At 49.9% G+C, this 57,161-nt stretch carries 53 protein-coding genes and 1 tRNA gene (1 of these 54 running past the window's edge); 16 read left to right on the top strand and 38 right to left on the bottom strand.

Going from position 1 to position 57,161, the window contains the following annotated elements:
- From HMPREF1492_RS06920 to tilS, 3 genes are all read right to left on the bottom strand, one after another.
- A protein-coding gene (locus HMPREF1492_RS06920; protein ID WP_035437396.1) for a pyridoxal phosphate-dependent aminotransferase crosses the window boundary here: on the bottom strand, positions 1-392 show its beginning. Its footprint begins 793 nt before the window's first position; 392 of the gene's 1,185 nt are visible here — the first part of the coding sequence; the start codon lies at positions 390-392; its stop codon lies beyond the left edge, outside the window.
- Positions 393-623: 231 nt separating this feature from the next.
- Positions 624-1,172, bottom strand: a complete 549-nt coding sequence (gene hpt, locus HMPREF1492_RS06915) for a hypoxanthine phosphoribosyltransferase (RefSeq protein WP_035428577.1) — start codon at positions 1,170-1,172, stop codon at positions 624-626.
- Complete coding sequence (gene tilS / locus HMPREF1492_RS06910) at positions 1,172-2,830, bottom strand: tRNA lysidine(34) synthetase TilS (protein WP_232215633.1); 1,659 nt, start codon at positions 2,828-2,830, stop codon at positions 1,172-1,174. Before tilS ends, hpt begins: the two co-directional genes overlap by 1 nt.
- A 69-nt stretch (positions 2,831-2,899) precedes the next feature.
- Here tilS and HMPREF1492_RS06905 point away from each other — a divergent pair, with 69 nt between their 5' ends.
- The gene (locus tag HMPREF1492_RS06905) at positions 2,900-3,742 is read left to right on the top strand and encodes an MBL fold metallo-hydrolase (protein WP_035437394.1); all 843 of its coding nucleotides are present in this window, start codon (positions 2,900-2,902) and stop codon (positions 3,740-3,742) included.
- Between the two features lie 269 nt (positions 3,743-4,011).
- On the opposite strand, the gene HMPREF1492_RS06900 is transcribed toward HMPREF1492_RS06905, so the two are convergent.
- Positions 4,012-4,446, bottom strand: coding sequence for an Hsp20/alpha crystallin family protein (locus tag HMPREF1492_RS06900; RefSeq protein WP_035437391.1), 435 nt, complete (start codon positions 4,444-4,446; stop codon positions 4,012-4,014).
- 268 nt (positions 4,447-4,714) lie between these two features.
- Between HMPREF1492_RS06900 and HMPREF1492_RS07340 the strand changes: the two genes are divergently transcribed.
- On the top strand, positions 4,715-5,278 hold the full coding sequence (locus HMPREF1492_RS07340) for a hypothetical protein (RefSeq protein WP_051479447.1): 564 nt from the start codon (positions 4,715-4,717) through the stop codon (positions 5,276-5,278).
- A 497-nt stretch (positions 5,279-5,775) separates the two neighbouring features.
- On the opposite strand, the gene HMPREF1492_RS06890 is transcribed toward HMPREF1492_RS07340, so the two are convergent.
- The 20 genes from HMPREF1492_RS06890 to HMPREF1492_RS06800 all read right to left on the bottom strand — a co-directional run bounded on the left by HMPREF1492_RS06890 (position 5,776) and on the right by HMPREF1492_RS06800 (position 28,102).
- Positions 5,776-6,054, bottom strand: coding sequence for a hypothetical protein (locus HMPREF1492_RS06890; protein WP_084055008.1), 279 nt, complete (start codon positions 6,052-6,054; stop codon positions 5,776-5,778).
- Between the two features lie 12 nt (positions 6,055-6,066).
- Positions 6,067-8,649, bottom strand: a complete 2,583-nt coding sequence (clpB, locus tag HMPREF1492_RS06885) for an ATP-dependent chaperone ClpB (protein ID WP_035437386.1) — start codon at positions 8,647-8,649, stop codon at positions 6,067-6,069.
- Positions 8,650-8,817: 168 nt separating this feature from the next.
- Positions 8,818-9,270, bottom strand: coding sequence for a PIN domain-containing protein (locus HMPREF1492_RS06880; protein WP_232215632.1), 453 nt, complete (start codon positions 9,268-9,270; stop codon positions 8,818-8,820).
- Complete coding sequence (locus HMPREF1492_RS06875; protein WP_035437385.1) at positions 9,248-9,589, bottom strand: hypothetical protein; 342 nt, start codon at positions 9,587-9,589, stop codon at positions 9,248-9,250. Before HMPREF1492_RS06875 ends, HMPREF1492_RS06880 begins: the two co-directional genes overlap by 23 nt.
- A gap of 64 nt (positions 9,590-9,653) precedes the next feature.
- On the bottom strand, positions 9,654-11,288 hold the full coding sequence (locus HMPREF1492_RS06870) for an ABC transporter ATP-binding protein (protein WP_035437383.1): 1,635 nt from the start codon (positions 11,286-11,288) through the stop codon (positions 9,654-9,656).
- A gap of 189 nt (positions 11,289-11,477) precedes the next feature.
- Positions 11,478-11,951, bottom strand: a complete 474-nt coding sequence (locus HMPREF1492_RS06865) for a heat shock protein transcriptional repressor HspR (RefSeq protein ID WP_035437380.1) — start codon at positions 11,949-11,951, stop codon at positions 11,478-11,480.
- Positions 11,951-12,883 carry a DnaJ C-terminal domain-containing protein gene (locus HMPREF1492_RS06860; protein ID WP_035437376.1) on the bottom strand — a complete coding sequence of 311 codons (933 nt, stop codon included), beginning with the start codon at positions 12,881-12,883 and terminating at the stop codon, positions 11,951-11,953. Before HMPREF1492_RS06860 ends, HMPREF1492_RS06865 begins: the two co-directional genes overlap by 1 nt.
- Positions 12,884-12,916: 33 nt before the next feature.
- The gene (gene grpE / locus HMPREF1492_RS06855; protein WP_051479446.1) at positions 12,917-13,771 is read right to left on the bottom strand and encodes a nucleotide exchange factor GrpE; all 855 of its coding nucleotides are present in this window, start codon (positions 13,769-13,771) and stop codon (positions 12,917-12,919) included.
- Between the two features lie 117 nt (positions 13,772-13,888).
- Positions 13,889-15,793 (bottom strand): molecular chaperone DnaK, encoded by a 1,905-nt coding sequence (dnaK, locus tag HMPREF1492_RS06850; protein WP_035437373.1) that lies wholly within the window; start codon positions 15,791-15,793, stop codon positions 13,889-13,891.
- An 881-nt stretch (positions 15,794-16,674) separates the two neighbouring features.
- Entirely contained in the window at positions 16,675-17,343 is a 669-nt protein-coding gene (locus HMPREF1492_RS06845) for a transaldolase family protein (RefSeq protein ID WP_035437371.1), read from the bottom strand.
- Between the two features lie 116 nt (positions 17,344-17,459).
- Complete coding sequence (locus HMPREF1492_RS06840; protein WP_035437368.1) at positions 17,460-18,620, bottom strand: sensor histidine kinase; 1,161 nt, start codon at positions 18,618-18,620, stop codon at positions 17,460-17,462.
- Positions 18,613-19,293: a response regulator transcription factor gene (locus HMPREF1492_RS06835; RefSeq protein ID WP_035437366.1), complete on the bottom strand. Its 681-nt coding sequence runs from the start codon at positions 19,291-19,293 to the stop codon at positions 18,613-18,615. Before HMPREF1492_RS06835 ends, HMPREF1492_RS06840 begins: the two co-directional genes overlap by 8 nt.
- Before the next feature lie 178 nt (positions 19,294-19,471).
- A complete protein-coding gene (locus HMPREF1492_RS06830; protein ID WP_035437364.1) occupies positions 19,472-20,110 on the bottom strand; it encodes a TlpA family protein disulfide reductase in 639 nt (212 codons plus the stop codon).
- A 59-nt stretch (positions 20,111-20,169) separates the two neighbouring features.
- The gene (locus HMPREF1492_RS06825; RefSeq protein ID WP_035437360.1) at positions 20,170-21,129 is read right to left on the bottom strand and encodes a 4Fe-4S binding protein; all 960 of its coding nucleotides are present in this window, start codon (positions 21,127-21,129) and stop codon (positions 20,170-20,172) included.
- A gap of 10 nt (positions 21,130-21,139) precedes the next feature.
- Complete coding sequence (locus tag HMPREF1492_RS07720; protein WP_198014354.1) at positions 21,140-21,307, bottom strand: CD1871A family CXXC motif-containing protein; 168 nt, start codon at positions 21,305-21,307, stop codon at positions 21,140-21,142.
- Positions 21,308-22,147: 840 nt separating this feature from the next.
- Entirely contained in the window at positions 22,148-23,026 is an 879-nt protein-coding gene (lsrF, locus tag HMPREF1492_RS06820; protein WP_035428381.1) for a 3-hydroxy-5-phosphonooxypentane-2,4-dione thiolase, read from the bottom strand.
- 231 nt (positions 23,027-23,257) lie between these two features.
- A complete protein-coding gene (locus HMPREF1492_RS06815; RefSeq protein ID WP_035437357.1) occupies positions 23,258-24,382 on the bottom strand; it encodes a substrate-binding domain-containing protein in 1,125 nt (374 codons plus the stop codon).
- Between the two features lie 45 nt (positions 24,383-24,427).
- Positions 24,428-25,462 (bottom strand): ABC transporter permease, encoded by a 1,035-nt coding sequence (locus HMPREF1492_RS06810; RefSeq protein WP_035437355.1) that lies wholly within the window; start codon positions 25,460-25,462, stop codon positions 24,428-24,430.
- Positions 25,462-26,538 (bottom strand): ABC transporter permease, encoded by a 1,077-nt coding sequence (locus HMPREF1492_RS06805; protein WP_035437352.1) that lies wholly within the window; start codon positions 26,536-26,538, stop codon positions 25,462-25,464. The genes HMPREF1492_RS06810 and HMPREF1492_RS06805 overlap by 1 nt, the downstream gene beginning before the upstream one ends.
- A 10-nt stretch (positions 26,539-26,548) precedes the next feature.
- A complete protein-coding gene (locus tag HMPREF1492_RS06800) occupies positions 26,549-28,102 on the bottom strand; it encodes a sugar ABC transporter ATP-binding protein (RefSeq protein ID WP_084055005.1) in 1,554 nt (517 codons plus the stop codon).
- Positions 28,103-28,385: 283 nt separating this feature from the next.
- On the opposite strand from HMPREF1492_RS06800, the gene HMPREF1492_RS06795 reads away from it, so the two are divergent.
- The 3 genes from HMPREF1492_RS06795 (at position 28,386) to HMPREF1492_RS06785 (ending at position 31,344) form a co-directional block, all read left to right on the top strand.
- Positions 28,386-29,300, top strand: a complete 915-nt coding sequence (locus tag HMPREF1492_RS06795) for a sugar-binding transcriptional regulator (protein ID WP_035437349.1) — start codon at positions 28,386-28,388, stop codon at positions 29,298-29,300.
- A gap of 14 nt (positions 29,301-29,314) precedes the next feature.
- A complete protein-coding gene (gene lsrK, locus HMPREF1492_RS06790; protein ID WP_035437344.1) occupies positions 29,315-30,880 on the top strand; it encodes an autoinducer-2 kinase in 1,566 nt (521 codons plus the stop codon).
- A 113-nt stretch (positions 30,881-30,993) separates the two neighbouring features.
- Positions 30,994-31,344, top strand: a complete 351-nt coding sequence (locus tag HMPREF1492_RS06785; protein ID WP_035437342.1) for a cupin domain-containing protein — start codon at positions 30,994-30,996, stop codon at positions 31,342-31,344.
- A gap of 140 nt (positions 31,345-31,484) precedes the next feature.
- Here the strand turns inward: HMPREF1492_RS06785 and HMPREF1492_RS07715 are convergent, their stop codons facing one another.
- Entirely contained in the window at positions 31,485-32,339 is an 855-nt protein-coding gene (locus HMPREF1492_RS07715; protein ID WP_198014353.1) for a hypothetical protein, read from the bottom strand.
- 357 nt (positions 32,340-32,696) lie between these two features.
- Complete coding sequence (locus HMPREF1492_RS06775; protein ID WP_035437340.1) at positions 32,697-33,128, bottom strand: Dps family protein; 432 nt, start codon at positions 33,126-33,128, stop codon at positions 32,697-32,699.
- A gap of 283 nt (positions 33,129-33,411) precedes the next feature.
- Between HMPREF1492_RS06775 and asnA the strand changes: the two genes are divergently transcribed.
- Positions 33,412-34,413 carry an aspartate--ammonia ligase gene (gene asnA / locus HMPREF1492_RS06770; protein ID WP_035437337.1) on the top strand — a complete coding sequence of 334 codons (1,002 nt, stop codon included), beginning with the start codon at positions 33,412-33,414 and terminating at the stop codon, positions 34,411-34,413.
- Between the two features lie 166 nt (positions 34,414-34,579).
- Positions 34,580-36,163, top strand: coding sequence for a zinc ribbon domain-containing protein (locus HMPREF1492_RS06765; protein ID WP_035437335.1), 1,584 nt, complete (start codon positions 34,580-34,582; stop codon positions 36,161-36,163).
- Between the two features lie 123 nt (positions 36,164-36,286).
- On the opposite strand, the gene HMPREF1492_RS06760 is transcribed toward HMPREF1492_RS06765, so the two are convergent.
- The 5 genes from HMPREF1492_RS06760 to HMPREF1492_RS06740 form a co-directional block, all read right to left on the bottom strand.
- Positions 36,287-37,174, bottom strand: a complete 888-nt coding sequence (locus HMPREF1492_RS06760) for an ROK family protein (RefSeq protein WP_035437334.1) — start codon at positions 37,172-37,174, stop codon at positions 36,287-36,289.
- A 14-nt stretch (positions 37,175-37,188) separates the two neighbouring features.
- Positions 37,189-37,524: a PTS sugar transporter subunit IIA gene (locus HMPREF1492_RS06755; protein WP_084055004.1), complete on the bottom strand. Its 336-nt coding sequence runs from the start codon at positions 37,522-37,524 to the stop codon at positions 37,189-37,191.
- Positions 37,525-37,579: 55 nt separating this feature from the next.
- Positions 37,580-37,876: a PTS sugar transporter subunit IIB gene (locus HMPREF1492_RS06750; RefSeq protein WP_035428165.1), complete on the bottom strand. Its 297-nt coding sequence runs from the start codon at positions 37,874-37,876 to the stop codon at positions 37,580-37,582.
- A 76-nt stretch (positions 37,877-37,952) separates the two neighbouring features.
- The gene (locus HMPREF1492_RS06745; RefSeq protein ID WP_035437332.1) at positions 37,953-39,392 is read right to left on the bottom strand and encodes a PTS sugar transporter subunit IIC; all 1,440 of its coding nucleotides are present in this window, start codon (positions 39,390-39,392) and stop codon (positions 37,953-37,955) included.
- 23 nt (positions 39,393-39,415) lie between these two features.
- Positions 39,416-40,813, bottom strand: a complete 1,398-nt coding sequence (locus HMPREF1492_RS06740; protein WP_035437329.1) for a glycoside hydrolase family 1 protein — start codon at positions 40,811-40,813, stop codon at positions 39,416-39,418.
- 133 nt (positions 40,814-40,946) lie between these two features.
- Here HMPREF1492_RS06740 and HMPREF1492_RS06735 point away from each other — a divergent pair, with 133 nt between their 5' ends.
- On the top strand, positions 40,947-41,666 hold the full coding sequence (locus HMPREF1492_RS06735; protein WP_035437326.1) for a GntR family transcriptional regulator: 720 nt from the start codon (positions 40,947-40,949) through the stop codon (positions 41,664-41,666).
- 154 nt (positions 41,667-41,820) lie between these two features.
- On the opposite strand, the gene yfcE is transcribed toward HMPREF1492_RS06735, so the two are convergent.
- Complete coding sequence (yfcE, locus tag HMPREF1492_RS06730; protein WP_035437323.1) at positions 41,821-42,381, bottom strand: phosphodiesterase; 561 nt, start codon at positions 42,379-42,381, stop codon at positions 41,821-41,823.
- 129 nt (positions 42,382-42,510) lie between these two features.
- On the bottom strand, positions 42,511-43,494 hold the full coding sequence (locus tag HMPREF1492_RS06725) for a homoserine O-succinyltransferase (protein ID WP_035437321.1): 984 nt from the start codon (positions 43,492-43,494) through the stop codon (positions 42,511-42,513).
- A 46-nt stretch (positions 43,495-43,540) separates the two neighbouring features.
- Here HMPREF1492_RS06725 and HMPREF1492_RS06720 point away from each other — a divergent pair, with 46 nt between their 5' ends.
- From HMPREF1492_RS06720 to HMPREF1492_RS06705, 4 genes are all read left to right on the top strand, one after another.
- A complete protein-coding gene (locus HMPREF1492_RS06720) occupies positions 43,541-44,893 on the top strand; it encodes a DEAD/DEAH box helicase (protein ID WP_035437319.1) in 1,353 nt (450 codons plus the stop codon).
- A gap of 44 nt (positions 44,894-44,937) precedes the next feature.
- On the top strand, positions 44,938-45,318 hold the full coding sequence (locus tag HMPREF1492_RS06715; protein WP_035437317.1) for a DUF1304 domain-containing protein: 381 nt from the start codon (positions 44,938-44,940) through the stop codon (positions 45,316-45,318).
- Positions 45,319-45,391: 73 nt separating this feature from the next.
- Positions 45,392-46,711 carry a class I SAM-dependent rRNA methyltransferase gene (locus HMPREF1492_RS06710; protein ID WP_035437314.1) on the top strand — a complete coding sequence of 440 codons (1,320 nt, stop codon included), beginning with the start codon at positions 45,392-45,394 and terminating at the stop codon, positions 46,709-46,711.
- A 121-nt stretch (positions 46,712-46,832) separates the two neighbouring features.
- Positions 46,833-47,327 carry a hypothetical protein gene (locus tag HMPREF1492_RS06705; RefSeq protein ID WP_035437311.1) on the top strand — a complete coding sequence of 165 codons (495 nt, stop codon included), beginning with the start codon at positions 46,833-46,835 and terminating at the stop codon, positions 47,325-47,327.
- Between the two features lie 14 nt (positions 47,328-47,341).
- On the opposite strand, the gene tadA is transcribed toward HMPREF1492_RS06705, so the two are convergent.
- Positions 47,342-47,848, bottom strand: a complete 507-nt coding sequence (gene tadA, locus HMPREF1492_RS06700; RefSeq protein WP_051479445.1) for a tRNA adenosine(34) deaminase TadA — start codon at positions 47,846-47,848, stop codon at positions 47,342-47,344.
- A 212-nt stretch (positions 47,849-48,060) separates the two neighbouring features.
- Between tadA and HMPREF1492_RS06695 the strand changes: the two genes are divergently transcribed.
- From HMPREF1492_RS06695 to HMPREF1492_RS06680, 4 genes are all read left to right on the top strand, one after another.
- A tRNA-Ser gene (locus HMPREF1492_RS06695) sits at positions 48,061-48,151 on the top strand.
- A 235-nt stretch (positions 48,152-48,386) separates the two neighbouring features.
- The gene (locus HMPREF1492_RS06690; protein ID WP_035437308.1) at positions 48,387-48,929 is read left to right on the top strand and encodes a LemA family protein; all 543 of its coding nucleotides are present in this window, start codon (positions 48,387-48,389) and stop codon (positions 48,927-48,929) included.
- 440 nt (positions 48,930-49,369) lie between these two features.
- Positions 49,370-51,256: a magnesium transporter gene (locus HMPREF1492_RS06685; RefSeq protein ID WP_035437306.1), complete on the top strand. Its 1,887-nt coding sequence runs from the start codon at positions 49,370-49,372 to the stop codon at positions 51,254-51,256.
- A 186-nt stretch (positions 51,257-51,442) separates the two neighbouring features.
- Positions 51,443-52,639, top strand: a complete 1,197-nt coding sequence (locus HMPREF1492_RS06680) for an Nramp family divalent metal transporter (RefSeq protein WP_051479453.1) — start codon at positions 51,443-51,445, stop codon at positions 52,637-52,639.
- 81 nt (positions 52,640-52,720) lie between these two features.
- Here HMPREF1492_RS06680 and HMPREF1492_RS06675 read toward each other — a convergent pair whose 3' ends face one another.
- From HMPREF1492_RS06675 to HMPREF1492_RS06660, 4 genes are all read right to left on the bottom strand, one after another.
- A complete protein-coding gene (locus HMPREF1492_RS06675; RefSeq protein ID WP_035437304.1) occupies positions 52,721-53,722 on the bottom strand; it encodes a hypothetical protein in 1,002 nt (333 codons plus the stop codon).
- Positions 53,723-53,787: 65 nt separating this feature from the next.
- Positions 53,788-54,249, bottom strand: a complete 462-nt coding sequence (locus HMPREF1492_RS06670; RefSeq protein ID WP_035437301.1) for a YtxH domain-containing protein — start codon at positions 54,247-54,249, stop codon at positions 53,788-53,790.
- Positions 54,250-54,306: 57 nt separating this feature from the next.
- Complete coding sequence (locus HMPREF1492_RS06665; RefSeq protein WP_035437298.1) at positions 54,307-55,194, bottom strand: cyanophycin synthetase family protein; 888 nt, start codon at positions 55,192-55,194, stop codon at positions 54,307-54,309.
- Positions 55,195-55,240: 46 nt separating this feature from the next.
- Positions 55,241-56,584: a hemolysin family protein gene (locus HMPREF1492_RS06660; protein WP_035437296.1), complete on the bottom strand. Its 1,344-nt coding sequence runs from the start codon at positions 56,582-56,584 to the stop codon at positions 55,241-55,243.
- Positions 56,585-57,161 lie beyond the last annotated feature (577 nt).

Genomic DNA, 57,161 nt, shown 5'->3' with positions numbered 1-57,161 from the left:
AAGTATGGTGCAATGACAATAACCTCTTCACCTGGAGAAACAATGGAATTGAGCGCCATAGAAACGGAAGCTGCAGCTCCGCAAGTCAAGATGAGGTCGTCTGCCTGAGCTGCGTGATCTCCAAAGCGACGTCGGAGCGACGCGGCAATTGCCTCTCTGGCCTGGGGAATGCCGATTGCAGGCGTGTAGCTGTGGACCTGCTGAGGAGGTAGTTGCATGGCGGCCTCGATAGAGGTGCGAACAGACTCAGGAGCAGGCACGGAAGGGTTACCAATCGAGAAATCAAACACATTCTGAGCGCCAATCTCAGCACGACGTTGCATCGCATAACCTGCAATCTCGCGGATTGCAGACTTTTCTGATCCGTATGCAAGACTTGTCTGATTGACCATGGTTTCTCAATTCTCTCGAAGCCTACAGTACCTACCTGGTAAAACGTTGGATGGAGGCGGGGATGATGCCGTTGCGCATCTGGCCTCACACAACCTTTGATAGATAGCATATTGGGCGAGAAGATCGATCTTCTCGCCCAACTTTAAAAGTTTTAACAAATTTGTATCTATTGCACGGTCTTGCAGCAAATTCCACAGAGCGTACCGCAGGTGCGGCCGCGTGACTTCAGCCTATTCGTACACGCAAGGCTTCAGAACGCCAACAAATGGCAGGTTGCGGTAGCGCTCTGCATAGTCCAGGCCGTAACCAACAACAAACTTGTCGGGTACGTGAGTGCCTACGTAACGAGGATCAATAGCTGGACGCTTGCCCTCAATGTCCTTGACCAGGAAAGCGGCAATCTCAATGGAAGCGGGGTTACGAGACTGGAGCATGCGGACCAGGTAAGAGAGGGTTAGACCGGAGTCCAGGACGTCCTCAACGATGATGACGTGGCGGCCCTCAATCTTGGTATCAAGATCTTTTACAATGCGCACAACACCAGAGCTTTTAACGCCGTCGCCGTAGCTGGAAACAGCCATAAAATCGATGGAGAGTGGACACTCAATGGCGCGCATGATGTCAGCCATGAATACAACAGCTCCGCGAAGAACAGCAATGACCAGGGGGTTCTTATCCGCGTAGTCACGCGTGATCTCTGCACCCACCTTCTTGACGATGTCCTTGATGTCCTGTTCGTCAAGCAGAATCTCTTCAATATCAGGGTGAAGCTCCGCCATTACTGGCTCCTCTCAAATGGCTTATGACCAGAATAGATGTTCAATTCTAGCAGCTGTTTTGTATCTTGCGTACATTTTACTCGTTCATCGGGACGAATTCCCGCAACCCACACCACATGTCCACGAATATTTGTTCGCACAATAGGCATCATACTCCTGGATTCAACGGGCACGCCCGCCTCGCCCAGCAGGTCAGAGATCTTTTTTGACTGCCCGTGCATGCCCAGAGGCTGCATGGTGTCCCCCGCCTCGGGTCCCGAGACCCACAGGCTACCGCCGTGAACTGGGTCTACCCCACAGGCCTGCGCGTCGAGAAGAACCGACTCGCCCAACCATTCCTGGCTATGCGCGGTTGCATAGGACACGACGTCAAAGCCGTGCTCCACAGGGAGAATGCGCGCCGAAAGCACTCGGCCGTCTGCCAGCTCCAGTGTTCCCGGGACCGCAAGGTGCTCGCCAAACGTTGCTGCAGCAGGCGATGTACCTGCGGTTTCACCGCTGTCCGCGCCCGCAGCCGCAGCACCGACCGCACTTCTCGCGGTGACCGCAGCCGCAGCGCCGACCGCACTTCTCGCAGCGCCCGTGAACGAGAATGCCACGGTGCCCAGACGAACACGCGCCTCAAGGTTTTGCGGCAGGTTAGCCACGCCAACTCCTGCAGCAACCGCTTCAAGCACGGCATCTACGTGCCTGAACTCTAGCCATGCCTCGGGAATCAGCTGTCTAGCCACAATCCTCACCACGCGGCGAGCAATCACTACGTCGGTAGAGCTCAGCTTCAGCGCGTCAAGTACCAGCGAAGATTCGCTCTTACGCAGCGTAATATGCCTCAGCTTGCGAGCAGCCTTCGCCTCAAGATAATCGTCTTCGTCAGTCATCAAATCTGCAATTTTGCACACCGTCTGCACCAGCAACGGGTTTCTCGCCTTCAGCAGAGGGAGCACGTTATGGCGCATATACGCACGTAAATAGTGGGTGTCGGTGTTGGTGGCGTCCTCATGCCAGTCTAAACCGCGAGCCTTCAGCCAGTCTTTGAGCTGGTCATGCGTGCAGTCGAGCAGCGGACGATAAATCAGCCCGCGATGCCTAGGAATCGACGCCAGGCCGCTCATACCAGACCCGCGCATCACGTTCATCATGAACGTCTCCGCGCGGTCGTCCGCCGTATGCGCCGTCAAAATCTTTGCCTTCTGGCGAGAAACCCCCTGTTCAGCGCAAAGTTTTTGAGCGAGTTCTCGCGCAGCGTCATACCGCACCCGACGACCAATTTCTTCCACGTTGCCGTCACGCTCCTGCGCAAGCTTTGCCACGTCCACGCGCAGCACGGTGTAGGGAATATCCAGCGAGTCGCAAGTCTCTTGAACAAAGTGCTGGTCAGCATCCGCGTCCACTCCGCGAAGCAAATGATTTACGTGCAGCACATGCAGGCGCTCTTGTGCAATGCGCACAAGTCCTGCTCCATCTCCGAGGTCAAGTGGCTCCGTTGCCACCATGTGGAGCAGCGCCATTGAGTCGGCTCCGCCCGAGACCATAAGGATTACAGGCGCGGCAGCCTGTCCACGTCGCGAGTTCTCTACCTTGCCCCTTTGCAATCCATCTGCCTGGTCTTTTGCGACGAGAGCGTTCTTTTTATTGAAGTATGCGTGTACGGATGGCACTTAGCACCAATTTCTGTCCGGTGTGTTTGTTACAGTTATACCCGAAAGTTACTCAGTAGAAAGAAATTCATGAATCCCACGTTTCGCCTACATATTCTTGCCAGCGGATCAAAAGGTAATTGCAGTCTGCTAGAAACACCTGATGGTCTCATTATGATTGATTGTGGAATCTCTAGAAAAGAAATTCTGCGTCGGTCTAAAGAGCTGAACGTTGACCTCTCTGAGCTTGTGGCCATCTTTATTACGCACGAGCACACCGATCACGTCGCGGGCCTTTCGGTAGTAAGTAAAACTTTTGATGTTCCTGTGTTTGCTACAACAGGAACTGCCGCCGCGCTCTCAAGAAGAAGCTCCTGTTCAAACGTCACCTTTACCCTCGTTGACCAGGCAGGTTCTGTCCATATTGACGCCGCTCCAGACATTGAGGTAAGCATCTTCCCCACCTCGCACGATGTTTGCGAGCCTATGGGCATGCGCTTTGATTATCTTGCTGGTCCTGATAGGCGCATCGTGGACTCCGTGGGCTACTGCACCGACACGGGTATTCTGACGCCCAAGGCTCTCGAGTGCCTCTCTGACGTGCGCATTCTTGCTATCGAGTCCAATCATGACGAGCACATGCTGCTCACGGGACCCTATCCTTACATGCTCAAGCAGCGCGTCCACGGAGACTCCGGTCACCTATCAAACGAGTACACCGCGCAGGCGTTGCCGCAGCTTGTTGGCCCAAATACACGCTGCGTGGTTGGCATGCATCTTTCTCACGAGAATAACCGTCCAAGCATCGCAGTTAGAACGCTTGCTGAAGCGGTTGGTGCGCAGCCGCTCAACGATGCGTTTACCGAGGCACAGACTCCCAACGGCTCTCTTGCCATCTGCGTGGCAAGCCAAGATTGGCCGATGTCGCTGTAAGCTGCGCGCCTCTCGACGATGTCGCTCTAAGCTGCGCGTGTACGCTGACACACCGCGCGTCCCGGTTTCGAGACAACAAAAAAGCGAGAAAACCTTGGAGTTCCAAGATCTTCTCGCTATGCGAGGTGCCTGTAATCGGGCGTTGAACAGGCACGTCTAGCCGTACGCTCGGCTGCAGCTATACGTGCCTGGCAGGTCAACTACCAGGCACCTTACTGCCTGAGCAGCAGCTTGACTGACCGTCAAAGCCGCCGCTCAGAGCACTAGTGTTAGTCGATTGCAATCTTTGTGACGCTAGCCTGCTGATCCTGCTTTGGAACAGTAATGGTTAGGATGCCACCATCAAGCTTTGCAGTTAGGCCCTCTCGAGCTGCATCCTTCAGATACACACCGCGAGTTGCCTGCCACTCAGAAGACTCTTTGTGCAGGTAGTTCTTGGCCTTCTCCTCCTCAGACTCCTTGCGAGCAGCAGTGATTGAAAGCCTACCTTCGTTGAGCTCGACGTCGATGTTCTCCTTGGAAACGCCGGGAAGCTCGGCCGTTACCACGTAAGACTGGCCTGCATCCTCAACGTTCATAACAAAAGCGTCGGACGAGACGGAAGACAGGGCGGAATAAGGCGCGTCAAAGAAAGAATCAAATGAGCCAAATGGCCACGTGCTCAGGTTCCTTGCAATACGATCATAGGGAACTACATTCTTCATAGTAACCACTCCTTTACTGGTAGATGCCGTTATTGGCACTTCGTTGTTCACTCTCTGTTGTACCCTGCTTGTGCAAATTTATACAACTTTTTATAAAATTTCTAAGTCTGTTTGACTAAGATTACCCTGCGGATATGTACCGCACAAATATGCGTCAGCACTGCTTCACGCACCCACCAAATATCTGAGCAAAACTGTGCAGGAATACACGAGCTGCGGTATCATGTTTTATATCAATGTTTTGCGAGACTACGACAAAAGGATCATCGTGGACACCTCGAACGACCTTGAAAATAACGCTTCACCTGCGGATCAGAACCCTCGCTCTGACACCCAGCAGGACTTTGAATACGCTGAATCTTTTGAGCAGGAAGCTCAACCAGCCGATGGAGCCGAGCTTCACGCAACTGGCGCGCAGCACTTCTCGACATCTGAAGCTTCCGAGTACGAAGGCGAAGGCGTTGCAAAGCAGCCATACGTCCGCCAGCATCGCCATCACAAAACAGTGGAGCCTATCAGCGACTTTACAATGCCAGGCGAGAAGCTCGAACTTCCCGAGAACCAGGCTGCTGGCTTCGAGTCCAGCAAGGGTTCTTATGCGAAGAAAGGTTGGCGCAAGCCAAAGAACGAGATTGCGCACCTTCGCAAGGACGTTCACTACGGCCAGTTCCTGCAGGTACCCAAGGGTCAGCGCGACATCTTTGTCCGAAAAGAGCGCCGCTCAAATGCAGGTTCGCTAATTGCCGCCATCATTGTTTTGGCTATCATCGCCGCGGTGGTCTATTTCCTCTGGACCTGGATGTCCACCAACTGGGGCGTTGCGATTCGCTAAACGCGCTGTTCGCCAACGGTGGCTGCAAAGTCGCGACGTCGCGCGACGCGTCGGCAGCTGAGCCGTCCAGTGCGCGCCTGATTTCTGCAAAGAATCTGTAACTTTTGCCTAAAAATGTAAAAGAATCTGTGGATTTGCCTGATTTCATCAAAGAATCTGTGTCCCAAACACAGATTCTTTGTACTTTTCAGGCGGACTTTGGAGCATGTCCGAGATTGCCCTTCCATGGACGCTCATATGGAGCCTGGTTTTCTCGCCATGTCTGAATGATTTGCCGGAAAAGTGCACCAAGTCTGAGCTATTTGCCGGTTTTTCTCACCATGTCTGAGTAAATTTACTCAGACATGGTGCATTTTTCAGGCTCGCAGTCAGAGGCCAATTGATCCCGCACACAAAAAGCCGCTGATACGTCATGTACCAGCGGCTTTTATTTGTAGCGTTCAGCGTGCGGCGAGAAACCCCGTGCGCTCGCAGCGCCTGGCGAGAAACCCGGTGATCTAGCTCCAGGGATCGCGCTCAAAGAGAGGTTCGCTCACGGGACGACGATCGGAGTACGGATCGTAGCCGTCATCGTCCTCGTTTTCTGCGCGAGCAAACTCCGGGTCAACAACCTGCGCTTTCTTGGAATCTGTGTCCTTGTGCGCGGCGTCCTTGTGCGTCGCGGCTTTCACAGTAGCCGTCGCAGCAGCCGCGACCTGCGGTGTAGCCGTCGCAGCGTCCTCGCGTGCCGCGGCCTGCAGCTCGGGTTTCTCGGCCCTCTTGGACTCGTCACACATGCGCAGCCTCACTTACTTCTTGCGAGCAACCAAGTTGCCATTCTCGTCAGTATCAACCAGAACAGTATCGCCCTCATGCAGCTCACCTGCAATAATCAAGTTTGCTACCTGATCAACAACGCGACGCTGAATGAGTCTCTTCAGAGGACGAGCGCCGTAAACAGGATCCAGGCCGTCAAGAGCCAGCGACTGCTTTGCAGCCTCAGAAAGTTCCAGCGTCATGCGCTCGTTAGCAAGCCTGCTACGAACATCCTTGAGCTGAATGTCCACGATGCGCTCGATGTCCTCAAGACCCAGAGGCTGGAAGATTACCACGTCATCGATACGGTTCAAGAACTCAGGACGGAAGGATCTACGCAGCGCCTCTATGACCTGTTTTCTGGACTCCTCGTTGAAGCCCTCTGCGCCGGCACCAGCAATGAACTGCGAACCAACGTTACTGGTCATGATAATGATGGTGTTCTTGAAGCTCACTACCCTACCTTGACCATCGGTTAGGCGACCGTCGTCCAGAACCTGCAGCAAGATGTTGAAGACGTCAGGATGAGCCTTCTCCATCTCGTCCAGCAAGATGACGGAGTATGGATGCCTACGAACTGCCTCGGTGAGCTGGCCACCCTCGTCATAACCCACGTATCCTGGAGGTGCGCCAATGAGACGCTGGACCGAGAACTTCTCCATGTACTCAGACATATCAATGCGGATCATCGAACGCTCGTCGTCAAATAGCAGCTCTGCCAGCGCCTTTGCTAGCTCGGTCTTACCCACGCCGGTTGGGCCCAGGAAGAGGAAGTTACCCAGAGGCTTGTTTGGATCAGCAAGTCCTGCGCGAGAACGACGAACTGCTGCAGCAACCGCGGAAACAGCGTCGTCCTGTCCAATAACGCGCAGGTGAAGCTGGTCCTCAAGGTTCTTGAGCTTGTCCATCTCGCCCTGCATCATCTTGGACACAGGCACGCCAGTCCACGAAGAAACTACCTCGGCAATCTCATCCGTGGTGACCTCTTCCTTGAGGATTCCGCCGTCTTCCTGCTTGGCGAGAAGCGCTTTTTCTGCCTCATCGTATTTACGCTCAAGCTCTGGAATGGTGCTGTAACGAAGCTCGGATGCCTGCGCCAAATCACCCTCACGGGTCACGCGCTCCATCTGCGTCTTTGCGTCCTCAATCTGGGACTTCAAGTCCTGTACCAGGTCAATTGCGCCACGCTCGTTCTGCCAGTTGGCCTTCATGCCATCAAGCTTTTCCTGCGTCGTTGCAATCTCTGCACGGAGGTTTTCCAGGCGCTCCTTTGAAGCAGCGTCCTCCTCCTTCATCAGAGCCTGCTCCTCAATCTGCATCTGAGTGAGCTGACGATCAACCGCGTCAATCTCTGCTGGCATAGAATCCAGCTCCATACGAAGCCTTGATGCCGCCTCATCTACCAGGTCAATTGCCTTATCTGGCAAGAATCGGTCAGAGATGTAGCGGTTAGAGAGGTCTGCTGCTGCAACCAGGGCGGAGTCCGTAATACGGACTCGATGGTGCTGCTCGTACTTCTCCTTAAGGCCACGCAGAATAGAGATGGTGTCCTCAACAGTAGGCTCGGAGACAAGTACGGTCTGGAAACGACGTGCAAGAGCAGCGTCTTTCTCGATGTACTTGCGGTATTCATCCAGCGTAGTGGCACCAATTGCGCGAAGCTCGCCACGGGCAAGAGCTGGCTTCAAGATGTTTCCAGCGTCCATGGAACCCTCGGAAGCGCCGGCGCCCACGATGGTGTGAAGCTCGTCGATGAAGAGGATAATCTGGCCATTAGACTTGGCCACCTCTTTTACCACGCTCTTCAGGCGGTCCTCAAACTCACCGCGGTACTTTGCGCCTGCTACCAGGGCAGACATATCAAGCTCAACAAGCTCTTTGTCGCGCAGGGTACTTGGAACGTCGCCAGAAACAATGCGCTCTGCCAGGCCTTCCACAATTGCGGTCTTACCAACACCAGGTTCGCCGATAAGAACAGGATTGTTCTTGGTGCGGCGGCTCAGAACCTGAATGGTACGGCGAATCTCTTCGACGCGACCAATAACTGGATCAAGCTTTCCCTGGCGAGCAAGGTCGGTCACGTTGCGACCGTATTGCTCCAAGGCCTCAAACTGCGGCTTTGCATCCTGAGAGATTACGCGTTCATCGCCACGAAGCTCGTTGTAGACCTCTTCCACGCGCTTAGCAGTAACGCCGGCGTCGCGAAGAATCCTACCTGCGTCAGTGTTGTCGTTTGCCAGCGCAGTGAGCAGATGCTCGGAGGTAACGTAGGAATCTCCCAACTTAGTGGCAAGCTTCTCTGCCTCGTTGATAACCTTGAGAAGGTCATTGCCAATGCCAATCTGTGCTCCGCTTACCTTTGGAGCCTTAGAGATTGCCTGGTCTACCTGCGTGGCAATTGCATCAGGATCTGCGCCAATCTTCTCCAAGATAGAACGCAGGTTGCGCTCATTGCTGTCCAGCAGCGCCTTGAGCAGGTGTGTTGGTGCAACCTCGGAAGCCTCTACATCACCAGCAATACCAAGAGCTGCCTGCAGTGCTTCCTGGGCGGTTACGGCCCATTTATCTAGTCTCATAAAATCACCCTCCTACCCCAAACAAAATCGTGCCGGGGACTGAATCTTCATCGGATTCTATATACCCCCAAGCACGACTTTTAATACATATCTAAGTGTGTTTGTAGTAGATTTTCTTATCGCGTTGTACTGAGCTTTTTCGCAGCCCTGCTCCACGCCTTATTGCTTCTAAAATTCCGCCTCTTCATAAACCAGATTTTGCTCAGCTTCCATTGTCGAGAAAAACTCACCAGGTGTAAGTACTGGTATATCTGAGCGAGTAAAATCTGCCACATTTCTTGTGACGATATAGTCTGCCTTTATCTTTTTAGCTGCTCGCCAAATAAGACAGTCTTCAAAGTCTTCCCACTGCTCCGACAGTGCATTCGAAATATCCGCACCATCAATAGAACACACGTTAAGCAGTGGAAATACCTCTTTAAGTATTTCTTGCATGCGAGCAGAGCCATGAGCCTTAGCACCAACATAGTAGAGATCCGTGTATGACTGAGCTGCTATCCACAGCTCAGCGTCTCTGAACTGCTTCATTATGAAAAGCTTTTTTGCATCAGCAACAAACTGCTCTCTGCATAAAAAGACATCCAGCAAAACATTAGTGTCAATCAAGAGCTTCATAGTCATTTGACCTCCACTCGCTGATTGCCTCTTTGTAGGTGCTGTCGCCCAAATCATTCCAAAACGACGCCGGTGCGGGAACTGAAATCTTTTCAAAGAGTGCCGAAAGCTGCTCTTTGTCCTTCTCACTCAATTGGCGAGAAGATCCTCTAGCAGACAGTTCTGACGCAGCACCCTCATGGGCATCGGGAAGCTTGCCTGTTACCAGCACATATTCAAATGCAGCATTAATCAGTTTGGTGGTGTTTGATCCGAGCGATTCAAGAACTTCAGAAACCTGATTTTTTACTTCAACAGGAACACGGGCGGTTACAATACTGTCCATAGCCCCTCCTTTACCTAGTTATATCATTGTATTCATGTATTACAACTAGGTCAAGAAGCAAAAGCTAAACGGTTTCTGACTGGATGTTTCCGTCTTTTAGAACAAGAGAGTGGAAGCGCTCTCTTATTTCTGGAGTTACTTGATGAGATGTCATAACAACGGTTCTCTCATCATCTTTTAAAATCAAATCAATGAGACTCTGAACCGAATCGGAATCCAAATGGGCAAAACTCTCGTCATAAATCACAATTTGTGGCTTAAACAAAAAGATTCGTGCAAGAGCCAATCGCTGTCGTTCTCCACCAGAAAGACTACTTCCTGCCTGGTCAATCATATGATTGATTCCATCTGGATATCTGGTAAGAATCTCAGAAAAACCTGACTTTGTTATAGCATCAATAATTTCTTCATCGGTAAACTCATGGCAAAACAACGTAACGTTATCCCTGATGGTCGCATTAAAAATGAACGTTTGCTGAGAACAAGGGATTATGAACCGAGCGTATTGCTCGCTTTTGAATTGCTTGATCGACACACCATCCAAGCAAATATCTCCGCTATCTGGGCTCAGGGCATCCGTTAACAGTTTGATTAGTGTTGTTTTTCCACTTCCCGAGCTTCCCTCAAGAAGATACTTTCTGCCACGTTCCAAAGTAAAACTAATATCCGACAAAACTAATTTGTCCTCGTCATAACCATACGAAACATGATTGATCGATAGATTCGTAAAGTGCTCAGGGGTATCTTCTGTTCCACTTTCTGTAGCTGGAGCTTCATCAAGAAGTGTTTGTATTTTAGTAATAATCTCTTTTGCACTTCTCATATCAGTAATTGAATCACTTATGTTTTGAATAGGGTTTGCTATGTAAACAACAAGCTGAGATGCCGCGACCATCATTCCTACTGTCATCAATCCATTAAGAGTAAGAATGGCGCCAATAAAATAAATTCCGATGTAAATAATTTGTCCTACAGTAAATGAAAGTAAACGTGCCAAAGAACTAAAGTAACGAGCTCCAAATTTCTGCTTCTCCCAAGCCTGATTCGCGCTGCTCATGGCAACCCGCGAAGCCTCTGTTAGATGAAAGCTTCTAAGCAGATCAAACCCTTCAAGATGCTCATTTGCTGTAGCAATAAAATGTTCAGCTGATTCAGATTGTTCTTTTCGCTTGTTAGAAATAATTCCAGACATTGTGTTAGGAACAAACATCTGGACAGCAATCATGCACAAAATGAACAGTACGAGCCATGGTGAAATAAACAGCAAGATTATTAGGCTTACTACACCAGAAAAAACATCTATCAAAAGATCAATAAAGACGCGAAAGTATGTTTCCTCAAGTAAATCAAGGTCGTTAGTAAGGATTGAGAGCCAATGACTGGTATTGAACGAGTGGAACTCAGGAATTGAACGACTGAAAATCTTTTGTATCAGCTCATCACGTAAATGCGTTTGACAGCCCTGTATTACTGACCAGCGCAAACGCCTGCAAATCAAGTCGACGATAAAATAGCAGAGTATGTAAAGGCCAAACCAGAGGCCATCATTCAATGCATCCGACAGATTGCCGTCCATGGCAAGGTTAACGGATTGGAGCATTACAAATGAAAGGGCAATTTCAAACAAGCTGCTCAAAAGAGAGAAGACTATAAAGAAAAATAGTTTGCTTTTTTGCTGAGCGTAAAGGTATTTAAGCATGCCATCTCCCTTAAAAGAGATTTCGTTTAAAAAAGGTTATGACTGTATTCGGTATTCGGTATTCGGTATTCGGTATTCGGTATTCGGTATTCGGTATTCGGTAAATGGTAGCCGAATCCAAAAAAACCAGCTCCCCGCATTTACTCGCGGAGAGCTGATCATCTTACTAGTAGCATTTGCCTCGTCGTCTTACGATTCTTTTGGCTGCGCCGAGTTGTCCTCGGCGGCGTTGGCGTCAGAAGAAGCGGAACTTGGCATGCCCAGTAAGCGCTGCATCACCATCTCTGGGCTGGTCTCGCTGTAGCGAACAAGCGAGGTAATGCGCTCACGCATGTGATACTCGTGGAGCTCATCCTCAAGCACGCGGATGCGTTCACGCAGCTCATCAATAAGATCGTCCTTCTCGAGAGCTCGTTCACGCATGTCCAAAATGCGCACGACACCGGCAAGATTGATGCCCTCGTCCGTCAACTTTGAAACAAGATTGAGGCGGTCAATATCCGCGCGAGAGTACAGGCGCGTGTTGCCCCTGGAACGGCCGGGATTAATCAGGCCCTTCTGCTCGTACACGCGCAGCGTCTGCGGATGCATGCCCGTGAGCTCGGCCGCAACGCTAATCATGTAGAGCGGCTTGTTACGACCGTCGTCCTTCTTTCGAGCCATTACCGCTCCTCTCGGTAGCTGCGCTCGTCGGCATCAAGCAGCGCCTGAAGAGCGTCTCGCTCCTTCTTGGAAAGTTTTGTTGGAACCTTAACGTCCACCGAAACATATAGCGCGCCGCGAGTAGCAGAATCCTTTACGCGAGGAGCGCCCAGATTCTTGAACCTGAACGTCTTTCCACTCTGTGTACCTGCAGGAACCTTGAGTCGCACGGTAGTTCCGTCAGGCGTTGGCACGTCAACCGAGGTGCCCAAAGCCGCCTCGTAGATACTCACTGGCAGCTTCATGCGCACGTCAGCGCCATCTCGCGAGAAGACCGGGTGGGCCGCAACGTTGATGGTAACCACAAGGTTGCCTCGTGGACCACCATTTACGCCGTACTCGCCACGCTTCTTGTAACGCAGCTTCATGCCATCGTAGGCACCAGCTGGCACCTTAATGGTGAGCGATTGCTCCTCACCAGTTGAAGGCATGCGATATGTTGCCTTGCGAGAAGTTCCCTTAAACGCCTCATCAAACGATACGTTTACGGACATAGTAAGGTCGCTACCTGCAACTGGACGGTTTGCTCGCCCGCCAAAGATGTCGGCAAAGTCAAAGCCGCCGGCTCCCGCACCAGCACCGCCACCAAAGCCGTTAAAGAAATCGGCAAAGTTGGCGCCGTTTACGTTGGTGGTATAGGTGAACCCACCCTGGCGACCACCAAATCCACCTCCAGGAATACCGCCAAATGCGAGCATCTGGTCATACTCCTGGCGCTTCTTATCATCAGAGAGCGTGTTGTACGCTTCCGAAATCTCTTTGAACTTGGCCTCATCGCCACCTCTGTCGGGGTGGTATTTAGCTGCAAGTTTTCTAAACGCTTTTTGAATATCAGACTTCGAGGCGTCGCGCTTCACGCCAAGAACGTCATAAAAAGTCTTACTACCTGCCATTCAGCACGGCCTCCTCTCTAAAACTACTCTGTCTTACTCAGCTACACCGTTCTCAGTTGTGCCATTTGCAGCTTCTGCACTGTCTGCACCGTCTGTGGCTTCTTGCTCTACTGGACGCTTTGGGCCGCCGTGGGTAACAACAACCATCGCAGTACGAATGTCCTTGCCGCCCATACGATAGCCCTTTTGGTACACCTGAGCGACGGTTTCATCATATGCCTCGGTGTCCTCAATCTGGCTCACTGCCTGGTGAGATAGAGGATCAAAAGCCTCGCCCACAGGGTTAACTACCTCAACACCCTCTTTGTTCAAGACGCCCACAAGCTTATTGCATACTGCGGAGACGCCCTCAACAAACTGCTGAGCTGCAGGGTCTGTCAGATTGTCCGCGTGCTCAATTGCGCGCTCAAGGTCATCAATGACAGGAAGCAGGTCAACTACCAGCTTCTCTGTTGCGCGCTGGCGCTCATCAAGACGCTCCTGAGCGGTACGACGACGGTAGTTGTCCCAGTCAGCCTGCAGACGCAGGAAGCGATCATTTGCCTCAGCTGCCTGCTGCTTTGCTGCCTCAATCTGGTCAGAAACCGAGTCCAGCTCGTTCTGCAGGCGGTCGCGCTCCTGAGCTGCACGCTGAGCGTCAGCAGCAATCTCTGCCTCAGCCGTCTCTTCTCCACGACGAATTGCCTCAGCAACCATCTCTTCTTCGGTCATCGGACGGCCTGCGCCCGCCGCGCCAGCTGCGCCGTTGGCAGCGGTCGCGTTGCCATCAAGCGTCTGACTTGCGGAACCATCTCCCACAACGCCGACGGCGCCTACGGTTTCATCACCGTTATTCTCGTTATCAAAGGTAGTGTCAACCTTGTTCTGGTCTGCTGTTGTCACTGCCATCACCTCCCTATGTGTAGAAGGCGGCCAAACGTTTCCGCCAGCCGCCTCCGAGTCATATCACATTGTCTACCAGCTGCTGCACCAAGTTACCCAAGCGCATATGCCGAGAAACTCAGATTAGTTCTGGTTCTTATCGTCGTCGACAACCTCGTAGTCTGCATCAACAACGTCTGGCTCAGAAGGGTTACTTGCTGCGCCATTGTTGCCTGCGGTCTGAGCCTGAGCGTCTGCGTAAACAATTTCTGCGAGCTTCTGACCAACCTCGGTGAGCTTCTCGCCAGCCTTCTTGATTGCCTCAATGTCGGAGCCATCAAGTGCGGTCTTTGCCTCAGCAACAGCCTCTTCAACGGCCTTCTTCTGATCCTCTGGGACCTTATCGCCAAGGTCTTTGACGGTCTGCTCGGTGCTGTATGCCAGGGAGTCTACCTGGTTGCGGACCTCAATCTCGTCCTTACGCTTCTTGTCTTCCTCAGCGTGGGACTCTGCGTCCTTGACCATGCGGTCAACTTCATCGTCGGACAGAGCGGTGGATCCAGAAATGGTAATCTCCTGGGACTTGTCGGTTGCCTTGTCTTTAGCGGTGACCTTCAGGATGCCGTTTGCGTCGATGTCAAAGGTAACCTCAATCTGAGGGATACCACGCTGAGCAGCAGGAATACCGGTAAGGTTGAACTTACCAAGGCTCTTGTTGTCAGAAGCCATCTCGCGCTCGCCCTGGAGGACGTGAATCTCAACGGAAGTTTGGTTGTCAGCTGCGGTGGAGTAAACCTTTGTGCTGGAAGTTGGGATGGTGGTGTTGCGGTCGATGACCTTGTCAACAACGCCGCCAAGGGTCTCAACGCCCAGGGACAGTGGGGTTACGTCCAGCAGCAGGATGCCGGAGACGTCGCCGGTAAGAACGCCGCCCTGAACAGCTGCGCCGTCTGCAACAACCTCGTCTGGATTGACGGACATGTTAGGTTGCTTGCCGGTCATGCTCTTGACCAGGTCCTGAACAGCTGGCATACGAGTGGAGCCGCCGACCAGAATAACCTCGCTGACATCGGAGAGCTGAAGGCCTGCGTCCTGGAGTGCCTTGGTTACAGGAGCCTTGCAGCGGTCGAGAAGATCGCGGGTGATGCGCTCAAACTCTGCACGAGTCAGAGTGTAGTCAAGGTGCTTAGGACCAGATGCGTCTGCAGTGATGAATGGCAGGTTAATCTGTGCCTGCTGAGCGCTGGAGAGCTCCTTCTTGGCATTCTCTGCAGCCTCCTTGAGGCGCTGAAGTGCCATTGGATCCTTGCGAAGGTCAATGCTGTTATCGGAGTTGAACTTGTCTGCAAGCCAGTCGATAACGCGCTGATCCCAGTCGTCGCCGCCCAGGTGGTTGTCGCCGTTGGTTGCAAGAACCTCAACAACGCCGTCTGCAAGATCAAGCAGGGAAACGTCGAAGGTACCGCCACCGAGGTCGAAGACAAGAACCTTGTGGTCCTGGTCCTTCTTGTCCAGACCGTAAGCAAGGGCTGCTGCGGTTGGCTCGTTGACAATACGCTGAACGTTGAGGCCAGCAATCTTGCCTGCATCCTTAGTTGCCTGACGCTGTGCGTCGTTGAAGTATGCTGGGACAGTAATGACAGCGTCGGTTACAGGCTCACCAAGGTACTTCTCGGCGTCTGCCTTCATCTTTGCGAGGGTCATAGCGCTAATCTGCTCTGGAGTGTAGTCCACGCCGTCAATCTCAACGACTGCGCGACCGTCGGTGCCAGCCTTAACCTTGTAAGGGACTGTCTTAATCTCAGACTGGACCTCGTCAAACTTGCGGCCCATGAAACGCTTGATGGAGAAAACAGTGTTTACAGGGTTGGTGACAGCCTGGTTCTTTGCTGCCTTACCAACAATGCGGTCACCGTCAGCACGGAAGCCGACGACGGAAGGAGTTGTGCGGTCTCCCTCTGCGTTAACGATAATAGTTGGCTCTCCACCCTCGAGGACAGCCATAGCTGAGTTTGTGGTACCCAGGTCAATTCCAAGAATCTTACCCATTGTGAATCATCCTTTCCTATGTACGTGTTCCGTTTGGCGAGAAACCCCACAGGTAGATGACCTGAAAAGGGGCACAAGCTAACCGTAAACACATACCGTGTTTCTGCTTTACGGTTTTGCTTATACCCCTATGTCTGACTTATATACATAATCTAAGTCAGTTTGTAGTAGATTTTTTCACCGACGTTTTGTAGCCGCTGGTTTAAAATACATAAAACCTAGAAAGGAGCTAGCATGATTTATAAATCGCTAATCCATTTGCTTTCTAGCAACATTTTATTACTTGGCCCACTTTCATTAGTATTTTTGTTTATATCTTCTACTAGATGGTTTTTGAAATTCGAGCAAAATAATGTCTCCCTTAAGAAAAAAAAATTTTTTGCCTTCTGAAGTAAAAAATCATCAACAGGAAATATCTGTTTGCTACATCCCAGTATTTCTCTCAGCTATCTTCGTTCTGTTGTTTGGAACTTATTTTGATTTTATTATGCTTTTTCTGGGAAGTTCTAATTTTTTTGCCTTAATACTTTTGTCTGATAAAAAAATAAAAGCCCAGTTAACAAATAAAGAAATGCTACTTGATATGATGAAGTGGGAATTATTTGTCTTCCTAATACTCTTTATTCTTATTGAATTCTTTTACGGAGCGAAAGAATTTTCTCTCTATATATTTCAATTATCAAGAAACTTTCCGCCGATGATCAATGAGCTAAATTCGATAATATACGTAGTGTTTGATTTAACTGAAAACCTGTTTCTAATTTTTTTGTTCTCAGCTTTAATTACAGCCTCTTTTATAGTGGCTAATTGTGCTCTTTTATACATAATTTTTCCTCTATTAAAAAATCACCTGAAGAGAACTAAGCTTACTAATGCTTCTATTATCGTAATAGATTATCCCTTCCATAAGCCTCACGCCATGCTGCGGAAAACTCGTCAACAGCAATCTTTGTTCCGGGGTGATCCATCATTGTGTAAACAATATCAGGTGGAAGAGTGACTGCATCAATACCTGCAGAAATGAGCACATGAACCTGCTCGGTATTCTTAAACGATGCGGCAAGAATCTTAGAATTCAGTCCGTGAGTTTCAAGCATCTGCATAAGATCAAAAACCTGACCGATTCCGTCACCGTAATTACACATGCGGTTAACATAAGGAGCCAGGTAATCTGCGCCATTCATAGCTGCCAAGAATGCCTCGTCAGCCGAATAAATTGCAGTTGCCAGGACACCCAGTCCCTCGGATTTGAGCTGCTTAATCGCCTTGTATCCATTACGGGTAACAGGAATCTTCACATAGGTATTCTCGGGGCGAAGACCACAGATATATCGAGCCTCTTCCAGCATTTGTTCATAGTCAGTCGAGACAACCTGAACAAAGAATTTCTGGTCAGGAAGTAGATATTCCACAAACTCCTTGATGACCTGTCCAGGCTGCTTACCGCTTCTAGTAATAATTGAAGGATTAGTGGTAACTCCATCGATGGTCAAAAGCTCATCAAGTTGCTTAACAGCCTCAAGATCAGCTGTATCTAGAATAAACTCCATGCTTGGCTCCCCTTTATCACTAGAGCATCTATGTGCTGAGCACTATTCTAGCCGTTGTACTTCTCGCCATAAGCTGATATTTAGTCTTATCTCCAAACGGCGGCGTATGTGAAGTGCTAATCGGAATCTACAGCGTCTACCAGTGGAATTCTGATTGTAAACACAGAACCCTGAGGGTTGTTTTCAGAGACTGTGATGGAAGCTCCATGTCGCTTTAAGATGGTTTTAACCAGCGAGAGGCCAATGCCTGCGCCGCCAAACTCTCTGGATCGTGACTTATTCACCCTGTAGAACGGCTCAAAAATAAGCTCTCTTTGCTCTGGAGCTATGCCCACTCCTGTATCGGCAATTATAACCACGCCTTCTTGACCCTTCGTTTCTAGGGTAATGTTGACTGAACCTTCTTCATTGTTATAACGAATGGCATTTTCAACCAGGTTGTAAAGAGCTCGATATAGCAGATTGGTATTTCCTTTAACGATAAAGGCCTGTGCCTCAGATTGTGTATCAGAATGTGCATCAATCTGCGTATTAACCTGCACGTTTACCATATTATTTTGAGCAACCGATTCAAGATCATCCACGACCGTTTTAATTACTGAATCAAGAGAAACATCCTCAACCTCTCCTAGCTCAGATGTCTCCGCAAATTCCAAAAGATCAGTGATGATGGAAGATAGGCGGTCAATGTATGTCTCCATCGTAGTTACAAGCTCGTCATATTCATGCTGTTCGCGTTTCTTTTTCTTAAAAACATCCAGCTTGGTCCTTAGTACAGTAATTGGCGTTCTGAGCTCGTGAGCTGCGCTTGCCGAGAAACGCCTCTGCATTGCAAACGCTTCATCTAGTTGCTCAGTCATCTGATTAAATGACTTAACCAGCTCTTGAATCTCTTCTCCACCGCCCTCAATTTCAATGGAATCAGACAATGTATTTGGGCTCATTTCTTTCATGTGAGCAGAGAGTTGTTGAACTGGCTTGGTATAGTGGCCTATTAAAAAATAAGCTACACAGCTTCCTGCAACAATCACAAAGAGCAAGATGCCTAACGCGTCAAACAAAATAGAGCGTTCGATAGCATCTACATCCAAAACGATAGAAAGAGCTCCCTGATTGATGGCGTTAGCTGCAGCTAGTTCCAGCAGCTCAGAAGTCGAGCGATACACAAGCCAGGTTAAAACAACGCAACAGCACACCAATAAGCCCACCATAAGAAGAGTGAGTTGGGCACGTATCGAGCGCATTGGCTTTGGGATTATTTCACTTATCTTAGTCATCGCTGTCCCTCTTAAAGCAATAACCCTCTCCTACTTTGTTGGAAATCGGGTCATATCCAAGAGCTTCTCGCAACTTTTTTCGTACCGAAAAAATGTGAACACGAACAGAATTGCTGAATAAGTCCACGTTGCTATCCCACGCATGAGTCATTAGCTCTTCACTGCTCACAACTGCTCCAGCATGTCGCATCAGATACTCTAGGATTGCAAGTTCTTTCTTGGTGAAATTAACCTGAGCGTCTCCAACAAAAACTTGTCGAGCCGTAGTGTCAAACCGAAGTTTTCCAGCTATCAAACACACCTCTCCGTGAGTGTACTCACGGCGCAGGAGCGTCCTAATACGGGCCTCGAGCTCACCAAACGCAAAGGGTTTTATAAGGTAGTCATCAGCACCCGCGTCTAATCCAACAATGCGATCAGACACCGATGAACGCGCAGAAAGAATCAGCACCTTAGTCTCTGAGTGCTCCGCTCGTAGCGTACGCAGCAAATCAAGTCCATCGATACCAGGAAGGTTAAGGTCAAGTAGAATCAGGTCATATTGTTCAAGCTGAGCCATTTCAAGAGCCTGAGTGCCGTTGTCGACAAGATCAACGTAATAACCGTCCAGCTCAAGCCCCTCTCCAATAGAGGCAAGAAGCTCTTTTTCATCTTCCACTACAAGGATTTTCAATTCTTCCCTTTCAAATGCAGCTTGATGCTAGTTGCAAGCGTTAGAGTACGCCTGGACCAAGCTCAAGTGACTCAGCCCAGGCGTACTTCATACAACACTTCAAATGCTAACCGATTGAACCCTACGGCGAGAAGTTCTTCTCGCCGTGTGCCGTGAGTGGTATGTAAGTTTCTATAACCTACTTTGACTGAGCAAGAGCCTGGTCAACGCGCTTTTGAAGCTCGCTGCCCTGAAGCTTGCTGGAGCCACCGGTAATTGGATCGCCCACAAGTCTACCGTTCTGGTCAATAACCATAGTAGTTGGGAACGCTGTGAGGCCTTCGATAACGTGACCGCCATCGCTGTGAGGATCAAGAGCGACGTTTCCGTAGGTAACGCCCTGCTTCTGGAGAATATTCACGGCTTCCTTCTTAGCGTCGTCCGTGTATGCAGCTTCGGCGTTAACACCCAAGACATTGACACCTTTGTCCTTATAGGTATCAGCAAGTTCTTGAAGCATTGGCATCTCCTGAATGCAGCCAGTACAGCCATTGAACCAGAAGGTCAGAACAGTGACCTTATTCTGTCCAAATACGGTGTTGTCATAGGTAGCGCCAGTAGTGATATCTGTTGCCTTAAAATCTGGGAAGGTGTCGCCGTCTTTGAGGTGCAGTTTTGATGCTGCCTCAGGTGGAACTGCAGCAGAATTCTGCTGCTCGGCAGTTGGAGCGGTTGTTGTGCCTGTGTTACCAGTACCACCAACGCTGCATCCAACAAGCGCAACTGCCATAAGTAGGCCAGCGACATACGTCAGGGATTTTGTTACAAATTTTTTCATTTCATAGTCCTTTCTGTCTTTTCTACGTACGAAACGTAGCTATACACGTTTTATGACACTTACTTTATTGAGCTTGTCGCCTGTAGATCAGCCAAGTGCTTTGCTGTAGCAACCTTTTCCGACTGCTCAATTTTCTTGTTGATTAACAGGAGTTTTGCATCAATCGCATGAACAGGACATACCTTTATGCACTCTCCGCAGCGAATGCACTCAAGAGCTGCGTTGTTCTTCGTAATATCTACGTCCATCTTGCATGTACGCGCACACTTTCCGCAGCTTACACAGGTCTTCTCGTCAACTCGATACTGCAAAATTGAGATGCGATTGAACAGAGAATAAAAAGCCCCGAGCGGGCAAATCCATTTGCAAAAAGGACGATAAAACATGATGCTCAATAGCACGACAGTTGCCAGAATGCTGAACTTCATCGTAAAAAGTGTGCCCAGAGCTGCCCTAATGCTGACATCTGCTAAAGAAAGCGGAATTGCTCCCTCGAGAATTCCCTGTGGACAAACATACTTACAGAAATAAGGCTCTCCCATTCCTACAGCATTTTGAATCAAAGCCGGTAGAGCCCAGACAAGCACAATTAATATGACGTACTTCAAATAGCGCAAGGCTTTGAGCTTTTTGGTGCTAAATTTTTTTGGGAATGGAATCTTGTGGAGAAGATCTTGTACCCAGCCAAATGGACAAAGAAATCCGCAGACAAACCTGCCTAGCAAAGTTCCAATGAGAATCAAAATACCCGTAATGTAATACGAGAAGCTGAATTTAGAAGATCCAACTACTGCCTGAAATGCTCCAATCGGGCAAGCTCCCGTAGCTGCTGGGCAAGAATAGCAGTTAAGTCCAGGGACACAGACTGACTTTGCAGGACCAGTATAGATAGTTCCCTTAGCAAAATTTGTTAGGTGAGGGTTAGTCAGAAAGGTTGCGCATGCCTGTACGAAACCTCTTTTAGTGATAAATTCTCGTACTTTCTTTCCAAGAAATTTTATCCCTGAGAACACTTTCACTGCAGGTCACCTAACCAATACCTACACACTCAAGGCAGATTCGTACCGCTTTTCCCAATACGACACTAACCTCTCCGCGAGAAGCGCCATAGACTACAAATGCGCATCCTAATAGCAAAAATAGAATAGGCAGGACACGTAGGCGGCAGCTCCAACCACAAGCTTGCTTTGATTTCATAGATACTCCCTTCTCCTGGCTCTAGTACAACAGAAGGGGTGTTAAATCCCTGTTAAGCTGATTTAAATTTTCCAGGAAGGGTTACGAACAGCTGCACAAATATCTTTTGGATTTCTACGAATATCATGCCAATGCCAATGACAATGACAATGGCAATGGCAATGGCCCTTAAATACATCTTGAATGTGGCTCAAGTGCGGCCCAAAAGATGCCCTGAGACTTTTTATATAAATATCCGAACTTATAAAATATGCAATCACATAAAACCGCAGGTATACGGCACGCAAGAAAATCTGGTCTTATCGCCATCGGCTCGCGAGGCAAATTTCGGATTTGGGAAACACACCAAAGTCGGATAATCTGTCAAAAAGACGTATACATGACGCTGAAAATAGCTAAAGCATGCAGATTATCGTCATTAGATGTGTAAAATGCCCGCATCTGAGCAGAATATCCGACTTTGGTGTGTTCCTTAGGCGCGGAATTTACCTATAGTTAAATCTTTTATATGATGCTATTCATTTTCTAGCATATTAGGTTAAGTTTATGCATAGAAATGTATATCAAGCGGTGCAACCGCCTAGCTGACTGGCTATCTTGATTAGGAACATGTCGATTCTTCAGCGAGACATATCAAAGCAGCGGTATTTTGCGCGCCATGCCTAAAAGCCGACGCTAACACGTTGCAGAAAAAAGCTGGTAATCCAAAAGGATTACCAGCTTAAGGTCAGTATGTTTCTCGTCACATGAGAAAGCCACGTATGAGCAGCGCTTTCGTGCCCGGAGGTTATGCGGGCTCGCGCCCGTTGGACCTGCGGAAACGCCGTGCTCGTTGCGCACTTAGTGGGTTGCGTCCTCGAAGAACTCCCATGCCTGAGCGTCGGTTGCGCCCTCGTGAACGATCATGCGGACAGCCTCAGCCATCTGCAGAGGATGGGTGCTCTGGAAGATGTTGCGGCCCATGTCAACGCCGCGTGCACCCTTGCGGATCACGTCGTATGCAAGGTGCAGAGCGTCGCGCTCAGCGAGCTTCTTGCCGCCAGCAACAACAATTGGAACTGGGCATGCTGCAACGACTTCCTCGAAGTCCTCGCAGTCGTAAGTCTTAACAATCTGGCAGCCCATCTCAGCAATGATACGGGTTGCAAGCTTGAAGAAGCGACCGGTGCGCTCCATATCCTTACCAACAGCGCAAACGCCGAGGGTAGGAATGCTGTAGCGGAAGCCAGCGTTAATGACTTGGCTGAGGTTATCGATGCTGGAGAGCTGGCCATCAGCGCCGATGAAGGTCTGAACAGCCATGCAGTCTGCGTTCATGCGGATAGCGTCCTCAATGTCAACAGCAACAACCTCGTGAGAGAGGTCGGACTGCAGCATAGAAGAACCAGAAGAAACGCGAAGAGCGATGCCCTTAGAAACCTCAGGAGAAACGCAAGTCCTGATTGCGCCACGGGTGCCCATGAAGCAGTCAACGTAAGGAGCAAGCTGTGGAAGCAGCAGGTCAAGACGCTCGAGACCAGCGGTTGAGCCCATGAAGTAACCGTGGTCAAATGCGAACATTACAGTGTTGCCGCTCTTTGGATCAAAGATGTTGGAGAGGTGCTTCTGCATACCCCAGTCGAGGTTGTTTGCACCCTTTACATAAAATCCCTGATTGTTAGCAAAAGGAGTGTCTACGTGATAATCCTTAGCTACTTTCAATCCGTCCAGATCTGCCATGAAAATCCTTTCAATAAAACCTTAAAGCACACAGAGAAGGCGTCTTCTTGGGCGAAGCTGCCTCGCAGGAGAACGTGCCTCGTTCGAGAACGCGTCTCGTAGGAGAATGCGCCTCTTTGGGCGCCCGCCCTGGGAGGACCACCCTCCTCTGCGGCTGAATTACCTCATAAGCTGGCGAGAAGACCGGTCTTCTCGCCAGCCGCGAACTTACGCCTTAAACGTACACCTTGATTAGAAGGAGTAGTTGTTCATGTTCTCCTTGGTGAAGACAAGGCGCTCAGGAAGCAGGACAACGCCGTTGTTCTTATCGCCAGTCTTTGCACCCTCGGAGATGGAGTCGTTAGCCTCAACCTTGACATCACCGATGCTTGGGATGGAGATGGTGTCGCCAACCTTGACCTCGTTACCAGCTGCAAGGAATGCTGCAACGTAGCAACCCATAGCGCCCTGAACTGCGCAGTCCCAGAGGCCCCAGTTGTAGATGGTGCCGTGCTCGCAGTAGGACTTGATGGACTGTGGAGAAGCAAAACCGGTGATGGTGATCTTCTTTGCGTCGTAGCCCTTGTTCTCTGCAGCCTGGAGCTGACCAGGAAGAGCGGTGGAGTCGTTGCAGATGATCAGGTCAATCTCTGGGTAAGCGTCAAGGATTGCCTCACCGATGGTAATTGCCTGCTCTGCGTCCTGGTTGGAGTAGTAGTTCTCGTGGACGTTCTTCCACTTAGGATACTTCTCCTTGATGATCTTCTGTGCAGCTACCTGCCAGGAGTTCTGGTCGGTAACGGTTGCCTGGGAGTAGTGCCAGACGTAGGTGATCTCGTCCTTCTCTGGGTCCTTGCCGCGCTCCTTGAGGCCAGCAACACCCATATCAACAAGCATCTGACCAAGGATCTCTGGAGTACCCTGAGAAACCATGAGGGTACGATCCTCTGGGTTAGCGTCGGAGTCCCAGGTGGTAACTACGATACCAGCAGCAGTTGCCTTCTTCAGTGCGTCGGAAACGCCCTTTGCGTCAACGGTAGAGATGCTGATTGCGTCTACGCCGTTAGCAACCGCCTGGTTGATGACGGAAACCTGAGCGGAAACGGATGCGGTTGCGTCGCCGATGTAATCAACGGTGAAGCCCCACTCCTTGGACTTATCCTGTGCGCCCTTGTTTGCGGACTCGAAGAATGCGTTGCCGGTGACCTTAGGAATAAATGCTACGGTCTTGCCCTTGACGTCTCCGCCACCCTCGGACTTCTTGGTCTCTTCCTTCTTCTCGCCGCCACCACTATTGCAGCCTGCCAGAGCGAGGCCAGCGCTAACTGCGGTAATACCAGCGGCACCAATAAAACCACGACGAGTAATCTCTTGCATAGGTAACCTCCCTTGTCTGTGCCTAAGGCACAATTTCCCCAAAGCTTATGCCTTGGCTTTACTGCTGCTTGAAAGCAGCGATTTCAAAAACGTACCAATATTTGTTCCGCTTGCTGCCGATCGAGCAACGATGACAACAACCAGCAGGACACCAACAGGAATATCCAGGTACTGTGGGCTTACCTTGAAGCACAGTGGCAAGCCGAAGCGCAAGAATGCAATAACAAACGAAGCAAGTGCGGTACCAACAATGGAGCCCTTACCACCAGTAGAGAGCGTGCCACCCAAAACAACTGCGGTGATGATGTCCATGGTGAGGTCGGCGCCAAGATCAGACTTAGCGGTACCCAGGTAAGCAGTCAGAACAACACCTGCAATAACAGCAGAAACTGCGGAAAGCATGTAGGTAGACATGATGACTGCTCGGCTGTTAATGCCTGAGAACTCAGCTGCACTCTGGTTAACGCCAACCAGAGTGATGCGACGACCATACTTGGTCTTGTGCAGCAGAATAAATGCGACGACCAGCATCAGGATGTAGATAAGAAGCTGGAATGGAATGACGCCAAAGAGCTGGAAGTTAGATACAAACTTGAAGTCCTCGGGGAAACCGCCAATTCCCTGGTAGCTCTCGGTCTTGGAGAGCGTGGAGATGAGCAGCGCCAGACCGGAGTACAGGAAGCTGCCGCCCAGGGTAACAACCATTGCTTGCACTCGACAGTACGCAATCAAAAAGCCCGAAAGCGCGCCGCAAGCAACAACCAGGACAAAGGCAACACCCACGGCGCCCCAGATAGGAAGACCAAAGTCCTGCCAACCAACGCCAATAGTGATGGACGTCAGACCAACCAGGGAAGCAACCTGGATATCGATGCCGCCGGTAACCATAACAAGCGTTACAAAAAGCGAGATCATAAAGACTGGCAGGTTGTCGTTAATGCTGGTAAACAGCAGCGCTGGACGCAAAAACTTGCCGTTTGCAGCACCAAAAATCACAAACTCAAGCACGAGCAGGCCAATAAGAATCATGTTCCAGCTTGTCTGGCCCTTAGACAAGAATCCCTTAAGTGTCTTCATCATTAGCGAACACCGCCCTTCTTACCCAAAGGGCTCATAGCTGCCTCTCCAAAGTCTGCAATCTGCTCTGCAAGAACCTCAGAAGTTGCCTTTGGAGAAACACGTGCGTTCAGACGAGCATGCCTGTTCTGAACAATGGAGCGGTGCTGAAGCAGGGCGTCCACAACAACAATGACAATCAGAATAACGCCGGTAATTGCGTTGTCGTAATTTGACGAGAAGCCCATGAAGACCAACAGGTAGCTGATGGATGCCATGATGACGGAACCGACAGCTGCACCAAGGACGGAGCCAACGCCACCAAGCAGACTAACGCCACCAAGAACGCAGGCTGCAATAGCCTTCATCTCGTAGCCGTTACCGCTCATTGGGGTAACAAAGCCAATACGGCTGCAGAAGATGATGCCGCCGATAGCTGCCATAACGCCGCAGATGACGTATGCCAGAATCTTGGTCTGAAGAGCTGGGATACCAACCAGGGTTGCACCGTTAGCGTTATCGCCAACTGCTGCAAACCAGCGACCACGACGGGTCTGGGTCAGTGCAAAGTGAATCAGAATAACCAGTGCAATAACAGCGCAGTAGTAAACGGTGAAGTCACCAATACCAGTTACTGCCGAGAAGTCCTTGAACTCCTTAGGGAGGTTCTCAACCCACTGACCATTGGTGTACACGTAAACAATACCGCGCAGAACGCCGTTGGTACCCAGGGTAAAGATGAGCGATGGAGCCTTCATAACTGCAACGCCCCATGCATTTACCAGGCCAATTGCTACGCCAATAAGAATACCTACCAGGCAAGCAACGGGAAGTGGAGTTCCATCTCTGAGCATGCTGCCAACTACTACAGCAACAAGACCCAGGTTGGAACCAACAGAAACGTCAATCTCACCAATGAACAGGGTGAAGGCCACGCCAACAGCGACCAATGTGTAGACAACGGACGTGTTAAAGCAGGCAGCAATTGTTGCTGGCGTCAAGAATGCAGGATTCATTGCACCAACAATAATAAAGAGAGCAATCAGGAATGCGAGGCTGCTCAGTCCCCTAGCCTTGAGAAGGCGCTTTACAAGATCCATACGTCACCTCCTACAATCCAAATGCAGCGGACATGAGGTTGTCCTGCGTAATTTCTTCTTTTTTGAACTCGTGATTAATGCGTCCCTGGTACATGGTGAACGCGCGATCAGCAAGCTCAATAATCTCTTCCATATCAGAAGAAATTAGAAGAATAGAAACGCCTTGCTTACGAAGCTCCTGCAAAACAGCGTATACATCGCCACGAGCAGCAGCGTCAATACCACGAGTTGGCTCGTCCAAAATAACAACCTTTGGAGCAACCGAGAATGCGCGGCCAATAACAATCTTCTGCTGGTTACCACCAGAGAGGCCGCCTACCTCCTGATCAAGGCCAGTAACCTTGGTACGGAAGTTATCAACGTAGTTCTGAGAAACCCTGTCCTCTTCTTTACGGTTAAGCAACAGCTTACCCAGGGAAGAATTTGCAAGCAGAGAGCTTGTGGTGTTCTCGGCAACGTCGCGAATTCTAAACAGACCGTCGTTAAAGCGGTCCTCTGGGACATAACTCAGACCTGCAGCAATGACATCCTTGGTGGACTTGCCGGTAATGTCTTTACCATCAACAAATACCTTGCCGCCCAAAACCTTATCCATACCGTAAATGGTGGTGGCCATCTCTGATCTACCAGCACCAACGATACCTGCAAGACCAACAATCTCGCCTGGATAAATGTTGAGATTTACGTCAGCAAAGCCATAGCCCGTGAACTCAGCAAGTTCAAAAATTGGCTCTGCGTCGTAATCAATGTTTGCGCTCTCAGCAATCTCTTTCTTAATCTCTGCTGCGTCTGGTGGAAGAAGTCCGCGTACAAGATCTTCTCGCGTAAAGTCCTCTACCTTGCCGCGCATAGCCATAACGCCGTCGCGCAGAATACCAATGCTGGTAGAAATCTCAAAGACCTCTGCCAGGCGGTGTGTAATGTAGATGATGCCAATGTTCTTCTGCTTGAGCTCCTGGACCACCTTAAAGAGGCTCTGTACCTCGTCAAAGGTAAGCGCAGAAGTTGGCTCGTCCAGAATAAGAATCTCGGAGTGGCGCATAAGACCGCGGAGAATCTCAACCATGCCTTGCTCAGCAATAGAAAGCGTCATTGCCTTGCGGTCCAGATCAAGCTCCCAGCCAATCTCTTTCATAGTATCTTCGAGCATCTTGTTGAGCTCAGCTTTTGGAGCCTCAAAACCAATGGTGATGTTCTCTCTAACGGTCATGTTAGGGAACAGCATTGGCTCCTGAGGAACCATATAAATACTGTGTGCAAGCGCGGCCTTAGGGTTGGAGATATCAACCTTTTGACGATCGATAGAAATTTCTCCCTCATCGGCAGAGTAAATACCCATGATGATCTTCATGAGGGTAGATTTACCGGAACCGTTGCCACCAATAAGAGAGATGACCTCTCCTGGCGCCAAATCTAAGTTAATGCCTTTTAATACCTCGTTGGAACCAAATGACTTTCTGATTCCGCGGACGGAAAGAAGTGTGTCACACTGCTCGCACACATCTTTTCCTTCAGGCGACTTTGGGTCAGTGGCATCGATATCGATGTCAAAAGTTTCACCCATAGTACCTCCTACCAAAAATAACAAACGGCCGTACAAAATCTCACACTTTGAAGATATCTATAAATAGACGTTCTTCAAAGCACCGTCACGGCAAACGGTATTATTACTGCCGTGAATGGTATTTTTGATTGTCAAATGAACAATAGTCCGCAATACCCCTATACGCAATTATGGTATTTGTAGTATATCTTCCTGTTAATAGGGAGAATAATTACTATAATGAAGTCTAGTATGTTAGATACAAATGTTTTATCATTAAACAAAAGTATCAACAGGAGGACGGATGGACGAGCAGACATATGCACTAGCCACCAAGGCTGCGTGGTATTACTACATGGAAGATAACACCCAGGCTCAGATTGCTGAGGTCATGGGCGTTTCTCGTGCAAAAGTTATCCGTCTGCTTGAAGAGGCTCGCGCGCAGGGCATTGTTCAGTTCAGCTTCAGAAAGAACGATAGCCAGCGCGTTTCCGCAGAACAGCTCCTTATTGACCGCTTTGGCCTCAAAGACGCTTTTGTGGTGCCAACGCCTCTGGACAGCTCTGCCATTAATCAATCTATTGCTCAGGGCGCAGCTCACTACGTCTCCGATCACCTGCGCGAGGACGGCTACCTCAACATTGGCTACGGCGATACCGTCAGCCGTATGCTGGGATTTCTTGCCAAGAACCGCGAGGAATCACTTAACGTTGTAAGCCTTACGGGCGGCGTAAGCTACTACCTGCCATCCGTTGGCACCACCGCCTACTCCATGCACCTGTTCCTGACACCGTCTCCACTTGTTGTGTCTTCTCGCCAAGTGCGCGATGCACTTCTTGACGAGAAAAGCCTGCAAGACGTGTCCACTATGACGGAATATGCAGACATGAGTGTGGTTGGTATCGGCGCCGCAGTTGAAGGCGCCACCGTTCTGCGCAATGGCATCCTTAACGAGGGCGAGCTGACCGTACTCAAGATGCAGGGGGCTGTCGGCGACGTTTTGAATCACTTTATGGATAAAGACGGCAATCTTATTCAGACAGAAATTGAAGATCGCGTCATTAGTACCGATCTAGACAAGCTTCGCCAGCTTAAGAACGTTGTTGGCGTTGCTGGCGGCAAAGATAAAGTTACGGCAATTAAAGCAGTGCTTAACGGCGGTTATCTGAACGTGCTCATCACGGATTCAGACACCGCTGCTGAGCTGCTTCTTTCGTAAACAAGGAGGATCTGATGAGCAAGTATCTTCTTGCACTAGACGCGGGAACAGGAAGTATTCGCGCCGTTCTCTTTAGTGTTGACGGTGAACAGGTTGGGGTTGCTCAGCGCGAGTGGGAGCACCATGAGGACCCTCGTTGGCCTGGCAGCATGGACTTTGATTGGGTTACTAATTGGCAGCTTGCTCTGGACTGCATCAAAGAGGTTTTGGCAAAGACCTCTATTGACCCTAAAGAAATCGCTGGTATTTCTACTACCTGTATGCGTGAGGGTATCCTCCTGTATGATCAGGATGGCAACGAGATTTGGGCATGCGCTAACGTTGACGCCCGAAGCGTTGACGAGGTCAAGCAGCTCATTGATATGGATCCAGAGCTTGAGAAGAAGATTTACCAGAAGAGTGGTCAGACCTATGCGCTAGGCGCTCTACCTCGTCTTCTTTGGGTTAAGAACAAGATGCCAGAGATCTACAACAAGGCAGCCAAGATTGGCATGTTCAACGACTGGCTTGCTTACAAGCTCACTGGTATTCTGGCGGTTGAGCCATCAAACGGCAGCACTACCGGCATCATGAGCTTGGAAGAACGCGCTTGGGATCCAGAGATTGCAAAGGAGTGCGGTCTTCGTGATGATCTCTTTGGCCAGGTTATCGAGTGCGGAGAAGTTCTTGGCACTGTAACTGCAGACGCCGCAGTAGAGACGGGCCTTGCCGAAGGTACACCTGTTGTTGTCGGCGGCGGTGATTGCCAGCTGGGCATGATTGGCGTTGGCGCTTGCGAGCCTGGCCAGGCTGGCGTTTTTGGTGGTAGCTTCTGGCAGTACGAGTTCAACACCGATAAGAGCACTCCAGACCCAGATTATCGCGTCCGTGTAAACTGCCACGCTATTCCACAGATTTGGCAGTACGAAGCTCTGGCATTCAAGCCTGGTCTGGTTATGCGTTGGTATCGTGACGGCTTCTGCCAGGCAGAAAAGGCCGAAGCAAAAGAGCGCGGCATTGATGACGTGTATGAGGTCATGAACGAGCGCGCTGCAGAGATTCCTGCTGGTAGCCACGGTATGCTTTGCTGCTTCAGTGACGTTATGAACTACATCCACTGGATCCACGCAAGCCCAACGTTCACCAACTTTGAGCTTGATCCAGAGCGTTTCAATAAGTACACCTTCTATCGCGCAATTTTGGAGAACACCGCCCTTCTCGTCCGTGGTCATATTGAGCTGGTCAAAGAAGCTACCGGCAATGAGCCAGACGAGCTCATCTTTGCAGGCGGTGCTTCCAAGTGCTCTCTGTGGGCACAGATTGTTGCCGACGTTACCGGCAAGAACGTCCATATCCCAAAGGTCAAAGAGGCAACTGCCCTGGGCGCCGCTGTCCTTGCGGGCTACGGTGTGGGCATCTATCCAAGCATTGCCGAGGGCGCAAAGCGCGTTGTTAAATGGGATAAGACATTCTCCCCCAACCCAGACAACAAAGCTGTTTACGATCAGCTCTATGTCCAGTGGAAGGATGTTTACAAGAGTCAGCTTGAGCTTGCAGAAGAGGGCAAGGTCAAGAGCATGTGGAGAGCACCTGGCCTGTAAGCGCTAGGAGCGTCGCGCGTTACCGTCGCACGTCACCGCCGCACGTAAACGCCGCGAGGCACGCAAGAAGAACGTTTGGTCGCATCAAAAGTTGCGCCTGAAAGGAAAGCAAGATGTTTATTGTCAACGAGAACGATTTTGAGTACAGGTGCGGAGATCACGGCCCAAAGTACCTGATGAAAGGCCCTCGCATGAACTATGCCATGGTCCAGTTCCAGCCTGGCCAGGATTTCCAAGCTCATTACCACAACATCATGGAGGAGAACTTCCACATTCTTCAAGGCAAGATTGACATTGTGGTTGACGGCGAGGTCCACACCCTCTCGGCTGGCGACTTCATCCACATTGAGCCCGGCGAGGTCCACTACGTCAACAACCCTTACGACGAGCCCATCGTCATGGTCTCAACCCTTGCTCCTTTCCAGGAGGTCGACAAGGTTGAGGTAGAGAACCCTACCTACTAAGATCAACATCTGGCGAGAAGATCGTTCAAGTGCAGCGTTCTTCTCGCCAGCGCAAACGCGAAGAGGGCTGCCTGGTGGTGGCCCTCTTTTTTGGACAACACGATATCAGACCACAATCAGATAGCGCAGCCCATATGTTTTTAGCACCAACAAATAGGATGTTTTGTTTCTATAGATGCTACAAGGAGATTCCTAATTTTATTTAGCCTCCAAAAATGACCGGTTTCTTTGAAGTCTAAAGTTGCCTTTTGAACAGAAAAGCTTCTTAAAACAGAATTGTCTAATTCACTATCAATCGGACCTGGTAAAGTCATTTTAAAGTTTGACGCACTGTTATTTGGTTCATCGCAAAAAACAACCACCTTATGCGTCTGCTCAAAATCATCAGCTGGAATCTGGCAAAAATGGTCAGCGTAAAATATACGTGAAGGCTTAAGCTGATGGAAATACATTGTGTCTTCTGTAAATCCATAATCAATATATTTGTCACTGTAAAGACAAAAACCGTCATCCACCGCACAGGAAATAAGAACTTTATTCGTCTCCTCATCAATGAGCTGATATCCCGGGATCTTTGAATGCTCTTCTATGAATCTATCAAGTTCATCAAGGGTAGGCTGTGCTTTTTCAACTGGATAAACACCTCCATTGCCATCAGGAAGCATATTATTTAACAGAGGATACTTTGACTCGCCTTCATCTGAACTTAAAACTGCACCAATGCTTAACAAGCCGCAAAAATTACCAACTCTTTCGGAACAAATTTCACCATCTTCATGCTCGCAGGCATTATATGTCCAATCAACAAAATCACGCTCTAGGCCTCCATAGAGCTCCTCAAACTGTTCAGAGCTAAGCTCTTTACGCTTCTGATCTAAAAGCTTTGAACAGATAAACTCTTCATCGTCAATGTAAAGATCTTCAAAGGGTATTGGACCAGGTTTAAGTTTTCCCTCTTCAAAACACCTGCAACGAACAAATGCATCAAGACCCATTACAACTCCTTTCTCTGTTGCAACAAATCTAGATACTCATAAGATTTTATGTGTCCATCAAAATGGACACTAAGTCTATTGCCACTACGAGGTGCTCATCTAATTCGCCCAATCAAAAAGAAAATCGTTTATAGCGGCCTTCTTTTACGCTGATTTCAGGTCAGGTAAGCAGCATTTCTATTAATCTGTTGTCTTCATGCTTAGAAATATGTGCGGACGCAGAAATGACAATGTGATAGTAGAGCGGGTAGCCACAAAAAATGCCGCCGGGAGCCCGACGGCATTTTCAGTTCATATGGGAAAGAAAGAAACACAAGGTTTAGCCGGCCGTTTGAACCGGCTGGGTATTTGCCAAACTTACTTGTTGGACTGCTTAATCATCCAAATGGTCTTGGAGAGAAGAGCGATGTGCTCGTCCATTGCTGCGGAAACAAGGAAGTTGTCCTCAGCGTCTGCGTCCTTCTTGATCTCTGTTGCGAGTGCACGAATTGCCTCGTAGTCAGCAAGAATGGACTGGTAAATCTCCTGGGGATTCTTGAATCCCTCTGCTGCCTCGGAAAGAGTTGCGTTCTTGAGGAAGGAATCCATGGAGCCCAGTGGAGAGCCGTCGTTCATCAGAATGAGCTCGGCAACCTCGTCAAGCTGGTCATACATTGCACCGTAAACCTCGTCGAGGTCAGTGTGCACGTTGTAGAAAGAAGGGCCGCTGACGTACCAATGGAAGTTGTGAATCTTGTGGGCCTCAACAGCGTAGTTAGCAAGAAGAACATTAAGCTTATCGTTTAGCATAGGTAAAACCTTTCTATCTGATCCCTATTAAATAGGAATGATTACTATTTAATAGTTATATTCCCCTCTTTGAGAGAGGTATACAAACTTTCAATAATTTTTTGGATGCAAGGTTTGAAGCCACAACCCCACAATAACCTGCATGATTTTTGCTATTGCAGTCGACCTGCACTCGTCTTTTTGACAAAACGGTTAAATCACACGGGTTTCTCGCCAAAGGGTTAAAGAAAGAAGGCAAAATCAGCGCAATCGATTTTTTAGCGTTCTCTTCCAAGGAGACCACATGACCAAGATTCCCGAGGGCTACCGTTCAAGCCTTTCGCTTTACGATACTCAGAAAGCAATTGAGCAGGTCAAGAACGTGTTTCTGACCAAGCTGTGCGCTGCGCTGAAGCTGTCGCGCGTCACTGCTCCGCTGATTGTTGACCCGCTTACCGGCATGAATGACAACCTCAATGGCGTTGAGCATCCGGTTGCTTTTGACCTGCCAAACGTAGGCAAGAACGCCGAGGTAGTTCAGTCGCTTGCAAAATGGAAGCGCTATGCACTCTGGCGCTACAACTTTGCCGTTGGTCGCGGTCTGGTCTGCGATATGAACGCTATCCGTCGCGACGAACAGCCCGATAACCTGCACTCCATTTACGTGGACCAGTGGGACTGGGAACGCATCATCACGCAGGACGAGCGCAATACCGATACGCTGGAAGACGCCGTTTGCCGCATTGTTGAGGCAATCTGTGGCACACTCGACGAGCTCAAGTGGCACTATCCACAGCTCAACACGCAGCTCAGCCGCGAAGTTACCTTTGTGACCTCGCAGGAGCTTGAGGACCTCTACCCTACCCAGACGCCCAAGCAGCGAGAAGATCTGTTTGTTCGCGAGCATCCAACCACCTTTATCGTGGGTATTGGCGGCGCTCTAAACTCTGGACAGCCTCACGACTTCAGGTCTCCCGACTACGACGACTGGTCGCTCAACGGTGATCTGTTGTTCTGGGATGAGACCTTGGACTCTGCGATTGAGATTAGCAGCATGGGCATTCGTGTTGACGCTGAGGCGCTTAAGTCACAGCTGGCAATCGCTGGATGCGAAGACCGCCTCGAACTGCCATTCCACAAGATGCTCATTGACGGCGAGCTGCCCTTTACCATTGGCGGCGGCATTGGCCAAAGCCGTCTTTGCATGCTGCTGCTAGAAAAAGCGCACGTCGGAGAGGTACAGGCATCTATCTGGGACAAGCAGACCGAAGACCGCTGCGCAGAAGCAGGCGTTTCTCTGCTCTAAACAGCGGGCCTGAACACGCAAAGCGGATCTACATCGCGTGTCATTAAACGCGCATAGCCGCCCTCAAAACTAAAAACATTTTGGCGTTTCTCCTGTTAACGCTACAATAGTAACCCAGTGTAATTAAAAGCCACTGAGTCTAACTGGCGATTTAAGGAGCGACTCTATGAATTGCCCCAACTGCGGAGCTGAAATTAGCAAGCACGCAAAGTTCTGTTCCAACTGCGGACAGAAGCTTTCTGACGTCGCGGACGCCGCAAACGTTGCAAACGCCGCTAACGTTGCAGACGCTGCTAACGTCGAGAAACCCGATGCGCTCGCCGAGTCCACAGAACCTGCACCAGAAACCGCACCCGACAACTCCACCACAGCCACCGAGGTCATCGCACCAGCAGAAGCTGATGAGCCATCTGAAACCGCAACTGATCCAGACGCAACTGTCCTGGCAGAGTATCCAGTCGATGACGAAGACACAACTGCCGCAGAAACCTCACTCTTAGAGGTGTCGGCAGACGACTCCTACATCACCCCAGATGAGGCGCCTACCGTTGTTGCTGATCATGCTGCTGACGTCGACACTACCGCCGTCGCAGACGCTGACGCAGATGCTGACGCAGACCCTACCGTAATCGCAAACTCCAACGTTTCTGCCGAGGAGCCCACAACCTTCATTAATGACCCAGATCGCATCGACGTCTTCACCTCTGACGACGTTGATTCAACTGCTATTTCGCACTTTGATCCTTCGCAGTTCACCGTTGTTTCAAGCGGACCTAGTTCCGTTGAGCGCAAGCAAACCAAGGACGGCTCGGACACACTCCGCAAAGTTGCATTTGGCCTGCTTGCGGCTGTTCTGGTTGTGGGTGTACTGGCCATTGCTTGGGTCATTCAGTCCCACCAAGACGACGCGGCCAAGCGCAGCGCCGTTCAGCAGCGCATTGCAACCTATCAGGAGCAGATTGAGAGCGTTGGCGTTGATCCTCGCAGTGACAGTAGTCGTGTTGAACTTCTTAACCAGTACGAGAAACTCAATGAAATTGAAGAACAGATTCAGACTGATCAGAAGAATGGACAGTTCCGTATGCCTAATGGCAGTGACGATACAGGAATCAACGTTCTGAATAGCTCAATCTCTGATCGACAGAAGAGCATTCGCGACTGGTTTGAGGCCGACTACAAGCGCAGGTTAACCGCAAACAGCTTCAACGACACAGATACCGCAAATACTATGGATCAAAAGTCTGTGGCAAATAAGCTTGTTGAGCTACAGGCTCTTCTCGGAGATATTGAGCACGAAAAGGTTATCTGGGGCGACGACACAGGCAACAATTCAACCTATGATTCATACCACTCTCGCGTATCCGACCAGATAAAGAAGGGTGAAACTCTTAAATCTGGCGTGGCCGAGAAGACCAAAAAAGAGCAAGAGCAGAAGGATAAAGACAAGAAATCCGAGGAAGACCGCAAGAAAGCTCAAAAGTGGGTTGGCACTTACAGCGGCACCGGCACTGACGGTAAGTCCATGGAGGTTGTCATCCAGAAGGACGGTACGGTCATTTGGCGCATCGGCGGTCAGCCAGAGGTTCGTGGCACCTGGACCGGTGACGAGTCAAAGCTTGAACTTAACTTCAACGGTCAGGTCAGTGGCAGAAGCGAGCCGTTCACCCTCTCCTCTACCAACGGCGGCAGAACCGTAACCATCAGCTCTCAGAGCAGTACTTGGAATACTGACACACTTTCTAGGAAGTAACGCTGACTAGAAAAACCGCACGTCACAAGACACAAATATGGCGAGAAGACCGATTGATCTTCTCGCCATTTGTTTACAAAGCGAACGCTGTTCTACACGGTAGTCGTTCTTCTTGCCAAACTCCTACGCAACAAGTGCACGTTGTCCAAGCACTAAAGCACCTAGAATGCCCTGGTTTCCCTCGCAACCTCCAGGAACAACATAATTCTGTATGTCCTCTATCTCTGGAGTGTTGATGTAGCCGTTGAGGTACGCAACAAGTTTCTGCTGGATAAGCGGGAACAGTTGCTTCTGCTCCATGACGCCTCCGCCCAAAATAATGCGCTGAGGTGAGTAGCACATTACATATGTGGAGAGGGCTTTTGCAAGGTAGGCAGCCTCAAGCTCCCATACCTCGTCTTTCTCGGTAAGCTCAACAGCTGGAAGTCCCCAGCGCTCTTGAATAGCAGGACCTGATGCCAGCCCCTCAAGGCAGTTCTGGTGATAGGGACACTTAGTTTGCTGCCAAGAATCGTTTGCCTCACGTTCAACAAGGATATGACCAGCCTCGGGATGGAGCATGCCGTGCTGGAGCTTTCCTTCAAGCAGCACGCCAGCGCCAATTCCGGTGCCAACTGTCAGGTAGACAACGTTATCAAGGCCGCGAGCTGCGCCAAAAACTGCTTCTCCTAAACAAGCTACATTAACATCAGTGTCGTATCCAACAGGGACGTTCAGTCCATCCTTCAATGCCTGTAACAGATTGAAGTTGCGCCAACCTTGCTTAGGAGTCGAGAGAATCTTTCCGTAGCTAGGCAGGTCAGGATTGACTCCCGTGGGGCCAAATGCGCCAACACCTAGAGCCTGAATAGAGCGAGCTTTGAACCAGTCCACAATCTTTGGCAAAACAGACTCTGGCGCTGTTGTGGGCAAGACCTCACGCTCACAAATTTTTCCGTCTGGTGTACCCGTGGCAAGAACAATCTTTGTTCCGCCAAACTCAATGCCACCAAGAAGCGTCTCTGCACACATGTTTTTCTCGCCAGCTACTTGTTAAGAAGCTTCTCGTACACGTCAATAAAGTCCTCAGCAATAATGCGGAAAGACTCGGCCTGCATAAGCTGGTCCTCAGCGTGGAGCAAGATGAGCGAGAACTCAACGTTATTGTTATCAATTGCGGACTGCTGCAGCATGTTCAGATGCGTGCTATGGCCCTCATTAAAGATCTCTGTACCAGCAATAATATCTGCACGCGCGCCTTCAATATCGCCCGTTTTTGCCTTCTGGATAGCGCCAATATACATTGACTTTGCTGTTCCAACGGTAGCAATAATCTCAAAGGCTGCTTCTTGCGTAGCAGTCATGCCGTCATCTAAATCCATTTTTACCCCATACTCTTTTCTTGAGCACCTGGGAGCTCAGAAAATCTTTTACCGCTTATTTAATAAGCTCCAGTGCGTCGTCAAGAATTTTTGCAGCGTTCATCCTGCCGTAATCAACCATAGGAATAACAGCTACAGGAGTAGATCCTGCTGCGGCCTCAACGTCTGCCTTTGCATACGCAATCTGAGGTCCAAGCAAAAAGACGTCTGCGCCATCAATGAGCTCAAGTGCCTTATTAAGAGGATTTGCAATAATCTCTGCATCCAAACCACGAGATGCAGCTTCTTTCTGGAGCTTCTGAACTAGCAGGCTCGTGGACATTCCGGCGTTGCAAGCAAGTAAGATTTTCATGTGATCTCCTTTTGATGAGCCAGCCACCAAATACGATGGCTGGCTTCAAGTGATACTCAGATTATAAGCTTACAAACTACTCTGCATCCTGAGCGTTCTCTGCAAGAGCTTCAGCCTGCTTGGCCTGTGCACGCTCGGAAATCTTCATGAATGGCAGGTAAATTGCCATGGCGAGAAGAACCTCGATGACCTGCCAGATAACGGCACGAATGTCGCCACCGGTTGCCAGCCAACCGCTCAGGAAGACTGGGGTGGTCCAAGGAACCATGGCAACGCAAGGGTTAATCCAACCAAGGTTGGTGAGCAGGTAGGTTAGGCCGATGAACAAATCTGGAACAAGAACAAATGGAATCATCAAAGGAAGGTTAAAGACGATTGGGTAACCGTAAATAACTGGCTCGTTGATGTTGAAGATACCTGGGAGAAGAGAAAGTGCTGCAACATCTTTAGAAGCCTTGTTCTTAGAGAAGATAAAGGTGTCAAGAAGCAGCATCAGAGTACAACCAGAACCGCCGATCAGCGCAAAGGTGTTGATGATCTGCATGTTCATGTAGTGGTCCTGAGGAATTGGCTGACCAGCTGCAAAGGTTGCCATGTTATCAACAATAAGCATGGTCAGGATTGGCTCAATCAGAACACCAGAGATGGTGGACTGGTGAATGCCAAGGCAGAAGAGCAGGTTTGCAAAGGTGTAGATGATGATGACTGCAAATGGACCAGCATTCATGAGGCCCTTCAGTGGGGCGGAAATGCTTGTTGCAATGATGGTCATAAGGTCAGTACCAGCGCAAACTGCAAGAAGAGCAGAAGCAATACCAAAGACGGTCAGGGTCAACATCATTGGAATCATGGTGTTAAAAGAATCTGCAACCGCCGGTGGAACGCCCTCACCAAGGCTGACCTTCAGCTGCTTAACGCTGGAGAGCTTAATGAAGATGGTGGTAGAAAGCAGGCCAATGATGATTGCACCAAAGAGGCCGTTAGTACCGGTGAAGGAAGTGGAGAAAGCACCAGTTACATCAACGCCAGTAACTGCATAGCCAGTTGGCAGGAGCTTAGCAACATCAGCCACAGGAAGTGCAACTCCTGCAGCTGCTGCATCAGCGGCGTTTGCTGCATGAAGAACAGCACCTGCAGTGGCAACAATGCTCTGAGGCATCATGATGATAAGTGCAGCAATACCAATAACAACGCAAGAGATTGCGTTTTCAAAACGCTTGTTACGAGCAAGGCAATAACCAATAATGCCTGCAAGAATAACTGCCGAGAAACTCAGAGTGCCCTGAGCAATTGCTGCGCCCCAAACCTTGAAATTAGCCAAGGTAACTGGATCATTTGCAAAGATGAGTGGGAACAGAACGTTGTTGATCAGTACTGCAATACCAGCCAAAATGTAAATTGGGCTGACAGTTGCAAATGCATCGCGCAGGCTCCTCAAATGAACTTGATTACCTACTTTTGCAGAAACTTCTGCAAATTTATCTAGAAACGATGCCTGGCCATTATCTTTTGCCATGAACAAACTCCTTTCACGAGTTTCTAGTCAACTATATGTGTAGTGGCAACTTGCTTAAGCCACTCAGCTGATTTCTTAAGACGACGGTTGTAGTTATCTTCCAGGTCAACCTCAACAAAGCCATAACGGTTCTTGAAGGCATTTGCCCAGGACCAGTTATCGATGATGGCCCAGTAGTGATAACCACGGCATTTTGCGCCGTCCTGAATTGCACGAGCAATCCACTCAAGATGACGACGGACAAAATCAACGCGATAATCGTCTTGAATTACACCGTTTTCGTCTTTCTTAAGATCTTCTCGCTCTACGCCCATGCCGTTCTCGGAAATAAACCACTCAAGCTCTGGATACTCATCGCGAACCTTCATGGCAAAGTCGTAAAGACCCTGTGGGTAAATCTCCCAGCCACGGGATACATTCATCTCTGCTTCTGGCCAGATATAGGGATCGGCAAAGTTTGGAATGCCATTCTCGTCAGTATCTTTGGAAGGAGCTTGAATACGCTCTGGGTGGTAATAATTGCAACCCAGCCAATCCACAACGCCGTCGGCAAGAATAAGTTTGTCCTCAGGACGAATAGGCAGGTCAACACCACGGGTCTGCAGCGTATCAATGACATCCTGTGGAAGCTCTCCCTTAGTTACCAGGTCAAGCCACCAGCGAATGTTGACGCCGTCGGTCATGCGTAGCGCCTCAAGATCTGCCTCAGATGGATTCTCTTTGGTATATGGTGGTGCAAAGCAGTTGATGAGGCCAATGCGAGAGTCCTCAAGCATAAAACCTGCTGCTTTTGCACGGCGATACTCGCGCACGCCAAGTGCGTGAGCAAGTGAAATGTTATATTGAACTGCACGAGCACGCGAATAATTCTTAACAAAGGGGTACCAGCCACCAAGTGTGTAGCGGACCTCTGGCTCAACAATTGGCTCGTTAAAGGTAAACCAATAACGAATCTCTTTTCCAAACGTTTCAAACGCAATACGTGCGTAATGCGCATATGCCTCAACAACCTCACGAGACTCCCAGCCACCGCGATTGAAGAGGTATTCAGGCATGTCAAAGTGGTAAAGGTTTACAAAAATCTCAATACCAACCTTCTTAGCAACAGCAAAAAGGTGGTGATAGTACTTCTCGCCCTCTGGATTAAGGTTGCCGTTAATGTCCAACAAACGGCTCCACTGAATAGAAGTGCGAATGGAATCCATGCCAAGAGACTTGAGAAGCTGAAGATCGTCTTCCATTCTTTCTGTAAAGTCATTTCCAGCGTAGGAACCAACGCGATTGTGGAATGCATGAATGTCCAGGTTAGACCAGGTGTCCCAAAGGTTTGGCAGCTTTCCTCCGTCTTGCCATTTACCCTCGGTCTGTGGACCAGACATTGCCCCACCAAAGAAGAAATTCTCAGGCAACTGATACGACATGTCCATCCTTTCTCAAAAGTATCTAAACCTGACATGTCAACTTTCTAAAACAGATATGTTAGGTTTTCTATGTAGTATACTAATGCAAATCAGATAGAATGCAAAGTAAAATTTTGCTACCTGAGGAGGTGTCATGAATAAGTACGACTTGATTGTTCAGGATCTTAAAACTGATATTACTATAGGCACATATCCTGCTTATTCTCGCCTGCCTTCTGTTGCTCAGCTCTGCGAACACTATGAAGTGAGCAAAATTACCATTAATAAGGCACTAGAAGTCCTTGAGCAGCAAGGACTTATCTTCAGACGAAAAGGCTCCGGCACTTTTGTCAAAAAGCTGGAAGAAGGAACACAAATTAAGCCAAGTAAAGAAATCTCCGGTCAAATGGAAGGTTTCATGGCTGAACACGCCGCCCGAGGTGAGCGCGTTAAATCAAAGGTCTATACCTTTGAAGTTGAGCGTCCCTCTGAATACATTGCTAAAGCTCTTGATATTACTACCGAAGATTTTGTATACAGAATTGTGCGCGTCAGGCTTGTTGAAGGGACTGCGCAGGTCATCGAGTATACCTACATGCCCATTAGCCTAATTCCCAATCTTAAAATGACCCATCTAGAGCACTCAATTTACAACTACATTGAAGACGAAATTGGACTTAGAATTGCTAATGCACACCGTGTTATTAGGGCAGTCATGCCTACTGAGGTTGAGGCTTCGAGGCTAGAAATTAGCACGGGCGACCCCCTCCTGGAGGTTGAGCAAATCGGTTATATCGACGATGGTCGTGCGTTTGAATATTCCATCTCGCGACATGCACATGGCTATGAGTTCATGACTATTTCTATGCACTAAACCTCTGACACAGCGACACAAATGGCGAGAAGACCGATTGATCTTCTCGCCTTTTGCGTGTATGGGTGTGCGACGCGGAGTTCAGCACACGGCGCAATGCAGCCTGGTTGCCGCCCGACGGCCGCTCGCCAGCTACTCGCCGGCTGCTCGCCGGCTACTCGCCGAGAATCACGTGCCTAAACTCGCCGTCCTCGTAGATTCCGCAGCTGTGAGTGCCGTCCTTTGGAATGCCTACAGAACCTGGATTAAACACGGTGACCTCTGGGTGGTCAGCGCTCTGCATGTTAACTTTTCTGTGCGTATGGCCGTACACAAACGCGTCCATACTTGGCGTCTGAGGCCATTTATCAACGCTGTTGTGAATGCCAGGGCCAAAGACGTGACCGTGAGTAAAGAAGATGGTGAACTGCTTGCCCGTCTTTGGGTCCTTATCAAACAAGATGTTGTAATCAGCCATGCAAGGGAAGTCCAGAACCATCTGATCTACCTCTGCCTCGCAGTTTCCGCGAACCGCAATGACCTTATCGGAAATGCTGTTCAACATCTCAATAACGCGCTTTGGAGCGTAGTCTGCAGGAAGATCGTTGCGAGGACCGTGATAAAGCAGGTCTCCAAGAAGCAAGACGTACTTTGGCTGCTCCTCCTCTATGACCTGCATGAGCTTCTCGCAATAGTCGGCAGCGCCGTGAATATCTGAAGCAATTACAACCTTCATCAACGTATCCTCTCTATACGTGTTTCTACACGTAGCTTCATACGCGTGTATCAATAAATTATTTTATGGTATTGATGGCGTCTAACCAGTTACAAGCGCTGGCAAATCGGTCACCGTGCAAATGCCTGCTTAGAACCTACCGGTCATCCTTGCGTCAGGATCAGCCTCGGAAACACGTTGACGAAGATCTGCAATAGCCGCAGGTATCTCATCTGTGTTGTACGGCGTCATCTGGTACACCCAGTTAATCCAGTTGCGATACAGCAAGTTGGCATGAGCGCGCCAGGTAAACAGTGGCTGCTTTTCTGGATCATTATCAGGGAAGTAATTCTCTGGCAGGCGAATAGGAAGACCCTTATGGAAGTCGCGCCAATACTCCTCTGCAAGTGTGTCGCGATCATATTCAAAATGACCGGTTACAAAAATCTCGTGGAAGTCTCTTGTAGCGAGAAGTGCAGGACCGCTGGTAAAGCCCTCAGAAAGTACGGCAAGCTCGGGGTGGTCTACCAGAGCTGATGTCTCAATCGCGGCATGACGAGAATGCGGCATGTAATGTACCTCGTCAAATCCATTAGTGAGGAAGCAATACTCATCGCATAAACGCTGTGGGAAAATACCAAAGAGCTTAGCACCCAGCTTTTTCTTAGGAATATCGTGCAGATAATACAGACCAGCTAGTGCGCCCCAACACAGGTACATGGTAGAAAAGACATGCTCCTGGGACCAATCAACAATGCGACAAAACTCATCCCAATAGTCAACGTCCTCGTATTTAAGATCCTCGATAGGAGCGCCTGTGATAATCAGACCGTCGTAATTTTTATCTTTGAAGTCATCAAAAGTTGAATAAAACGTTACCAGATGGTCGGCGGCAGTGTTTTTAGATTCATGCGAAGAGATGCGCATAAAATCGCACGTAACCTGAATAGGAGACTTTGAAATTAAGCGGAGAATCTGTGTCTCAGTCTGAATTTTCTTAGGCATTAAATTCAAAATTGCCAGGCGCAGTGGACGAATCTCCTGGTGTTCTGCAACTTCTTCCTCAAGCGCAAAAATGCGCTCTTCTTGCAGCGTCTTCTTAGCTGGTAAACCATCTGGAATATTAATAGGCATGGCAACTTCCTTTGGCTAATCGTTGCACATAAGTATACTTGTTTGTATGGAAATAACTTTTGCCGAGCTCGGGCTAAACGAGCAAATTCTGGCAGGCGTAGCAACACTTGGGTTCAACGCACCTACTCCCGTGCAAGCCGCGGCAATTCCCGCCGTCCTCGAGGGAAAGGACGTTGTTGCGTCTGCGCAAACGGGAACGGGTAAAACTGCAGCGTTTATGTTGCCTACGCTGCAGCGCATTGCTGTCGAGAAACCCGGTAGAGCCGAGAAGCCCAACGCTGCTGCCGAGCGCAGCGCGGCCGCCAGGCGCGGCGCCAAGCACAACGCCAAGCAAGGCGTCGCCAAACGCAACGCATATCCCCAAGCGCTAATCATTACACCAACGAGAGAGCTAGCTGCCCAAATCGATGCTGTTGCCAAGAGCGTTTGCGCATCCACCGGTCAGCAGGCCGTCATTGTTACCGGTGGCGCTCGCTACAAACACCAGATAACCGCACTGCAAAAAGGTTGCGATGTACTGGTGGCAACACCTGGCCGCCTGATAGATCTTCTCGACAAGAAGCATACAAGCCTTGAGAACATCCGGGTACTGGTGCTCGACGAGGCGGATCGTATGCTTGACATGGGATTTTGGCCAAGCGTTCATCGCATTATGGAGCAGCTGCCCAAAGCGCATCAAACGTTGCTTTTCTCGGCAACGCTCCCCGCGTCAATTACATCGACTATAGACGCGCTGCTTAAAGATCCAGAGCGCATTGAGATTGCAAGAACTGGACAGACTGCGGCAACAATTGAGCAACATTTATGCTCGGTCACTCAGGGACAAAAACCTCAGCTCTTAAAGGCTCTTATCGACTCGTTTGATCCTGCGCCAGAGCGTGTGTTGGTGTTCTGTAGGACAAAGACGCGCGTTGACAGCATTTACAAAAACCTTAAAGCCGCAGGTCTCAAGGTTGACGTTATGCATGCGGACCGTCCGCAAAAGGCTCGCGCAAGAGCGCTTGAACGATTCCGCAGCGGCGCTATTCAGGTTCTTGTTGCAACCGACGTCATGAGCCGCGGTATTGATATCCAGGGCATTGACGCCGTTATCAACTTTGACGTGCCGCTTGACCCCGAGGATTATGTTCACCGCATTGGCCGAACAGGCCGCGCCGGAGCCGCAGGTCAGGCCTATACATTCATGGGACCAGACGAGGTCACACCGCTCAGAGAAATTGAATATTTCACAAAGGCGTTAATTTCAACATGGGATCTACCTGGCTTTTCTTATGATGAGGGACGTATTATACTCCAGGATTCCCGCTCTACCACCAAGACCACACGTTCGATGTTCTCGGGCTCAAGGTCAAGGGGCAAAGGATTTGGATTTGGCGGCAGATACGGCCGACACACGTAATCTATAATCAGACGCAGTCAGCTAATACAGGAAAGGAATCAAACATGGGCCCTTTTAGTAATGCTGGTATAATTTTTGCTCTTGGAGCTGCAGTTTTACACGTGGTCATATTTTATCTTGAGTCATTTGCCTGGACTTCTGACGGTGCGCTCAAGGCCTTTAACATGACAAAAGAAGAGGCAGAGAGCACTGAGAAGATGGCTTTTAACCAGGGATTTTATAATCTCTTTCTTGCTATTGAGGTATTCGTTGGCGTCTTCTTGATGGCTAGCAGAAATCCACTAGGTAAAGCGCTTGTTATCTTTGCTGTTTGTTCAATGGAATTTGCCGCAATTCTTCTCTTTGTGACTTCTCCCGACAAACGCTCTGCAGCTATCAAGCAGGCAATATTCCCTCTTATGGCTCTTTGCAATTTTTTTATGTAACTTTTTGAGCATCGACACTGGGCAAATACAAGCGCCCGGCCTTTAGTAAACGCTTCTCGCGAGAAGGAACATCATGAAGCAACTTCGTCCTTATCCTCAGGTTATTATCACCAAGAAAGCAGCTCGTGCACTTGCGGGCGGACATCCTTGGGTCTTTGAGGGCGAGGTCATCCGTGTAGAGCCATCTCCAGAATGCGGCGAGCGTGCTCAAAATGGTTGCATCGTTGATGTTTTTGAAGAAAACGGAACCTATCAGGGAACTGGCCTTCTGTCAGAAATGAGCAAGATTCGCGTCAGAATTGTGACAAGAAACGCCAACGATAGGCTCAACGAAGCGTTTTGGAGTCGCAAGATTAGCTGGGCATGGGAGCACCGCAAAACCACTATGGGAAACCGCGCTCTCCCAGGCACTGAGCCCGATACCAATTGCTGCCGCGTTATCTTCTCTGAGGCCGATGGTTTTCCTGGCTTAATCGTTGACCGCTACGAGAACGTGCTTGTTGCGCAGGTAGGAACCGTTGGTATGGAGCATCTGCGTGATGCTATCTACCCACTGCTACTTGAAATTTTCTCTGCAGACGGCCAGGTAATCGACGGCATTTACGAAAGAAATGACTCCCCTTCTCGCCTTAAAGAGGGACTTCCGCAATATAAAGGCTGGTGGACAGGCTCTTCACCGGACGAGAATGGCTTGATTGCAGAAAGCGCCCTTACTCTGCCTTCAACTCACGTTCTTGCAACAGAAAACGGACTTAAATTTAATCTTGACCTGGAAAACAGCCAAAAAACCGGCTTTTTCTTAGATCAAAAATATAACCGTCGAGCAGTTCGTCAGCTTGCACAAGGTCGCCGTGTACTGGATTGCTTCTGCCACGTTGGTCCTTTTGGTCTTAACGCCGCAGCTGGTGGAGCAGAATTTGTCCGCTGTGTAGATGTCAGCCAAACCGCCATTGACCTTGCGCGCCACAATGCAGAACTCAACAACTTGGCAGATTGTATGGACTTTACCTGCGCAAATGTTCTTGAATATCTGCCAAAGTTAGCTCAAGACCGCGCTCAGCTCAAAGCAGAGGGAGGTCCGTTTGACCTGATCATTCTGGATCCACCCGCATTCACTAAGACACGCGACAAGGTTCGAAGCGCTATGCGTGGCTATAAGGAAATCAACGCTGCAGCCATGAAACTGTTACCCCGAGGTGGCTACCTGGCAACTTGTTCCTGCTCACACTTCATGACCAGAGATCTTCTCGCCCAGGCAATTGCTGAGGCAGCTCACCATACCAACGTGCAGCTTAAACAAATTGAAGAGCGACAGCAAGCTCCTGACCACCCAATTCTTTGGGGTGTTCCCGAGAGTCACTACCTTGATTTCTTCATTTTCCAGGTGGTTTAAAAACCTACAATCCATTCTTCAAAGAACACTTTATGAGATTTATTTCATATTGTGATATAATACTCTTATAAATTATTTTACTATTTTATAAGAGTATTTATGGCATACTTTGGAGGCTCTTATGGCTGAGACGGATGGCAGGAATTTATCTAAACAACCAACCTTGAGCAAACACCAGTCCTACTTAACCTATGGGTTATTAGCTTTTATTGGCGGTTTTGCAGGTCTTCATTCATTTTATAGAACAGGAAAAACCTCATTTTCTAGGACTGTATTATCTGGCTGCTTTCTTTATCTTCTCGTTTCTTACAACTATTGGTATCTCTATGCTCTTCTCGTGCTTATAAATTCTTTTATCACACTTTCCATAGTCTTTAATAAGAATGTGACTGTTCAAAATATCCAAGGAGACGCAGTTCAGGCTCAGGACGCTGAAAGTAATGACAAATTGATTTTGATTACACTCTCTGTTTTTGCATTATTTCTATTAGTAAGCGCGTCTCTATCTTTTGTATTCAGTATCTCAATGGCCATAAAGCTCATTCTTGTAATAATCTTCATTGGTCTGGAAGCTTTGCTGATAAACGCTGCTGGAATCAAAATATCTTTTAAATAGTTCTTCCAGACTTCTTATTTTTCCAAACTTTTGCTTTTACGGCGATCTTTAAAGAAGGCTTTGAGCTGGGCAGATGCCTCGTCTGCTAATACTCCGCCTGAGACTGCAAACTCGTGATTTAGTCTTGGATCGCTACTCACGTCAAACAACGTACCTGTTGCACCGCCCTTGGGGTCAAATGCACCAAACACGCAGCGATCAATACGAGCATTGACCATCAATCCTGCGCACATCAAGCAAGGTTCCAGCGTCACATACACCGTGCAGCCCGAAAGCCTCCAGCGGCCAAGCTTTTTTGAAGCCTCTTGCATGGCGAGAAACTCAGCGTGTGCAGAAGGGTCGTTATCTATCTCACGGCGATTATGTGCAACGGCAATAGCCTCTCCATCGCACACTACAACTGCACCGATAGGTACTTCTCCTATCTGTGCTGCAAGTTCTGCCTGTTCAAGAGCAAGTTTCATGTACTTTTGATCAAGAGCAGCCTGTGGGGTCAAAGGCTCTTGCGCTTCGTTACTCATAGCTGCTCCTCTCTTGTCTGGTTGCTGTCGTAATTCTTACGCAGTTCTGACGCGAATCCGTCACGAACCTGACACTTATCTGTCGCGATTCTGACGTAAATCTTTCATGACTCTGACGCTTGTTTGTCTTCACTTAATTATGAAACAAAACCTAACTTGCTAAATCCCCTACTCGCAAAAAACTGAATTATGCGGTAGGATATTACCGCTTTGGAGAGGTGGCAGAGTGGTTGAATGCGGCGGTCTTGAAAACCGTTGAGCGGTGTCCCCGTTCCGAGGGTTCGAATCCCTCCCTCTCCGCCATTTTTTGGCGGACCTCAACTTAACGTTTTGCCTTCAGAACTTACATTCCATTCCACGTCATTTCTAGCTCAACGTTCTTCTCGCCAGTGTGTGGGCGAGCATTCCATTTACCAAAAGACTCGTTAGCAAGTTAAAAGCTTTAATTAAAAACGCCTTAGATTTTTACTTTTGGGTATAATTAACCTGTCCAAATGGATGGCTGACACAGGATTGTCAGTGATTGAAAGGATTTAGCATGATTATTGCCGCAGTTGTAGTTATTGTCCTTCTGGTTTTCTGGGCCATTAGCATTCACAACAACATCATTCGCGCAAGCAACAGGTGCGACAACGCTTGGGCAGCTATCGATACGCAGCTTCAGCGTCGTAACGATCTGATCCCTAACCTGGTCAACACCGTTAAGGGTTACGCAACTCACGAGTCTAAGACTTTTGAGGCAGTTACTTCTGCTCGCGCTGCAGTCGCAAATGCACGCACTCCTGAAGAGAAGATGCAGGCTTCCGGCACTCTTTCCAATGCTCTGACCAACCTGTTTGCTGTTGTTGAGAACTACCCAGAGCTCAAGGCTAACCAGAACTTCCTGGAGCTCCAGGCAGAGCTTACTGACACCGAGAACCGCCTCAGCTACGCTCGCTTGAGCTACAACGATGTTGTCATGAACTACAACAATATCATCGCTGTTTTCCCAAACAACCTTCTTGCTGGTGGACGTTCCCCACGTACAAGCTTCCAGGTTACCGACGAGTCCGCTCGTCAGGCACCAAACGTACAGTTCTAAGAGCTGCTTCGTTTACCCTTTGTACCAGTACAACCCGGTATCTGCATTTCCGCAGGTACCGGGCTTTTTTATGCACAGCGTTGCCTCACAGATTGAACTTGTCGTGCGCCGCTCGTACGCCGTTTAACCGTTGTCCGCGTACTTCTCGTACGCCGGTTACAACCAAATCCGAACAGCTAGATTATGTGAAGAGTCTTTACAGCCTCGCAGAAAAATCGTTAAAATAATTACATCTGTGAATTGCCCTCGCAAGCACAATTCACGTTCTATTGGATGAAGAGAAAGGTCAGCATGAAACCTCGACCTCACAGTCGCTGACCTCTTGCGGTGTGCCGATTTGCACCGTGAGGGGTGAAATCGCAATGCAGTCCCCGTGGCAATTACGCGGAGTTTCTCGCCAATGCCACGCTTTAGTCTTCGGACGCATGTAAGGAGCACACATGATTTATCTTTCCCAGTTAATGGGTAATCCGGTTCTAGATTCAGAAGGCGAGAAGATCGGTTCTGTCTCCGACCTTGGAATTGCTACCGGAGAAGTTTTTCCTCGCATTACTTCCCTGGCTTTTATGGGCCCTGGCCGCACGCCAATGATGATTTCTTGGCGCAAGTATGTTGATACCTACGATGAGGACGTCATTAGGCTCAAGGTGCCTTCAACTGAGATTCGTTTCTCGTACCTGCAGCCTAACGAGGTTCTTCTCGCCCGAGATATTCTGAACAAGCAAATTGTTGATACGCGCGGCATTCGCGTTGTCCGCGTAAACGACCTCAAGCTTTCCGATACTAGCTCAACGCAGCTGCGTCTTCTGGGCGCAGAGGTTGGCGCACGCGGTCTGCTGCGCAGCCTTTCTCCCCAGCTAGAGCACTTGGTTACCCGCATTGCGCGCGCCATGGGTCACCCCATGCAGGAGCGCATCATTGCGTGGAGTTACATGGACCTGGTTGAGCGCGACCTCTCCAACGTTAAGCTCTCCGTTTCCCACAAAACGCTGGACGAGCTGCACCCTGCTGACGTCGCTGACATCATCGAGCGCCTGGACTCTCGCCTGCGTAGCCAGGTGTTTGCCCAGCTTGATGACGAGCAGCGAGCTGGCGCAATGGCAGAGTTCAACGACGACGCCATGGCAGTTGAGCTCATCGGCGGCCTGAACGAAAAAGAAGCATCCCGTATCCTGTCCGAGATGGACCCAGACGACGCAGCCGAACTTGTCTCCGAGCTGAGCTATGACCGTGCCGAGAAACTCCTGCGCTTGATGGGCGTTAAGGAGCAGCGCGCAATTAGGCAGCTGCTGGGATACCGCGAGTACACCGCCGGTCGTATTATGACGTCCGAGGCGCTTTCTGTTCCTGAGGACCAGACCGTTGCCTACGCCTTTGATCGCCTGCGTAACCTGGACGAGGATTTTGAGACCGTCCGCTATCTCTATCTTACTGATGAGGATGGCCGTCTGTCCGGAATTGTTACCCTGAACCGCCTGATTGTCTCCGAGCCAGAAACTCGTCTGGAGGAGATTGCTAATAAGAACCTGGTCACCGCCTCACCAGAGGACGATCAGGAAGACGTTGCTCGAAACATTGCAAAATACAACCTGCTGGCCATGCCTGTTGTTTCTGACGACAACCGCCTGTTGGGCATTGTTACCGTCGACGATGCTCTTGACGTTCTTGAAGAGGAGCACGCCGAGGACCTGCAGATTGTTGGTGGCGGCAGGAGCGATTCCGATTCTGGCGACCGCGGCCGCAACATTATTTGGTTCCTCCACCGCAACCTCTGGCTTTTGTTCTGGGTTGCCTCCGTTGTGACTGCTGCCTTTGTAGGAACAGCCGCAACATCCAATCCAATCATGGGTATTTTCGCAGCTCTTTGCACTATTACCATGCCAATCTCGCTGAACTTGAGCGAGAATACCGTCAACTATGTGACAAACTTCTTCCTCACAGACGATCCTGGCAGCGAGAAATCTCCTTCTATCTTAGGCTTTGCCTTCCGCTCGCTTCTACTGGGTCTTCTGGTCAGCGGCCTTATTTGCATTCTTGGCGCCGCAGCTCACGCCCTGCTAGAAGCGCTATTCCACCCGTACGATCCAAATGCAGGCGTATTCTACGCGGCGCTCTTTGACCAGACCATTATTCAGATCTTTGGCGCAGCAGCAGGCTCTACGCTTATTTCCTTCCTGCTAACCCCAATTTTCTTGGCTGTACTTCGCCATCGTGACGAGAAAAACCAGGAAACCTCAGGTCTCACGCTTACCCTGATTTCTATGAGCCTTTCGGTGGTGACATTCTTCGTCCTCTCTTACGCTCTCTCGCTTGTGAGCGTGATGTAAATGGCGCAGGAAAACGCACACGTAAAGGACGCGGTTGCAGAGCAGGGCGTGGTTGTAGAGCAGGACGCTGATGGCCAGGACGCCGTCGGCCAGCTTTCTGCGGGCGACGGAATCGTTGTCGAGCAGGGCAAACGCGCATCTAAAGAGAAGGCTCCGGTCAACAAAAACAGCATCAAGTACATCTTGATGGCAATGGGCCCCGGTCTTCTCGCCGCATTTGCTGGTAACGACGCCGGTGGCATTGCAACCTACTCCAGCGCAGGCGCTACGTTTGGCTATTCTCAGCTGTGGACCGTACCGCTTATGTGCTTCCTGCTGATCGTAGTTCAAGAAACCGCAGCTCGAATGGGCTGTGTCACCGGTAAAGGCATTGCGTCGCTGGTGCGCGAGCGCTTTGGTATCCGCCTGTCCACGCTGGCAATGGGTGCGTTGCTGCTCTCCAACATTGCTGTTACTTTCTCCGAATTCGCAGGTATTGCGTCCAGTATGGAGCTCTTTGGCATCCCAACGTACGTCTCGGTGCCTATCAGCGCCCTGATGGTGTGGCTTCTGACCGTTGGCGGATCATACCGTCGCATCGAGAAGATTCTGCTGGCAATTAGCTGCATTTTTGTCACGTACGTGGTGGCCGGCGTGCTGGCTCAGCCCGACTGGAGCGAGGCCCTGCGCGTCACCATCATTCCGCAGCCTTCCGCCGATCCGTCCTACATTTCCCTGCTGGTCGCAAATATTGGTACTACCATCAGCCCATACATGATCTTCCTGGTTGCATCAAATGTTGTCGAGAAGAACCTTGATACCAGCGACATTCCTGCACAGCGTGCAGACAATGTTGCCGGCGCAATCCTGGCCGAGGTCATTACCTGGTTCATCATGCTGACCACCGGCGCTGTCCTCTTCCCTCGTGGAATCTCTGTTGACTCCGCTGCCGACGCTGCTCGCGCCCTTGAACCACTTGCTGGTCAGTACGCAAGTACGCTCTTTGCGCTGGGTATGGTTGGCGCATCCTTCCTGGCAGCATGCGTTTTACCAGGCATTACTGCAAGCGCCATCTGCGAGGCATTTGGTTGGGAGCGCGGAGCCGACCGCAGCTGGCAGGAAGCCCCTGTCTACCACGGCATTATTACAACCGTGCTAGTCATTTCTGCGCTGGTTGTTCTGATTCCAGGCATGAGTCTCTTTGGCATTATGATGGCCGCCCAGGTCATCAACGGTATTCTGCTGCCAATTCTGCTTGTCTTTATGGTTATCATCGCAGCCGACAAACACATCATGGGCAAGTACGCCAACGGTCGCATCTGGAACGCGCTGACTTGGTTTACCATCATCACCGTCATCATCCTGACCATTGTGATGTTCATTCTACAGGCCATGGGTTTGTAGCGAGCGTCACGCAACTGCAACACAAAAGGGCGAGAAGATCGGTCTTCTCGCCCTTTGTTTTATGCGATTATCTGCTGTTTGTTACTTGCTTGCCTTGTCAAACTCATCCTTGAAGTCAGAGAACATCTTACCCATGCGTCCAAGCTGCATACCAAAACCCTTAGCTGCCTTGTTAGCAGTAGCCTGCGTGGACGACTTGCTCGCAGGCTTAGCGGTAGGCTTACTAGCTGCGCTCTTGTCAGTGGCGGACTTGTCTGCAGCGGACTTGTCAGCGGCAGCCTGCTCCTCCACAGATGGCTTCTCGAGACGAACGTCCTCTGCAGCAACGGGAGCCGGGCGCTCGGAATCGTCTTCTGCGTCAGGCTCGGTAGCATCTTCGATAGCACGCTTTGCCTTGGCCAGCGTCTTACCCAGGGCAAACGCGCCCTTCTCGGTGGCCTCTGCAACAACCTTTCCGGCTTTAGCTGTAGCCTCAGAAGCCTTTGCGGCGGCAGCTGCGTATCCCTCGCCTGCCTTTGCAGCCAGGCCACCAGTGAGTTGGGCATCTGCCGCTTCATCAGAGAGGACCATTGCACCGTTAGAGTAACCTAACAGCCACTCTGGCTTGATGGCAAACGAGCCTACCAGCGCTTCCGATCCAGCGCCATCGCCCACAAGAAATGCCAAGACCACGCCAGTGACCTGGTCAAACTCAGCGCCACTCACGTAACCTAGGGTTTTGCCGCTCTTAGTGCGAGCTTCCATACCATGCCATAGAATGCAGGTATCAAAGTCCAAGTTCAGACGTTTGATTGCAGCTTTATCAACGTTATTCTCGGGATCTTTAACGCAAAGTCCCTGTTCGATGGTCTCCAGAGACTCCAAAGTGACAAACGCATCATCCTGCTTAATCATGCCAGCAATATCGGGCTTCTGAACCATCACGCCCACTACCTGCGAAGGCTGACCCTGTTTGAAGGGGGCAAAAACCACGTTGTGGATTCTTCCTAACTTGGAAAACCGCTCTTCTCCCGCGTGCTTGCCCTTTGTAGCGGGCTTTTTGGGAAGAAGGACCTTTGCGCCTAGGAGCTCGGTTGTTTTCACGTGAAACCTCTCTATAAAAAACGGGACGTCATAAGGCGTCCCGTCACATTGCTTGTAAGTGAGGCTTATGCCTCCTGGTAGCCCTCGCCTGCGTTCTCCTGCTCGTGGGACTCAACGTTCTCGATGCGAACAGCCTGAGCCTCAGCGGTTGTGGCGGTTGGCTCTGGAACAACAAAGGAATCTGCAACAACATCAGCAGCATCTGCGACAGTGTTAGAAGCAGAGGTCACAGCGTCAGAAAGTGACTCACGGAGCTGATCCATGCGCTCGCGAGCAAGGTCAACCTTTGCGCGGAGCTCATCGGTCTTTGCGTCAACAGTAGGCTTGACCTCGTCAATCTTAGTGCTTACAACCTTTGATGTGCGCTCGTAAGAATCAAGTGCGGAATCCCATGCATCATTGACAGCATCTGCAGCCAAAGCGCGAGTCTCCTCGCCGGAACGTGGAGCCAGGAAAAGACCAGCTACAGCGCCAGCAGCAGCACCAAAAATAGCGCCTAGAAAGAAACCAGCAGACTTCTTGCTCATAAGTACCTCCTGTTAAACAGCAAAACGCTGTACGTAATCATACCGCAATACGGGCGTTTATCGAACGGGCTTTGGACGAGGAACGTTAATCATGTTCCAGTCATCTGGGACGTCAGTGACCTCAGAGTCGTCAGTGGCGTCCTCAGCAGCTGTAGCCTCAGAAAGCTCGTCGGCGATGGGCTCGGCGTCGGCAGCAGGCTCGGCGTCGGCAGCGGGCTCGGCGTCGGTAGCGGGCTCGGCGACGACAGCGGGCACGACCGCGTCCTCGTCGGCTGCGTCAATGCCTGCGACCTCGGCGTTGTTCTCCTCAGCGTCTGCAACCTCAGCCTCAACTGCATCAGCGGCTGCGGCGTCAGCGACGTCCTCGGAGGAGTTGTCGGCAGCGTAATCCTCTGCATCTACGCTCTCTGCCTGGGGTGCAGCGTCCGCCTCAGGTTCCGCAGAGTCTGCGAGTTCATCGGTCTTCTCGCCGTCAAGGCTCTGGATGAGCGCAACGAGGCCAGAGACGATTGCATTGATGTCTGGATCGGCGTCCTCCTGGTTGCCATATGCCCAGTTGAGGAGCCATACAGCGCTGGAAAGTGATGCTGCAACCAGCACGTCATCTGGACATGCAAGGATGATCTCGTAGAGGCCGCGACGGGAATCTACCAGGGAAGTCTTGCCTGAAGCAACGTCTCCCGCAAGGTTGGTCAGGGCCAGGAGCTCGACGGTTACATGCTCAAGCAGGTGCGCAACCTCGGTGTCCTTGGCAACAAGGCCAAAGCGAGCGTCGGCGTCACCCAAGCACAGATGATTTGAAAGACCTGGCAAAAGCTCAAGCACGCGCTCAGTTGCCTCAGCATTTTCCGAGGTCAAACGTGGCGCTTTAGCCGAAAACTCAACGGTAGCGGTCAAGTTTTTAGGTCCTACCACAACTTTTTTGATAGAAATCAACTGCGCCATTTCAACCTCTTTCTATTGGTTCACTCTATTGTAATCATTCTTTTAGTTATTCATTTTCTGATGTGTCAGAGTTTTCGCCAGCTGGCTCAGATTCACCGTCTACCTGTGGTTCTGGGGCAATTACACGCAACAAAGATAGTCGGCGACGACGCATCGACTGCACGCGGAACACGTAGCCATCCTTCTCAAAAACCTCACCTGGACGAGGCAAATGATTTGCCAAATCCAGCACAAAGCCCGCGATAGTCTCGTACTCCTCGGATTCCCCGACCGGCCATCCAAGTTCAGCTGCGTCATTGAGCGAGAAGCGACCATCTACCAGCCACTCTCTATCAGAGAGCTGCGTCAGATACTTGTTGTCCGGATCAAACTCATCCTCAATCTCGCCGACAATCTCCTCGACGATGTCCTCAACGGTAATGACACCCGCAGTTCCACCGTACTCGTCAACCACGATGACCATCTGATCGCGACTTGTCTGCATCTCGGTGAGCAGCGGAATGATGTCTTTGGTATCGGGTACGTAGTCAGCAGAACGCACGAAGCGCGCGATCTTCTCGTCACTATCGTGCTGGTCAAGCGCTGGCTCCAGCAAATCTTTGATGTGAGCGATACCCACGATGCGGTCGATATTCTCGTGGTAGATAGGGATGCGCGAGAAACCTGTTTGGCGCATGACGCGCAGGACCTCGGCGATAGTTGCGGTGTCTTCCATGGCGGTCATGTCAACGCGCGGGACCATTACCTCACGGACAACGGTGTCGCCCATCTCGATGACCTCGTGGATCATGGATTTTTCTTCTTCAGAGAGGTCCTCGGAATCCTTGACAATGTAGCGGAGCTCTTCCTCGGTGACCTCTTGATGGTCGTTGGTAGTGTCAATGCCCATGAGCGTGGTAACCGCATCTGCCGAGGCAGACGTGATGAACACGAGTGGGCGCGCAATATGCATGAACGCCTTCATGGGGCCGATAACTGCTTTAGCCACTGCCTCGGAGTTTGCTAGGCCGATGCTCTTTGGAACCAGCTCACCGATGACCACGGAAAAGAACGAAACAATCAGCGTAATAGCCACGACAGCTAAAGGAAGCGCCAGGTCAGCGTGGACACCAATACTGACCAGCCAAGCGCCGAATGGCTCGGAAAGGCTTGTTGCAGCAAATGCCGAGGAAGCAAAGCCTACCAGGGTAATTGCAACCTGGATTGTTGCGAGGAAATATCCGCGATCAGTGGCAATGTCAATGACAGCCAAGGCTCTTGGATCACCTTCGTCCACGTCCGCCTCAAGTGCCGCGCGACGAGAGCTAACAATGGCCATCTCGGCCGCAGAAAAAAAGCCGTTTACCAGGGTAAGCAGCAGAGTTATTCCAATACTTAACGCAATGTCCATCGAGTGTATGGGCACCTACCTCTTCGAAGTTACTTTTTGTATAGTCTATTGTACTCTAACGTGCTCTACCTTGTAGTCTGCAGGAATTTGACACAGTCTCGCCATGAAACGTCAGGCGCGAGACGCGATGGCGCGGACGACTTCGCGAGGTGATAGCGTCAACTAAGCGCGAGTTACACGCTGCGGCTGACGGAAACGCGGCGTGATGACGTCAACTATACGAGCAGTACGCTTTTCCCGCGTTGCGAATCGCTTTCCACGATTTTGCCCGCCATTTTAATGTCATGCTTCTCTATTTTTCTGCGTTAATTCTGACTAACAAGCAGTTCCCAATATTTGATGCAGAATTTTGAATAACTTGTCCAATTAATTCATTGCCATGAATACGTAACTTTCACGCCTAAAATTATGTGCCGAAAAAGGTAAAAAACCCGTTTAGTTGGAAATGAAAATTTAAAATTTGCCGATTTATCCCCAACTAAGACGATTTTTTACCGCACTAAAAACTTTTATCAGGACAAACGAGTTACGTCTCAAAAAGTGGTGTAAGGCTATTTCCTTACTACCTTCTAACCTA

This window comes from Atopobium sp. BS2, assembly GCF_000565075.1.
In the GTDB taxonomy this organism is placed as follows: domain Bacteria; phylum Actinomycetota; class Coriobacteriia; order Coriobacteriales; family Atopobiaceae; genus Lancefieldella.
This window is presented reverse-complemented; position numbering and strand designations above follow the sequence as displayed.

What these genes read in the sequence shown, in the direction of transcription:
- hpt (WP_035428577.1), bottom strand. Translation starts at nt 1,172, where the DNA reads ATGGCGGAGCTTCACCCTGATATTGAAGAGATTCTGCTTGACGAACAG.
- HMPREF1492_RS06905 (WP_035437394.1), top strand. Translation starts at nt 2,900, where the DNA reads ATGAATCCCACGTTTCGCCTACATATTCTTGCCAGCGGATCAAAAGGT.
- HMPREF1492_RS06900 (WP_035437391.1), bottom strand. Translation starts at nt 4,446, where the DNA reads ATGAAGAATGTAGTTCCCTATGATCGTATTGCAAGGAACCTGAGCACG.
- HMPREF1492_RS06890 (WP_084055008.1), bottom strand. Translation starts at nt 6,054, where the DNA reads ATGTGTGACGAGTCCAAGAGGGCCGAGAAACCCGAGCTGCAGGCCGCG.
- clpB (WP_035437386.1), bottom strand. Translation starts at nt 8,649, where the DNA reads ATGAGACTAGATAAATGGGCCGTAACCGCCCAGGAAGCACTGCAGGCA.
- HMPREF1492_RS06880 (WP_232215632.1), bottom strand. Translation starts at nt 9,270, where the DNA reads ATGACTATGAAGCTCTTGATTGACACTAATGTTTTGCTGGATGTCTTT.
- HMPREF1492_RS06875 (WP_035437385.1), bottom strand. Translation starts at nt 9,589, where the DNA reads ATGGACAGTATTGTAACCGCCCGTGTTCCTGTTGAAGTAAAAAATCAG.
- HMPREF1492_RS06870 (WP_035437383.1), bottom strand. Translation starts at nt 11,288, where the DNA reads ATGCTTAAATACCTTTACGCTCAGCAAAAAAGCAAACTATTTTTCTTT.
- HMPREF1492_RS06865 (WP_035437380.1), bottom strand. Translation starts at nt 11,951, where the DNA reads ATGGCTCGAAAGAAGGACGACGGTCGTAACAAGCCGCTCTACATGATT.
- HMPREF1492_RS06860 (WP_035437376.1), bottom strand. Translation starts at nt 12,883, where the DNA reads ATGGCAGGTAGTAAGACTTTTTATGACGTTCTTGGCGTGAAGCGCGAC.
- grpE (WP_051479446.1), bottom strand. Translation starts at nt 13,771, where the DNA reads ATGGCAGTGACAACAGCAGACCAGAACAAGGTTGACACTACCTTTGAT.
- dnaK (WP_035437373.1), bottom strand. Translation starts at nt 15,793, where the DNA reads ATGGGTAAGATTCTTGGAATTGACCTGGGTACCACAAACTCAGCTATG.
- HMPREF1492_RS06845 (WP_035437371.1), bottom strand. Translation starts at nt 17,343, where the DNA reads ATGGAGTTTATTCTAGATACAGCTGATCTTGAGGCTGTTAAGCAACTT.
- HMPREF1492_RS06840 (WP_035437368.1), bottom strand. Translation starts at nt 18,620, where the DNA reads ATGACTAAGATAAGTGAAATAATCCCAAAGCCAATGCGCTCGATACGT.
- HMPREF1492_RS06830 (WP_035437364.1), bottom strand. Translation starts at nt 20,110, where the DNA reads ATGAAAAAATTTGTAACAAAATCCCTGACGTATGTCGCTGGCCTACTT.
- HMPREF1492_RS07720 (WP_198014354.1), bottom strand. Translation starts at nt 21,307, where the DNA reads ATGAAATCAAAGCAAGCTTGTGGTTGGAGCTGCCGCCTACGTGTCCTG.
- lsrF (WP_035428381.1), bottom strand. Translation starts at nt 23,026, where the DNA reads ATGGCAGATCTGGACGGATTGAAAGTAGCTAAGGATTATCACGTAGAC.
- HMPREF1492_RS06815 (WP_035437357.1), bottom strand. Translation starts at nt 24,382, where the DNA reads ATGCAAGAGATTACTCGTCGTGGTTTTATTGGTGCCGCTGGTATTACC.
- HMPREF1492_RS06810 (WP_035437355.1), bottom strand. Translation starts at nt 25,462, where the DNA reads ATGATGAAGACACTTAAGGGATTCTTGTCTAAGGGCCAGACAAGCTGG.
- HMPREF1492_RS06805 (WP_035437352.1), bottom strand. Translation starts at nt 26,538, where the DNA reads ATGGATCTTGTAAAGCGCCTTCTCAAGGCTAGGGGACTGAGCAGCCTC.
- HMPREF1492_RS06800 (WP_084055005.1), bottom strand. Translation starts at nt 28,102, where the DNA reads ATGGGTGAAACTTTTGACATCGATATCGATGCCACTGACCCAAAGTCG.
- HMPREF1492_RS06795 (WP_035437349.1), top strand. Translation starts at nt 28,386, where the DNA reads ATGGACGAGCAGACATATGCACTAGCCACCAAGGCTGCGTGGTATTAC.
- lsrK (WP_035437344.1), top strand. Translation starts at nt 29,315, where the DNA reads ATGAGCAAGTATCTTCTTGCACTAGACGCGGGAACAGGAAGTATTCGC.
- HMPREF1492_RS06785 (WP_035437342.1), top strand. Translation starts at nt 30,994, where the DNA reads ATGTTTATTGTCAACGAGAACGATTTTGAGTACAGGTGCGGAGATCAC.
- HMPREF1492_RS07715 (WP_198014353.1), bottom strand. Translation starts at nt 32,339, where the DNA reads ATGGGTCTTGATGCATTTGTTCGTTGCAGGTGTTTTGAAGAGGGAAAA.
- HMPREF1492_RS06775 (WP_035437340.1), bottom strand. Translation starts at nt 33,128, where the DNA reads ATGCTAAACGATAAGCTTAATGTTCTTCTTGCTAACTACGCTGTTGAG.
- asnA (WP_035437337.1), top strand. Translation starts at nt 33,412, where the DNA reads ATGACCAAGATTCCCGAGGGCTACCGTTCAAGCCTTTCGCTTTACGAT.
- HMPREF1492_RS06765 (WP_035437335.1), top strand. Translation starts at nt 34,580, where the DNA reads ATGAATTGCCCCAACTGCGGAGCTGAAATTAGCAAGCACGCAAAGTTC.
- HMPREF1492_RS06760 (WP_035437334.1), bottom strand. Translation starts at nt 37,174, where the DNA reads ATGTGTGCAGAGACGCTTCTTGGTGGCATTGAGTTTGGCGGAACAAAG.
- HMPREF1492_RS06755 (WP_084055004.1), bottom strand. Translation starts at nt 37,524, where the DNA reads ATGGATTTAGATGACGGCATGACTGCTACGCAAGAAGCAGCCTTTGAG.
- HMPREF1492_RS06750 (WP_035428165.1), bottom strand. Translation starts at nt 37,876, where the DNA reads ATGAAAATCTTACTTGCTTGCAACGCCGGAATGTCCACGAGCCTGCTA.
- HMPREF1492_RS06745 (WP_035437332.1), bottom strand. Translation starts at nt 39,392, where the DNA reads ATGGCAAAAGATAATGGCCAGGCATCGTTTCTAGATAAATTTGCAGAA.
- HMPREF1492_RS06740 (WP_035437329.1), bottom strand. Translation starts at nt 40,813, where the DNA reads ATGTCGTATCAGTTGCCTGAGAATTTCTTCTTTGGTGGGGCAATGTCT.
- HMPREF1492_RS06735 (WP_035437326.1), top strand. Translation starts at nt 40,947, where the DNA reads ATGAATAAGTACGACTTGATTGTTCAGGATCTTAAAACTGATATTACT.
- yfcE (WP_035437323.1), bottom strand. Translation starts at nt 42,381, where the DNA reads ATGAAGGTTGTAATTGCTTCAGATATTCACGGCGCTGCCGACTATTGC.
- HMPREF1492_RS06725 (WP_035437321.1), bottom strand. Translation starts at nt 43,494, where the DNA reads ATGCCTATTAATATTCCAGATGGTTTACCAGCTAAGAAGACGCTGCAA.
- HMPREF1492_RS06720 (WP_035437319.1), top strand. Translation starts at nt 43,541, where the DNA reads ATGGAAATAACTTTTGCCGAGCTCGGGCTAAACGAGCAAATTCTGGCA.
- HMPREF1492_RS06715 (WP_035437317.1), top strand. Translation starts at nt 44,938, where the DNA reads ATGGGCCCTTTTAGTAATGCTGGTATAATTTTTGCTCTTGGAGCTGCA.
- HMPREF1492_RS06710 (WP_035437314.1), top strand. Translation starts at nt 45,392, where the DNA reads ATGAAGCAACTTCGTCCTTATCCTCAGGTTATTATCACCAAGAAAGCA.
- HMPREF1492_RS06705 (WP_035437311.1), top strand. Translation starts at nt 46,833, where the DNA reads ATGGCTGAGACGGATGGCAGGAATTTATCTAAACAACCAACCTTGAGC.
- tadA (WP_051479445.1), bottom strand. Translation starts at nt 47,848, where the DNA reads ATGAGTAACGAAGCGCAAGAGCCTTTGACCCCACAGGCTGCTCTTGAT.
- HMPREF1492_RS06690 (WP_035437308.1), top strand. Translation starts at nt 48,387, where the DNA reads ATGATTATTGCCGCAGTTGTAGTTATTGTCCTTCTGGTTTTCTGGGCC.
- HMPREF1492_RS06685 (WP_035437306.1), top strand. Translation starts at nt 49,370, where the DNA reads ATGATTTATCTTTCCCAGTTAATGGGTAATCCGGTTCTAGATTCAGAA.
- HMPREF1492_RS06680 (WP_051479453.1), top strand. Translation starts at nt 51,443, where the DNA reads ATGGCAATGGGCCCCGGTCTTCTCGCCGCATTTGCTGGTAACGACGCC.
- HMPREF1492_RS06670 (WP_035437301.1), bottom strand. Translation starts at nt 54,249, where the DNA reads ATGAGCAAGAAGTCTGCTGGTTTCTTTCTAGGCGCTATTTTTGGTGCT.
- HMPREF1492_RS06665 (WP_035437298.1), bottom strand. Translation starts at nt 55,194, where the DNA reads ATGGCGCAGTTGATTTCTATCAAAAAAGTTGTGGTAGGACCTAAAAAC.
- HMPREF1492_RS06660 (WP_035437296.1), bottom strand. Translation starts at nt 56,584, where the DNA reads ATGGACATTGCGTTAAGTATTGGAATAACTCTGCTGCTTACCCTGGTA.